Here is a 57,170-nt window from a genome sequence, read left to right on the forward strand (position 1 = left end):
GTCCCGCTGCCCTCCGCCCTGCGCCGCTGCACCGTCGCCGGGGCCGCGCTGCGCGAGGGCGAGCTGCGCATCCGGTTCGCCCCGGACCCCGACCTGTGGCCCGCCGCGGGCCGGTGAGCCGGACCGGTGAGCGGGGGCGATGAACCGGGTACGCCCGTTCGGGTAACGTCGTAGAGGCGAACCGTAGTCAGGAGTCCGCCATGAGCGAAGAGCGCCCCGCAGCCGACTCGTACGACGCGCACGATGCGCACGACGCGCACGCCGCGTACGAGAAAGAGGAGCACGGGAAAGAGAGCCGGGCGACCGACGCCGACGCCTGGGCCACGGCCTGCGCCGAGGACCTCGCCGCCGAGAAGGCCCGCCGCCGCGCCGAGCACGGCCCACAGCCGGGCTCGGCCGCCGAGGAGCTGAAGAAGTTCGTGGACACGGTGGCCGACAAGCTGTCCGGCCTCCAGTCACCCCTCCTCGGCGGCCTCGCCGGACCCGCCGCCCAGCAGGTCGTACGGCAGGTCGTCCAGCAGGCCAAGGCCGCCGTCGAGCCCGTCATGGAGCGCAACCCGGACGTCTTCGACCACTTGGCCGCGGCCGGCGGCGAACTGCTCGCCGCCTACCGCTCCGCCGTCCAGGGCCAGGAGCAGCGCTGGACCGCCCGCACCGCCGACGACCTGACCGGTGAGGGGCGGGCCGGCAAGGGGGAGCGGCGGGACCCGGGCGAGGGCACCGGTCCGGGGGAGCGGATCGACCTGGACTGAAGCGCTTTCCCGGCAGGGCCTCGGGTACGGTTGGCCGTAGCGGGGCTCGACCGGAACTGAGGGATTCATGGGACTCACCATCGGCGTCGACATCGGCGGTACCAAGATCGCGGCCGGTGTGGTCGACGAGGAAGGCAACATCCTCTCGACCCACCAGGTGCCGACCCCGGGCACGCCCGAGGGCATCGTGGACGCCATCGCCGCTGCCGTCGAGGGCGCACGAGCCGGGCACGAGATCGTCGGCGTGGGCATCGGTGCGGCCGGTTACGTGAACCGGCAGCGCTCGACGGTGTACTTCGCGCCGAACATCGACTGGCGCCAGGAGCCGCTGAAGGAGAAGGTCGAGGCCCGCGTGGGCCTCCCGGTCGTGGTCGAGAACGACGCCAACGCCGCGGCGTGGGGCGAGTACAGGTTCGGCGCGGGCAAGGGCCACCGCAACGTCATCTGCATCACGCTCGGCACCGGCCTCGGCGGCGGCATCATCATCGGCAACAAGCTGCGCCGCGGACACTTCGGCGTGGCCGCCGAGTTCGGCCACATCCGGATGGTCCCGGACGGCCTGCTGTGCGGCTGCGGCTCGCAGGGCTGCTGGGAGCAGTACGCCTCCGGCCGCGCCCTGGTCCGCTACGCCAAGCAGCGCGCCAACGCCACCCCCGAGAACGCCGAGCTGCTGCTGTCGCTGGGCGACGGCACCCCCGACGGCATCGAGGGCAAGCACATCTCCATGGCCGCCCGCCAGGGCGACCCGGTGGCCGTCGACTCCTACCGCGAGCTGGCCCGCTGGGCCGGCGCGGGCCTCGCCGACCTGGCCTCCCTCTTCGACCCCTCGGCGTTCATCGTCGGCGGCGGCCTCTCCGACGAGGGCGAACTGGTCCTCGACCCGATCCGCAAGTCCTACAAGCGCTGGCTGGTCGGCGGCAACTGGCGCCCGGTGGCCGACGTCATCGCGGCCCAGCTCGGCAACAAGGCGGGCCTGGTCGGCGCGGCGGACCTGGCCCGGGAGCCCGACCCGATCATGTAGCGAGGCCGTCCTTCGACCGTGCCCGCCGCGTCCGCTCCCGGGACGGCGGGCACCGTCGTATGTTGACCGTCATGGCGACCAGCACGCTCCTCCCCAACTCCCGTACGGAACCCGACGGTTCGGCGGTCATCCGAGTCCTGAGCTACAACATCCGCTCGATGCGGGACGACACGGACGCGTTGGCCGCGGTCATCTCCGCCTGCGCGCCCGACCTGGTCCTCGTCCAGGAGGCCCCGCGCTTCTTCCGCTGGCGCAAGAAGCTCGCCCGGCTCGCGGCGGCCTCCGGTCAGGTGATCCTCACCGGCGGCGCCACCGCCGCGGGTCCCGCGATCCTCTGCTCGCTGCGCGCCACCGTCGAGCGCACGCAGGACGTCCTCCTGCCCCTCACCCCCGGCCTCCACCGGCGCGGCCTCGCCACCGCGGTGGTCCGGTTCGGCGGCGCCCGCCTCGGAGTGGTCAGCGGCCATCTGAGCCTGGACGGGAAGGAGCGGTACGCGCAGGCCGGTCTGCTCCTCGACCGCCTCGCCGGTCTGGACGTGGAGCACGCCGTCGCGGGCGGCGACCTCAACGAGGGCCCCGACGGCCCCGCCTTCCGGCTGCTCTCCGGCACCCTTCAGGACTGCCGGGCCGTCGCCCCCTGGGGCGGTGAGGAGACCTGGCGCCACAGCGAGCCGCACCGCCGTATCGACGCGATCTTCGCCACGAAGGGCATCGGCGTGCTCGGCTGCGGGGTGCCCCTGGCGCAGCCCGGCGTCACCCGCTCCGACCTGATCGCGGCCACGGACCACCTCCCGGTCCTGGCCGCCCTCAGAGTCCCGGCGGGCTGAGCCCCCGGCACCTGTGCACCCGTACCAAGGTCAGACGACCGCGCCCCGCCCCGGGTCGTCGTCCTCGTCGTCGTCCGTGCGCATCCGCATCACCAGCGTGGCGAAGCCGCCGAGGAAGCCGCCGATGCCCACTGTGGTCAGCCACCACGTCATGTCCCAGCCCAGCAGCACCGCCAGCAGGAGCAGCAGCGGGCCGCCGACGACGCCGAGCCAGCCGAACTTGGCGGTGGTGTCGGCGGTCGGCAGCGGGGGCGGTTCGGGCGGGACGAAGTGGCCCTCGTCGTCCTCGTCGAAGTCGGCGTCGGAGGGCCGCGCGGTCGTGTAGTCGCGCGGGCCGCCGCCGACACCGGGGGCGAAGGTGATCGAGCTGCCCAGCGGCCGCACCGGCGGCGCACCGGCGGGGCCGTCCCCCTCGCCCTCGCCGTCCGCCGAGGTGTCCTTCGCCGGGCCCTGCGCCGTGTCGTCGGGGTCCTCGGTGTCCGTCTCCGGCAGCGCGAGATCCTCCACCGACCTGAAGGGCCTCGCGCCCGGCGGGTCCGGTGGCTCCTCGCCGTACCCGGCGACGATGGCCTGCCAGGCGGCGTCCTCGTCGAAGGGCACGCCCTGCTCGTCCGGCTCGCGACCCTCGCGGTCCGAGTCGTGCTCAGCCAACTGCGGCCGTCCCTTCCTTGCCGTCCTTGCCGGCACCGTCCTTGCCCGCACCGGGCGCGAGCCGGCCGATGAACGCGAGGCTCTCCTCGAAGATCCGGTCCGCATCCTTGTCCAACGTCGCCACGTGGTAGCTCTGTTCCAGCACGATCTCGGTGACGTCCGTGGACGACACCTGGCTCAGCACCCGGGCCGAGTCGGCGGCCGGGACGACATGGTCCTGCGCGCTGCGCAGCAGCAGCAACGGCTGGGTGACCTGGGGCAGCTCGCCGTCCAGCCGGCGCAGGAACTGCCGCAGCGAGTGCGCCGAGTGCAGCGGCACCCGGTCGTAGCCCACCTCGGCCGCGCCCTCCTGGGCGATGTCGCTGGCGATGCCCTTCGTCGTGCGCACGAGATGCCGGGCCACCGGAAGGGCGTACGCCGACAGGCCGTGCACCTTGTTCGCCGGGTTGACGACCACCGCGCCCGTGACCCGCGCGCCGTGCCGGGCGGCGAGCCGCAGGGCCAGCGCGCCGCCCATCGACAGGCCGAGGACGAACACCCGGGAGCAGCGCTCGGACAGGACGCGCAGCTCGCGGTCCACCTCCGCGTACCAGTCCTGCCAGGTGGTGACCGCCATGTCCTCCCAGCGGGTGCCGTGGCCGGGCAGCAGCGGCAGGGACACGGTCAGGCCGTGGGCCGCGTGGTGCTCCGCCCAGGGGCGCAGCGACTGGGGCGAGCCGGTGAAGCCGTGGCAGAGGAGGACGCCCACCTCCCCGCCCTCGTGGCGGTAGGGCTCAGCTCCGGGGAGAACCGGCACCTTCGACTCTCCTGTCCTTGGGACGGTGCTCCGGCGGCCCGACGGCCGGCAGAGGCGTGCGGAAAGAAATGCGTGGATGTGCTTCACCGTACGCGACCGCACTGACACCGACCAGGGTCGTCGGGCTCATTGACGGTCCTCCGGGTTAAGGTCTGTTCGACGGAAACGGGAGGCACACGGGTGTTGTACGGCACGATGAAGGTCGCCATCGGCGGGCCGCTGAAGGTCGCCTTCAGGCCCTGGGTGGAGGGACTGGAGAACATCCCGGCCGAGGGTCCGGCGATTCTGGCGAGCAATCACCTGTCGTTCTCGGACTCGTTCTTCCTGCCCGCGGTGCTGGACCGCAAGGTCACCTTCATCGCGAAGGCCGAGTACTTCACCACCCCGGGCGTGAAGGGCCGGCTGACGGCGGCCTTCTTCAAGGGCGTCGGACAGCTCCCGGTGGACCGCTCCGGGGCGCGCGGTGCGGGCGAGGCCGCGATCAGGAGCGGCATCGAGGTGCTGGAGCGCGGCGAGCTGTTCGGCATCTACCCCGAGGGCACCCGCTCGCCCGACGGCCGGCTCTACCGGGGCAAGCCCGGCGGCCTCGCGCGCGTGGCGCTCGCCACCGGCGCGCCGGTGATTCCCGTGGCGATGATCGACACGGAGAAGATCCAGCCGCCCGGCAAGGTGATGCCGAAGCTCATGCGCCCCGGCATCCGCATCGGCAAGCCGCTGGACTTCGGCCGCTACGCCGGCATGGAGCACGACCGCTTCGTCCTGCGCGCCCTGACCGACGAGGTCATGTACGAGATCATGAAGCTCTCCGGCCAGGAGTACGTCGACATGTACGCGACCGCCGCCAAGCGGCAGATCGCGGACGCGGCGAAGTCGGCCAAGGAGGCGGAGAAGGCCATGGAGGCCGGGAAGAAGGAAGAGGCCCAGGAGGCCTGAGAGAGGGGCTGGGGGGACCGGGGGAGATGCCGAAGCGCGAGCGCGTCCTGCGGATGTCGGTCGAGCTGCCGCTGTGGCGTGCGCTCGCCGGCTACCGCGTCCTGACCATGCTCTACGCCATCGGCCTGTGCGTCACCCGGTACGACCTCTACGTGCGCCCCTGGGTCGCCGTCGGCTACTTCGCCGTCCTGTTCGTCTGGACCCTCGCCACGTTGCCGAGCGTGCGCAACGCGGCGAGCTGCACGACGCCCTTCCTGGCCGCCGACCTGGTCATCGCCCTCACCGGCGTCCTGATCACCCCGCTCGCCGACAGCCACCAGCGGATCGCGGGCGGCCCCACGCTGCCGTCGATATGGACCGCGGGCGCGGTGCTGGCCTTCGCGATCAGGGGCGGCTGGCGCTGGGCCGCCGTCGCCGCCACACCGGTCGCGCTGGCCAATCTGGCCGAACGCGGCCATCCCGCCCGGGACACGGTGCACAGCCTCATCCTCCTCTGGGTCTCCTGCCTCGCCATCGGCTACGTCGTCGAGGTCGCCCGCGCCTCCGAGCGCACCCTCGCGCGCGCCCTGGAGATCGAGGCCGCGACCCGCGAGCGGGAGCGGCTGGCCCGGGACATCCACGACGGCGTCCTCCAGGTGCTGGCGATGGTCAAGCGCCGGGGCACGGCCCTCGGCGGTGAGGCGGCCGAGCTGGGCCGGCTGGCCGGGGAGCAGGAGGTGGCGCTGCGCACGCTGGTCTCGGGCGGGCTGGTGCCGGTGTCCCGGGTGTCGGAGGACGCGGCCGCCGGGGCCGTCGTACGGATGGTGGAGGAGCCGGACGACGAGGGGGCGGGCCATGACGTCGATCTGCGTTCCCTGCTCGCCCCTTACGCGTGCGGCCGGGTCAGCCTCGCCGAGCCCGGCGCCCCGGTGCCGCTGCCGCCCCCGGCGGCCCGGGAACTGGCCGCGGCGGTCGGCGCCGCCCTGGACAACGTGCGCCGGCACGTGGGCGAGGACGCCCGGGCCTGGATCCTGGTCGAGGACGAGCCGGACGAGATCGTCGTGACCGTCCGGGACGACGGCCCCGGCATCCCCGAGGGCCGGCTCGCGCAGGCCGAGAGCGAGGGGCGGCTCGGGGTCGCCCAGTCGATCCGCGGCCGGCTGCGCGATCTAGGCGGCAGCGCCGAGCTCCTCTCCGTCCCCGGGCAGGGCACGGAGGTCGAACTGAAAGTGCCGAAAGCAGCGAAGAACGCGGAGGCAGGGCGTCGATGAGCGAGCAGCGGGACCCGATCAGGGTCATGGTGGTGGACGACCACCCCATGTGGCGCGACGCGGTCGCCCGTGACCTGGCCGAGTCCGGCTTCGAGGTCGTGGCCACCGCCGGGGACGGCGAGCAGGCGGTGCGCCGCGCCAGGGCTGCCGCGCCCGACGTCCTCGTCCTGGACCTCAACCTGCCGGCCAAGCCCGGCGTCCAGGTGTGCAAGGAACTGGTCGGCCACAACCCGGCGTTGCGCGTCCTCGTGCTGTCCGCGAGCGGTGAGCACGCCGACGTCCTGGAGGCCGTGAAGTCCGGGGCCACCGGCTATCTGCTGAAGTCGGCCTCCACCGGGGAACTGCTGGACGCCGTGCGCCGCACCGCCGTCGGCGACCCGGTGTTCACGCCGGGCCTCGCCGGACTGGTCCTCGGCGAGTACCGCCGCCTCGCCTCCGAACCGGCCCCCGCCCAGGGCGCCGACGAGCCCGGCGCACCCCGGCTGACCGACCGGGAGACCGAGGTGCTGCGCCTCGTCGCCAAGGGCCTGAGCTACAAGCAGATCGCCGAACGCCTCGTCATCTCCCACCGCACGGTGCAGAACCACGTCCAGAACACCCTCGGCAAGCTTCAGCTGCACAACCGGGTCGAACTGGTGCGGTACGCCATCGAGCGCGGCCTCGACGACGAGTAAGCCCCCTTTCCGCGCCCCGGAATCACCCGTCCCGCCCCTCCCGGTGTGACCTGGGTCACCGTTAGCGTGACCAAATGTCAGGAAACCGTGGCGAAGGGACTTTTCCATGCGGGTCGGAGTACTGACCGGAGGCGGTGACTGCCCCGGGCTCAACGCCGTCATCCGGGGCATCGTCCGCAAGGGCGTGCAGGAGTACGGCTATGACTTCACCGGCTTCCGGGACGGCTGGCGGGGCCCCCTCGAAGGCCGCGCCGTCCGCCTCGACATCCCCACGGTGCGCGGCATCCTGCCCCGGGGCGGCACCATCCTCGGCTCCTCGCGCACCAATCCCCTGAAGGAGGACGACGGGATCCGCCGGATCAAGGACAACATGGCCAAACTGGACGTCCAGGCCCTCATCGCGATCGGCGGCGAGGACACCCTCGGCGTCGCGGCCCGGCTGTCCGGCGAGTACGGGGTGCCCTGCGTCGGGGTGCCCAAGACGATCGACAACGACCTGTCGGCCACCGACTACACCTTCGGCTTCGACACCGCCGTCAACATCGCCACCGAGGCCATCGACCGGCTGCACACCACCGCCGAGTCCCATATGCGGGTCCTGGTCGTGGAGGTGATGGGCCGGCACGCCGGCTGGATCGCCCTGCACTCGGGCCTGGCCGGCGGTGCCAACGTCATCCTCATCCCCGAGCAGCGCTTCGACGTCGACCAGGTCTGCGCCTGGGTGACCTCCCGCTTCCGGGCGTCGTACGCCCCCATCGTGGTCGTCGCCGAGGGCGCCATGCCCAGGGACGGCGACGTGGTGCTCAAGGACGGCTCGCTCGACTCCTTCGGACACGTGCGGCTCTCCGGGGTCGGCGAGTGGCTGGCCAAGGAGATCGAGCGGCGCACCGGAAAGGAGGCCCGGACCACGGTCCTCGGCCACGTCCAGCGCGGCGGCACGCCGAGCGCCTTCGACCGCTGGCTCGCCACCCGCTTCGGCCTGCACGCCATCGACTGCGTCCACGACGGCGACTACGGCATGATGGTCGCCCTGCGGGCCACCGACATCGTCCGCGTCCCGCTGGCCGAGGCCACCGCCAGGCTGAAGACGGTGGACCCGAAGCTGTACACGGAGGTGGGGGTCTTCTTCGGCTGAGCGAGAGCTCGTCCTCAGCGCCGGTCGGCACAGGGCAGCCCGTCCGGCGTTCGGGGACGGGCCCCGCCGATCAACTCCCGCACGATCGCCGCCCCGTTCAGGCTGAGCACCGACTCCGGGTGGAACTGCACGCCCGCGAAGCCCGGTCCCCGTACGGCGTGCACCTCGCCGTTCCCGGCCCGGCTCACCTCGATGCCGTGCGCGGCCAGCTCCCGGGCCGCCTCGTCGTCGCAGCGGGCGACGAAGCTGTTGTAGAAGCCGACCGTCTCCGCACGCCCGAACAGGTCCACGGCCGTCTGCGCCCCCTGGTACGGCACCTCCTTCCGCACGATGTCCAGGCCCAGCTCGGCCGAGATCAGCTCGTGCCCGAGGCAGACGCCGAGCACCCCGTGCCGGTGCTCCCGCAGCACGGCCGCCGTCAGCTCCCGCAGGAACCGCATCTTCGGGTCGGCCGGGTCGGCCGGGTCGCCGGGGCCGGGGCCCAGCACGAGGGGACCCTCGTGCGCGAGCGCCGCCGCCCGCAGCCCCGGCTCGTCGTAGCGCCGGACGGTCACCTCCAGGCCGCCCGAGCGCAGCACGTGCGCCAGCATCGCCGTGAAGGTGTCCTCGGCGTCCACGACCAGGGCGTGCCGGTCGAGCGAGGGCAGCCGCTCCTGCATCCGCAGCCAGAACGGGGCCAGCGAGGACCGCCGCCCGTCCAGCGCGGCCCGCACCCGCGGATCGTCGGCGAGCCGGGGCAACTCCCGCTCCGCGCGCGGCCGGGCCGGCCGCACCCCGAGCGCCGCCAGCACGCCCGCCGCCTTCGCATGGGTCTCCGCGACCTCGCTCGCCGGATCCGAACCGCGCACCAGCGTCGCGCCGACCCCGACCCGCAGCCGGCCGGCCGCGTCGATGTCGGCCGTGCGGATCAGGATGGGGGAGTCCAGGGTCTGCGCGCCCCCGGAATCCCGGCCGAGCAGCGCCAGCGCACCGGCGTAGTAGCCCCGGCCGCCCGGCTCGTACCGCTCGATGACCCGGCAGGCGTTCTGCACCGGCGAGCCGGTCACGGTCGCCGCGAACATCGTCTCCTTCAGCACCTCCCGCGCGTCCAGCGACGACTTCCCGCGCAACTCGTACTCGGTGTGCGCGAGATGGGCCATCTCCTTCAGCCGCGGTCCGACGACGACCCCGCCCATGTCGCCGACGGTGCACATCATCTTCAGCTCCTCGTCGACGACCATCGACAGCTCCTCGATCTCCTTGCCGTCGGCGAGGAAGGAGAGAAGGTGCTCCGGGGTCGGGCCCTCGGCGGGATAGCGGTACGTCCCGCTGATCGGGTTCATCACGACCGTCCCGCCGGACATCCGCACGTGCACCTCGGGGCTGGCCCCGACCAGCGTGCGGTCCCCGGTGTGCACCACGAACGTCCAGTACGCGCCCCGCTCGCCCGCCAGCAGCCGGCGGAACAGCGCCAGCGCGTCCGCGCGCCCGAAGCCCGGGATCCCGCCCTCGTACGTCCGCCGGATCACGAAGTTGGCGCCCTCGCCCCGGCCGATCTCCTCGGCCAGCACCTGCCCGACGATCCCGGCGTACTCCTCGTCCTCGATGTCGAACCCGCCTCCCTCGACCCGGACTTCGTGCCCGGGAAGCTGCTCCAGGGCCTGCTCCAGCGGGATCTCGTACGACTCCTCGGGGATCAGCACCAGCAGCGGGGTGGCGTCGTCGCGGACGTCGAAGCCGCGCTCGCGGATCTGCCGGAACGGGACCAGCGCCAGCCCCTCGTCGGGGAGATCGGCGAGCCGGTCGCGGGCCGAGACGGGGCCCCGCAGCAGCTCGACCATGTCGTGGTCGCGGCCCGGTGCGCGGCGGCGCAGGAGGGCGAACGGTCGGTCGTCGTCCAGCAGTCGGGTCAGGTCCATGGCTCCTCGGTTCCTCGTGCGGTGGGAGGAACGGCCCGGCCCTGGAAACACCGAAGGCCGCCCCTCGGGCGGCCTTCGCGATGTCTGGGTACGCGCAGTCAGTGGGCCGCCGGATGAGCGGTCCACCACCAGTTCTGGTTCATGGGCGAGTGCGCGAACATGTCCCGCACCCTACCCGATCCGGCCAAGCCTTGGCGGGTTCATCCGTCCGACGCCCCCTTCCCGGAGGCTGTGTCCGGCCCCGTGCGCGTTCGGCGACCCGCTGCTTCACGCCGTCCCCACAGCGCCCTCACGCCCGGCGCGCCGACGCTCCGCAAACGGAAGTAGGCCGAAAAAACCGGCAATTGAGCGTCATTTATTGACGCGTACACGATCTGACTTCCAGTCTTCCCCCGGACCGCTTTCGTCCCACGGGGGAGGAGAAAGTCATTTCCACACCACTGTCCTCACGGCCGCACCCGCGGCCGAGACGGCGCGCCGCACGGGCGCTGACCGTCCTCGCCGCCGCGGCGGCACTCGGCGCCGCACCGCTCGCCACCGCACAGGCCGCCACCGCGCCGGACACGACCGGCGGCGGCACCACCGCGATCCACTACCGGGGGCACACGTTCACCGTCCCCGCCGACTGGAAGGTCGTCGACCTCGGCAAGAACCCGGCCACCTGCGTCCGCTTCGACCGGCACACCGTGTACCTCGGCACTCCGGGCGCCCGGCAGAACTGCCCCGCCGACGTGACCGGCCGCACCGAGGCGCTGCTCGTCCGGCCCTCGACCGCCACCAAGGCCGCCGTCACCGAGAACCCCACCTCACGGACGTACAGTGCGACCGCCGCCGGCATCACCGTCACGGCCGGCTACGGCGGTGACCGTGCCGGGATCGAGCGGGTGCTCCGCAGCGCCGGGCTGCCGGTGGCCTCGGCGCGGACCGCGGCGCCGTCCGCCGCGCCGGCCGCGCTCGCCGTGCCGGCCGACGCGACCTCGTACCAGGGCACCGGCTTCGACGCCTGCGACGCCCCGAGCCAGGCGGCGATGAACGCCTGGAGGGGCTCCTCCGGCTACGGCGCCGTCGGCGTCTACATCGGCGGCGAGAACCGCGGCTGCTCCCAGGCGAACCTCAGCGCCCAGTGGGTGCAGACCCAGTACACGAACGGCTGGCGCTTCCTCCCGATCTACGTCGGCAAGCAGGCCACCGCCGACTCGGGCAGCTGCGGCGGGCGCTGCACGGTCATCACCGACCCGGCCCCGCAGGGCAGCGCGGCCGCCGACGACGCCGTCGCACAGGCGAAGGCGCTGGGGCTCGGCGCGGGCTCCGTGCTCTACGAGAACATGGAGAACTACCCGCCCGGCGGCGACAACACCTCCCGGGTGCTCGCCTACCTCGACGCCTGGACCAAGCAGCTGCACGACCTGGGCTACCGCTCCGGCGCGTACGGCGGCGGGGCGTCCCTGACGCCCGACCTCGTCGCGGCGGCCGGGAAGATCACCCTGCCCGACGTGATCGACACCGCCCGCTGGGACAACCGGGCGACGACCGACGACCCGGCGATCCCGGCGGGCCTCTGGGCCGACCACCAGCGCGTCCACCAGTACGCGGGTGATCTGACCGAGAGCCACGGCGGCGCCACGATCGGCATCGACCGCGACTTCATCGACGTGGGAACCGGCGGCACGCCTCCGCCGCCCCCGCAGAAGAAGACGACCAAGCTCGCCTACACCGGCCCGAAGACCGTCTCCGACGGCTCCCCGGCCGCCCTGTCCGCGACCCTCACCACCGACGCCGGCGCGCCCGTCGCCGACAAGAAGGTGAGCTTCGCGCTCGGCGCCCAGACCTGCGACGGCACGACGGACGCCCAGGGCGCGGCGACGTGCACCATCGCCTCGGTCGACGCCCCGCTGAACGCCGACGCGACCGTCCCGGTCAAGGCGTCCTTCGCCGGCGACGACGGCTACCTGCCCGCCGAGACCACCGACACCGTGCGGCTCCAGTACGTCACCGGGCGGGCCTACGGCCTGTCGGCCGACGTCTCGCTGCTCGGCCTGCCGGTGGTGTCCGTCCCGCCGACGCCCGACACGGGCACCGTGCGCACCGCGGGCGCGAGCAGCACGGCGCCGCCCTGCACGGCCGACGTCAACATGCTCGTGCTCACCTCGAAGACGCTGTGCGCCCGGGTCGACACCAAGGCCGGACCCAGCGGCGCCACCTCGACCGCGTCCCTGGAGGAGGCCACGGTCGGCCTGCCGGGCCTCCCCGTCCTCAAGGTGTCCGGGATCAAGGCCGTCTCGACCAGCACCTGCGGCGCGGTGTCGGGCAGCACGGACCTCACGCTCACCGTGGCCGGTGTCCCGGTCAGGCTCGACGGCAGCGTGAACGAATCCGTCGACCTCGGAGTCGTGGGCGCCAAGCTCGTGGTGAACGAGCAGGTCAGGACGGCGGACGGCGGCCTCACGGTCGACGCCGTGCACCTGACCGCCCCCGGGGTGGACGTGGTCGTCGCGTCCAGCACCTCGGCGGCGCACAACTGCGGCTGACCGCCGCCGGGAACGGGCCCCCGTGCACGGGGGCCCGTTTTCCACATCCGGGCGGGATGCGTCTCACTTGATGAGCGAATGAGGGGGTCGGTGACCGCACCCCGTAAGGTATAGAGGGTGACCGTGAACGCTAAGACCAGCGCAAGCGCTGGCAACACCTGGCGAGACCTGCCCGCGGCGCAGCAGCCCGAGTACCCCGACCTTGAGGCTCTGCGCGCAGTGATCGCGGACCTCGAGTCGTATCCGCCGCTCGTCTTCGCGGGCGAGTGCGACCAGCTGCGCGCCCGGATGGCGGCCGTCGCCAAGGGAGAGGCGTTCCTCCTCCAGGGCGGCGACTGCGCCGAGGCCTTCGACGCGGTGTCCGCGGACCACATCCGCAACAAGCTGAAGACGCTGCTCCAGATGGGTGCCGTCCTCACCTACGCGGCCGCCGTGCCCGTGGTGAAGGTCGGCCGGATCGCGGGCCAGTACTCCAAGCCGCGCTCCAAGCCGACCGAGACCCGCGACGGCGTGACCCTCCCGGTGTACCGGGGCGACTCCGTCAACGGCTTCGACTTCACCCCGGAGTCCCGGATCCCGGACCCCGAGCGGCTGAAGCGCATGTACAACGCCTCGGCGTCCACGCTGAACCTGGTGCGTGCCTTCACCACCGGCGGTTACGCGGACCTGCGCCAGGTGCACGCCTGGAACCAGGACTTCGTGCGGACCTCGCCGTCGGGCCAGCGTTACGAGCAGCTCGCCCGGGAGATCGACAGCGCGCTGAACTTCATGCGGGCCTGCGGCACGGACCCGGAGGAGTTCAAGACCGTCGAGCTGTTCTCCTCGCACGAGGCGCTGCTGCTGGACTACGAGTCCGCCCTCACCCGGGTCGACTCCCGCACCGGCAAGCTGTACGACGTCTCGGGGCACATGGTCTGGGTCGGTGAGCGCACCCGCCAGCTGGACGGGGCGCACATCGAGTTCGCCTCGCGGATCAGCAACCCGATCGGCATCAAGCTCGGCCCGACGACGACGGCCGAGGACGCGCTGAAGTACATCGACCGTCTCGACCCCGAGCGGGAGCCGGGCCGGCTGACCTTCATCGTCCGCATGGGCGCCGACAAGATCCGCGACAAGCTCCCCGAGCTCGTCGAGAAGGTCACGGCGTCCGGTGCGACGGTGGCCTGGGTGACCGACCCGATGCACGGCAACACCTTCGAGGCGGCCTCCGGGCACAAGACCCGCCGCTTCGACGACGTGCTCGACGAGGTCAAGGGCTTCTTCGAGGTCCACAAGGGCCTCGGCACCCACCCGGGCGGCATCCACGTGGAACTGACCGGCGACGACGTCACCGAGTGCGTGGGCGGCGGCGACGAGATCTTCGTCGACGACCTGCACCAGCGCTACGAGACGGCCTGCGACCCGCGGCTGAACCGCAGCCAGTCGCTCGACCTGGCCTTCCTGGTCGCGGAGATGTACCGGAGCCAGTGACCGGCCTGCCGACAGGCCCGGGACGATCTGGGGCGCGGATCACATCCGATCCGCGCCCCTCCCCACTTTTGCGGACCCTGCCCGACAGGTAAGGTTAGGTTTGCCTCACCGATCAAGGGGATGGCGGCAATACGGAAATCCCGGCGGGAGGTGAATCCGCGTGTACGTGTGCAGCTGCTTCGGCATCACCGAGGAGCAGGTCAAGCAGCACGCGGAGGGCGGTGCCTGCACCCCCCGCCAGATAGCCTCCGCCTGCAAGGCGGGCACGGACTGCGGCTCGTGCGTCCGCCGTATCCAGGCCCTGCTCGGCCGCGGCGCCTGCCCCCGCCGCGAGCTCGCCGACCAGGGCAGGCCGGTGCTGGCCGAGCTGCCGCCGACGCCCGGGATCGCGGAAGCGGCCTAGCTCTCCGGCTGCTCGATGATCTGCGCGATGTAGAGCGCCTCGCCGAGCTTCTCCACCAGCTCCAGCTGGGTGTCGAGGTAGTCGATGTGGTTCTCCTCGTCGGCGAGGATGTCCTCGAAGATGTTCGCGGACGTGATGTCGCCCTTCTCGCGCATGACCTTGATGCCGCGCTTGAGCCGGTCGATCGCCTCCACCTCGATCTGCCGGTCCGCCTCGAACATCTCCTTCACGCTCTGCCCGACACGGACGTGGAACAGCCGCTGGTAGTTCGGCAGCCCCTCCAGGAACAGGATCCGGTCGGTCAGCACCTCCGCGTGCTTCATCTCGTCGAACGACTCGTGCCGGGTGTACTTGGCGAGCTTGTACCAGCCGAAGTTCTCCTGCATCTTCGCGTGCAGGAAGTACTGGTTGATCGCGGTCAGCTCGCCGGTGAGCTGCTCGTTGAGGAACTCGATGACCTCGGGGTCGCCCTGCATCGCAGCGGCTCCTTCCATGGGGGACGGGGGGAGGTGTGAGGCCGCATGATTGCATCGGCAACGAAGATCGTCCAGTAAGTGGACGCTTAGTAAGTTCGCCCTGACTTGAGGCTTCTTGTCCGGTTCATGGGGGACGGCGGAGGGATGGTCAAGGGCACTGCCCGAGGTCTGTCAGGATGGATACATGGGTCATCCGGTGGAGCGAGAGTCTGGAGCGGCGGCAGGGTCCGAGCTCCCGCCGGGTCAGCGGCTCCAGCGTGGCTGGCCGGTCACGCACTACGGACCCGTCCCTAAGTTCCGCCCCGAGCGCTGGGAGTTCCGGGTCTTCGGCGTCACCGCCGACGGCGACAAGCACACCTGGGGCCACGAGGAGTTCACGGCCCTGCCGTACACCACCGTGGTGGCCGATCTGCACTGCGTGACGAAGTTCAGCATGACCGGCGCCGAGTGGGGCGGCGTCCCGGCGGCCGCGATCCTGGACCTGGCCCCGCCCGCGCCGGACGTCACCCATGTGATGGTCTGGGCGGAGTACGGCTTCAGCTCCAACCTGCGCCTGTCGGACTTCGCCTCCGACCGCACGATCTTCGCCACCCACAAGGACGGCGAGCTGCTCACCGCCGAGCACGGCTTCCCGGTCCGTCTGATCGTCCCCCACCTGTACGCCTGGAAGGGCCCGAAGTGGGTCCGGGGCGTGGAGTACATGACCGCCGACCGCCGCGGTTTCTGGGAGGAACGCGGCTACCACAACATCGGCGACCCCTGGAAGGAACAGCGCTACTCCTACCAGGAGGAACCGGGGGAGGGTCCGGAGCTGTAGCGCCGGCGCCCCGGTGCGGGTCAGCCGTCGCGCAGCTTCTTCAGCCGCTCCACGTCCGCCGCGTGCCCCTCCCGGCCGCCGGGTGTCTCGATGATCAGGGGCACGCCCTCGGTCGCCGGATGCGCCATGAGCGCCCGGAACGGCTCCTCGCCGATGTGTCCGGAGCCGATGTTCGCGTGCCGGTCCTTGTGCGCGCCCACCACGTCCTGGGAGTCGTTGGCGTGGATCAGCTTCAGCCGCCCCTCGCCGACCGTGTCCACCAGCAGGTCCAGGGTCTGGTGCATGCCGCTCGGGCCGGTCAGGTCGTGGCCGGCGGCGAAGACGTGGCAGGTGTCCAGGCACACGCCCAGCTTCGGATGGGCGTCCAGCGCCTCGAAGTACGGCCCGAAGTCCCAGGTCCGCGAGCACAGCGAGGCGCCCTGCCCGGCCGTGGACTCCAGGAGCAGGAACGGGTCGTCGTCGTGCGTCAGTTCGTCCAGCAGCGGCAGCATGTGCTCGCGCACCTGCCGCAGTGCCACCGACCGCTCGCGCCCGCCGGTCGCGCTCCCCGTGTGCACGACCACGCCCAGCGCGCCGATCTCCCGCCCGCGCCGCAGCGAGTGCCGCAGCGACTCCACCGACCGCTCCACGGTCGCCTCGGTGTGCGATCCGAAGTTGATCAGGTAGGGGGCGTGGACGTACGCCGGGATCGACTCCTCGGCACAGGCCGCGCGGAACGCCTCGTCCTGCCGGGGGTTGCCGACGGGCGTGGCCCAGCCGCGCGGGTTGGCCACGAAGACCTGCACGGTCTCCGCCTTCAGCGCGCGGGCGTACGGCAGCCCGACCGTGTGCAGGCCGCCGGCCACGGGCACGTGCCCGCCGACGGGGTTGCGGGGCAGGGGGACACGGGGAAGCGGCGACTGCTGGGGACTCACCCGTTCAGGGTGTCATGCCCGCCCCGGCCGCCGGACCAGGGTCCCCGTCGGCCCCCACGGGGCGAGGGGTCAGCGGATGGTGATCGTGATCGTCGAACCCTTGGGGGCCGTGCCGCCGCCCGGCACCGACTGCTTCTTCACGGTGTCCCCGAACAGGCCGAGCAGACCGCGGTCCTCGCTCACCTTGAAGCCCGCGCCCTCCAGCGCCTTGTGCGCGTCGGCCACGCTGTCCCCGGTCACGTCCGGCACCTGGACCATCTGCGGGCCCTTGGACAGGGTCAGCGTCACCGTGTCGCCCGCCGCGGCCTGGCTGCCGTCGCCCGGGCTCTGCCGGGCCACCTTGCCGTTGTCGTACTCGGAGTTGACCCGGTCGGGCGCGATCACGACCTTCAGCCCGGCGTCGGTCAGCGTCTGCCGGGCGTCGGCCGGATCGTCGCCGGTGACGTCTGGGACGCCGACCGGGCTGCCCTTGCTGACGACCAGCGCGATGGCGGCGCCCGCGTGCCGCTTGGTGCCCGCCTGCGGGGTCGTGCCGATCACGGAGCCCTCGGTGACGCTGTCGCTGAACTCCCGGGTGACCATGCCCGGCTCCAGCCCGTCCGCCTTCAGCAGTCTGCGCGCCTCGGCCAGCGGCCGGCCCGTCACGTCCGGCACGTTCACCGTCTCCGGGCCCAGTGAGACGGTCAGGGCCACGGCGTCGTGGCCACGGATCCGGGCGCCGGGCGCCGGGTCCGTGCTGATGACCGTGCCGCGCTGGACGGCGTCGTTGTACCGGCGCTTGATCGGCCCGACGTCGAGCCCGGCCGCCCGCAGCCGCTCGCGCGCCTGCGCCTCGGTCTTCGACAGCAGCGGCGGGACGTGCGTGAACTGGCCGGAGTTGATGTACCAGACGCCCGTTCCCAGGCCGAACACCACCAGGACAGCGGCGATGACGGTCAGCAGCAGGTGCTTCGGGCGCCTGCGACGCGACGGGGGCGGGGCCTGGAGCCGGCTGGTGCGCTGGACGCCGTCGAGGGACTCGTGCTCGCCCACGGGCAGCGGGCGGGATGGGGGTCCCCCCGCGCGAGCGAAGCCGAGCGTGGGGGAGGTCAGCGAGCGGGGCACGGTCAGCGAGCGCGGTATCACGCTCGTACGGTCCCCGGCGTTGTCGTGCTCCGCGGACAGCGCCTGGGGCGGTGCCGCGTCCAGCTGCTCGGCGCTCAGCCCCTGGCGCGCCTCGCGCACCCGGGCGAGCAGCGCCACGGCGTCCTGCGGGCGGACCTCCGGGGTGCGCGCGGTGGCCGCCGCGACCAGCCGGTCCAGCTCCGGCGCGAGCCCCGGCACCAGCGCCGAGGGCGGCGGCACGTCCTCGTGTATGTGCTTGTAGAGCACCAGGGCGGGGGAGTCCCCGGAGTGCGGCTTGTCCCCCGTCAGCATCTCGTAGAACACGACACCGCACGCGTACACGTCGACGCGCGGGTCCGCGGTGCCCTGCTCGATCTGCTCGGGCGCGAGATACGACACGGTCCCGAGCACGGCGCCCGTGGTGCTGGTCACGGTGTCCACGGACCGCACGAGCCCGAAGTCGGCGACCTTGACCCGTCCGTCGTCGCCTATCAGTACGTTCTCGGGCTTCATGTCCCGGTGCACGAACCCCGCCCAGTGCGCGGCACCGAGCGCGGCGAGGACGGGCTCCAGGATGTCGAGGGCCGCGCGCGGCTGCAGCGCCCCCCGCTCGCGCAGCACGTCGCGCAGGGTGCACCCGGCGACGTACTCCATCGCCAGGTACACGTACGACCCGTCGGTGCCCTGGTCGAAGACCTGGACGACGTTGGGGTGGGCGAGCCGGGCGACCGACTTCGCCTCCCGGATGAACCGCTCGACGAAGGTGGCGTCGGCCGCGAGCGTCGGGTGCATCACCTTCAGCGCGAGAACGCGGTCCAGCCGGGTGTCCAGGGCCCGGTAGACCGTGGCCATCCCGCCGACGGCGATCCGCGCGTCGACGCGATAACGGCCGTCGAGCACCTGCCCGACGAGGGGGTCCTGAAGGGTCGTATCCACGAGAGGGGAGTCTACGAGGACCGACCGACAAACCCCGATCCGAGCCCGCCTCCCGCCGGCTACTGAAGCCGACCTGTGACGCTAGAACGCCGGCCGCTCGGGATCCAGCCGGGCCATCCCCTCCGTGGGGGACGACGCCTCGGCGAAGTGCCTGCGGGGGATCCGCCCGGCCAGCCGGGCCAGCCGGCCGCCCTCCACCGCATGCCGCATCGCGGCGGCCATCAGCTCCGGCTCCTGCGCCCGGGTCACCGCCGAGGCGAGCATCACCCCGGCGCACCCCAGCTCCATGGCCAGCGCCACGTCGGACGCCGTACCGGCCCCCGCGTCCAGGATCACCGGCACGCGCGCGTGCTCCACGATCAACTGGAAGTTGTGGGGGTTGCGGATACCGAGCCCCGACCCGATCGGCGAGCCCAGCGGCATCACCGCCGCGCACCCGGCGTCCTCCAGCTTCCGCGCGAGCACCGGATCGTCGTTGGTGTACGGCAGCACCGTGAACCCCTCGTCCACCAGCGTCTCCGCCGCCTCCAGCGTCTCCACCGGATCCGGCAGCAGGGTGCGCTCGTCGGCGATGACCTCCACCTTGATCAGGTCCGTGCCCAGCGCCTCCCGGGCCAGCCGCGCGGTCAGCACCGCCTCCCCGGCGGTGAAACAGCCCGCCGTGTTCGGCAGCACCCCGATGCCCAGCTTCTCCAGCACCGACAGCACCGAGCCGTGCACGGAAGGATCCACCCGCCGCATCGCGACCGTCGTCAGCTCCGTGCCGGAGGCGATCAGCGCCCGCTCCAGCACCTCCAGGCTGGTCGCACCGCCCGTACCCATGATCAGCCGTGACGAGAACGTCGTACCCCCGAGGACCAAGGAATCGTCGGCCATGCTTCAGCCCCCCTGTACGGCGGTGAGGACTTCCACGCGATCGCCCTCGCCCAGCGGTGTGTTCGCCCACTGCGCGCGCGGGACGACGGTTTCGTTGACGGCCGCGGCCACCCCGGAGGGCGCGGCGACCAGGGAGCGGACGACGGAGTCGAGCGCGGTGCCCGGAACGATCTCCCGGCGCTCTCCGTTGACAGAGATCGAGATGTTCATGCGGGCTGCTCCTGAAGGGCGGCGGAGGGGGCGACGGCGCCGAAGCGCCGCGGTGTGAACGGGCGGGCCTCCTCCGGCAGTTCGCCGTCGGCCAGCAGTCCTGCCATGACATCGCCGGTGACCGGCGTGAGCAGCACCCCGTTGCGGTAGTGCCCGGTGGCCAGCACCAGCCCGTCCAGCCCGGACGGGCCGAGCAGCGGTGCGTTGTCCGGCGAGCCGGGGCGCAGCCCGGCGCGGGTCTCGGTGAGCGGCAGCTCGGTGATGCCCGGCACCAGCTCGTGCGCGTCGCGCAGCAGCTCGTACACGCCGCCCGCGGTGACCGTCGTGTCCCAGCCGAGCTCCTCGCTGGTCGCGCCGACGACCAGCTCGCCGTTCTCCCGGGGCACCAGGTAGACGTGCCCGCCGCGGACGACGGCCCGCACGGTACGGCTCAGGAACGGCGCGTACGCGCGCGGCACGGTCAGCCGCAGCACCTGCCCCTTGACCGGCCGCACCGGCGGCAGCAGCCCCTCGGGCACCCCCGCGAGCCGCCCGCTCAGACTGCCGGCCGCGAGCACCACCTGCCCGGCGCGCGGCGCGGTGCCGTCGGCGAGGGTGACCCCGGCGGCGCGGCCGGCCGCGACGTCCAGCCGCTCGGCCCACGCGCGGTGGAACACCACGCCGGACCGTTCGCACGCGACGACGAGGGCCGTCGCGAGCCGCCGCGGGTCGATCTGGTGGTCGCCGTCGACCCGCAGCCCGCCGCGCACCCCGGGTGCCAGCATCGGCTCCAGGCGCCGGCACTCCCGCCCGGACAGCCACTCGGACTCCAGGCCCGAGCGCCGCTGGAGGGCGTGCAGTTCGCGCAGATGGGCACGGTCGTCGGCGTCGAGCGCGACCTGGAGGGTGCCGCAGCGGCGGTAGCCGAGGCCGTGGCCGGTCAGCTCGGTCAGCTCGGCGGCGAAGTCGGGGTAGCGGCGCGCCGATTCGAGGTTGAGGGCGAGCAGGGTCTCCTCGCCGTAGTGCAGTTCGGTGACCGCGGCCAGCATCCCGGCCGCGACCCGCGCGGCCCCGCCGCCGGGCTCGGGGTCCACCACGGCCGTGGCGAGCCCGCGTTGCGCCGCGCGCCAGGCCGTGACCAGGCCGATGATTCCGCCCCCGATGACGAGGACGTCGGACGTGTCGGACGTACGTGACGACATGGGCGTCCAGCCCCTCCCTTCGCCGGCATGACCCGGATCAGGTTCGTACGGTCGGAGGCCGCCAGCCTCCCTCTCAGCCCGGTGCGTCCGGGCTCCCGCGAGTGCTTGTACGGTGGCCACCCTAGCCCGCGGCCCGCCTCACCCGTAAGGGAGCCCCTGCCCATGGCCCGCTCGCTCGACGGACTCATCCTCGCCCCGGTCGCGGACCAAGCCCCAGGTCAGGTGGGTACGCGCACCCGGTTCCTGTACCACGAGAAGGACGGCGAGATCTGGGCCGAGTACGCGGGCGGCGACGTGGTCCGCGGCCATCTGGTCGGCACCCGGGAGGGGGACCGGCTCGACTTCCGCTACGTCCAGCTGAAGACCGACGGCACGACCTCCTGCGGCCACTGCGTGTCCACGGTCGCGGAGCTGCCGGACGGGCGGGTGCGGCTCGCGGAGACCTGGGAGTGGGAGTCGCAGGCGGGGAGCGGGACGAGTGTTGTGGAACAGGTCACCGAGCACGCCCCATGACTGACGGATTGTCACGTGCCTATGGTGATCGGGTGAGCGAGCAGACAGCGGAAGAACGCACGTCACCGGGGCGGCGCGTGGTCGTCGTCGGCGCGGGCATGGCCGGGGTGCAGACCGCGGTCGCCCTGCGCGAGCAAGGCTTCAAGGGCGCCGTCACCCTGATCGGCGCCGAACCGCACCAGCCCTACGACCGGCCGCCGCTGTCCAAGGCCGTGCTCCTCGGCAAGGCCGAGGACTCGGCCTTCGAGGTGGACTTCGAGTCGCTCGGCGTGGAGCTGCGGCTCGGCTGCGAGGCGCTGGGCGTGCACCCCGCCGCGCACGAGCTGGACACCGAGGCGGGCCCGGTGCCGTACGACGTGCTGGTCCTCGCCACCGGCGCCGAGCCGATCACCCTGCCGGGCACCGAGGGCGTGCCGGGCGTGCATCTGCTGCGCACCCTGGACGACGCCGAGCGGCTGCGGCCGGTCCTGGCCGAGCAGCACGAGATCGTGGTCGTCGGCGCCGGCTGGATCGGCGCCGAGTTCGCCACCGCCGCGCGCGCGGCGGGCTGCGCGGTCACCGTCGTCGAGGCCGCCGACCGGCCGCTCGCGGGTGCCCTGCCCGCGGAGGTCGCGGCACCCATGGCCGCCTGGTACGCGGACAGCGGGGCCACCTTGCGCACCAACGCGCGCGTGGAGCGCGTCGAGCCGGGCGCGGTCGTGCTCGCCGACGGCACGCGGCTGCCCGCGGGCGCCGTCGTCGTCGGCATCGGCGCCCGCCCGGCCACCGGCTGGCTGGCTGGCTCCGGCATCGAGCTGGGCGCCCACGGCGAGATCGTCGCCGACGCCCGCCTGCTCACCAGCGTCGAGGACGTGTACGCCGTCGGCGACTGCGCCTCCTTCCCGTCGGCCCGCTACGGGGAGCGGCTGCTCGTCCACCACTGGGACAACGCCCTCCAGGGCCCGCGCACGGTCGCCGCGAACATCATGGGCGAGACCCCGACGGAGTACGACCCGGTGCCGTACTTCTGGTCCGAGCAGTTCGGCCGGTTCGTGCAGTACGCCGGGCACCACGCGGCGGCCGACCGACTGGTGTGGCGCGGCGACCCGGCAGGCCCGGCCTGGACGGTGTGCTGGCTGCGCGCGGACCGCCTGGTGGCCCTGCTGGCCGTGGGCCGCCCGCGCGACCTGGCCCAGGGACGCAGGCTGATCGAGGCGGGCCGCAGGATGGACGCGCGGGCGCTGGCGGATCCGGGCAGGCCTCTGAAGGACGCCGTCGCCGAATAGCACACCCTCCCACACCCTCCCGCCTGGACCTGCCTGACTTCCGACTGTCAGTGGGGGATGGCAGGCTTGTTCACGTGACCGAGATTGACGCAAAGATCGATGCTCTCGTCCCCGCCTGGCTCACCCTCCCCGACATCGCCGAGATGCTCGGCGTCGAGGTGACGCGCGTGCGGCAGCTGGTCAAGGAGGGCCAGCTCATCGCCGTACGCCGAGGGGAGAACCGGGCGCTGCACGTCCCCGCCGCCTTCATCGACGGGGACAAGGTCGTCAAGGGCCTGACCGGGACCCTGACGCTCCTGCGGGACGACGGCTTCACGGATGAAGAGATGCTTGAGTGGCTCTTCACCCCCGACCCGACCCTGCCCGGCACCCCCGCGCAGGCCCTGAGCGAGAATCGCGGCACGGAGGTGAAGCGCCGCGCCCAGGCGCTCGCCGTCTGAGCCGAGCCCTACCACGAGGGGGCGTACGGGCCGCCGCCGTGAGCAGCGGCCCGTACGCCACCCCGACATCCGTCAGCGACACCGACCCCGGGGGGACCCACGCATGTCCGACACCGCACGCGCCGCGCTCGCCGGCGCCCGCCTGTACCTGTGCACGGACGCGCGCAGGCGCCAGGGCGACCTGCCCGAGTTCCTGGACGCGGTCCTGGCCGGCGGTGTCGACATCGTGCAGCTGCGCGACAAGGGCATGGAGGCCGCCGAGGAGCTGGCGCACCTGGAGGTCTTCGCCGACGCCTGCGCCCGGCACGGCAAGCTCCTCGCGGTCAACGACCGCGCGGACGTCGCCCACGCCGCCCGCGCCGACGTGCTCCACCTCGGCCAGGGCGACCTGCCCGTCCCCGCGGCCCGCGCGGTCCTCGGCGACGAGGTGCTGATCGGCCGCTCCACGCACGCCGAGTCCGAGGCCGCCGCGGCCGCCGCGCAGGACGGCGTGGACTACTTCTGCACGGGCCCCTGCTGGCCCACCCCCACCAAGCCCGGCCGCCACGCCCCCGGCCTCGACCTGGTGCGCTGCACCGCCGCCCTCGGCACCGAGCGCCCCTGGTTCGCCATCGGCGGCATCGACCTCGGCAACCTCGACGAGGTGCTGGAGGCCGGCGCCCGCCGGGTGGTCGTCGTCCGCGCGATCACGGAGGCGGACGACCCGGGTGCCGCCGCGGCGGAGTTCGCCAAGCGGCTGCCGCAGGTGTGAGGCCCTGCCCGGGTGATGACGGGCCGGCCCCGTCCATGAATTTGTCCAAGGGATGGACAGGAGAGCGACAATTCGGGCAAATTTCCGGCGCCCGGTTGGGGGACCGCCGCCCCCTGGCTAACCTGCCCGTATGGCCCTCGGAACCGCATCCACCAGGACTGATCGCGCACGCACCGTGCGTGACATGCTCGCCGCCGGCAAGACGACGTACTCGTTCGAGTTCTCCGCGCCGAAGACCCCCAAGGGCGAGCGGAACCTGTGGAGCGCGCTGCGGCGGGTCGAGGCGGTCGCGCCCGACTTCGTCTCCGTGACCTACGGCGCCGGCGGCTCCACCCGCGCGGGCACGGTCAAGGAGACCCAGCAGATCGTCGCCGACACGACGCTCACCCCGGTCGCCCACCTCACCGCGGTCGACCACTCCGTCGCCGAGCTGCGCAACATCATCGGCCAGTACGCGGACGCCGGTATCCGCAACATGCTCGCCGTGCGCGGCGACCCGCCCGGCGACCCCATGGGCCAGTGGGTCCCGCACCCCAAGGGCCTGACCTACGCGGCCGATCTCGTCCGGCTCATCAAGGAGTCGGGCGACTTCTGCGTCGGCGTCGCCGCGTTCCCGGAGATGCACCCGCGCTCCGCGGACTGGGACACCGACGTCGCCCACTTCGTGGACAAGTGCCGCGCCGGCGCCGACTACGCCATCACACAGATGTTCTTCCAGCCGGAGTCGTATCTCCGGCTGCGCGACCGGGTGGCGGCCGCGGGCTGTGACACCCCGGTGATCCCCGAGGTCCTCCCTGTCACCAGCGTGAAGATGCTGGAACGGTTGCCCAAACTCAGCAATGCGGTCTTCCCGGACGCTCTGAAAGAGCGGATCCTCACAGCGAAGGACGATCCGGCGGCGGTACGCTCCATCGGTATCGAGTTCGCCACGGAGTTCTGCGCTCGGCTGCTCGCCGAGGGAGTGCCCGGACTGCACTTCATCACGCTCAACAACTCCACGGCGACCCTGGAAATCTACGAGAACCTGGGTCTGCACCACCCCCCGCAGGCCTAGACCGGCCGCACCGCGATAGGACACACTGCGTAGCGGTCACTGGGAGAGGGGCGTACATGGGCTGGACGGTCCTCTACATCGCGTTCGGTGTCGTCGCGCTGTGGTTGCTGGGCGAAGTGCTGCTTCAGTACAAGGCGCGGCTGCGCTGGAGGCTGCTCGCCTTCGCCGGCTTCCTCGGTGTCGTGGTCGGTGTGCTGTTGCCGTCCGTGATCGTGATCGGCGTGGGCGCCATCGCCTTCGCCGTCGGCCAGACCTACGTCACGCTGTCGTTCCGCCGCGGCTTCGCCGCCGGCTGGGCGGTCAAGCGGCCCGACGGCGAGAGCGACGCCGGCAGCGGCGGCAGCAAGCGCCGCCGCGGCAGGGCGGACCGGCAGGACCCGACGCTGGAGGTCTCCGACCCGGAGCCCGCCGCCCACGAGGACGAGCACGAGCCCGAGCAGCCCGGCTACGCGCAGGGCCACGAGGGCTACGACGACTACGACCGCGACGACGTCTTCACCCCGGCCCGGCCCGCCGAGAGCACCGCTGTCTACGAGCCCCAGCCCATGCCCGAGGACACCGGCTCCTACGGCGTCTACGGCGAGACCGCCACCCACGCGGCCCAGCCCCAGGGCACCGGCCAGCAGGCCTACGCCTACGACTACTCCGGCTACGGCCAGCAGGGCTACGGCTACGCCGCCGGCGACCAGCAGGCCTACGCCAACTACTCCGACCCGTACGTCGGCAGCCAGCCCTACGGCGGCGGGTACGACGCGGGCTACGCCGGGCAGTACGGCCAGCAGGGCTACGCCCAGGACCCCTACGCCGGCGGCGGCTACGGGGAGACCCCGCCCGGCGGGGTGTGGGTGCCGCAGCAGCGCACCGACGAGGCCTACGGCGGCGAACTCCCGCAGGAGCAGCCGTACCCCTACCAGGGCCAGGCGCACGGCCACGCGCAGCAGCCGCAGCCCGGCGCCGGGTACGACGAGCAGTACCGTTTCTGAGGCCGTTACCGCGCCTCGGGCCCGGGCCGGCTCACTGGGAGCCGCGGAACTCCGGGCCCTCCACGATCAGCCCCGCCACCAGCGCACCCGACATGCCCGCGTGCGCCAGGCCGCCGCCCGGATGGGACCAGCCGCCGACCCGGTACAGCCCGGGCAGCCGGGTGGTGTTCGCCGGGTGCAGGTAACGGCCCCGGCCGGCGGCCAGCGCGGGGGCCGGCACCGCGCCGAGGAAGGCACTCGTCTCGTCGTCGGAGTCGTCCGGCGTGCGCACCTCCTGCCACAGGACGCGGTCCCGCAGGCCCGGTATAGCGGCCCCGGCGGCGTCGAGGAGATGGTCCGTGTACCGCCGGACCATGCCCTGGTCGTCCCAGTCGACGGCGCTCGGCACCACCGCGGACAGCACCATGGACTCGTGCCCGTCGTCCGGCCGGAGCGCGGGATCGTCGGGGCGCAGCACGGTCACCGTGGGCCACGGCGGCCGGTCCCCCTCCGCCGAGGCCAGGAAGTCCAGCTCGGACACCGGGTCCGGCGCGTGGACGACCGTGCGATGCGCGGCACCGGCCGCGCGCCCGCCGCGCAGGGCCAGCAGCACGGCGAACCGCCCCGGACGGGTCGTGAACGGGTCGGCCCGGACATCTCCGTCCTGGTCGAGCGGACGGTCCGTCATCACCTTCAGCCGCGCCGGGTCCACGTCCGCCACGACATGGTCGGCCTCGGCCACCGTGCCGTCCCGCAGCTCCACGCCCGTGGCCCGCCCGTCCTGGTCCAGGATGCGCATGACCTCCGCGTCGAAGACGAACTCCACCCGCCGCTTCAGACACCGCTCGTACACCGCCCGCGCCAACTCCCGGATGCCGCCGCGTACATACCAGGTGCCGAAGGCGTGCTCCATGTAGGGCAGCACGGCGGTGCTCGCCGGGGCGGTCCGCGGATCCAGGCCGTGGGCGAGCGCGCTGCTCGCCAGCAGGGCCGCCAGCCGCTCGTCGCGCAGCTCCCAGGCGCCGATCTCGGCCAGCGTGCTCGCGCGCCGCGTGCGCAGCAGCCGCTTGTGCGGGACGCCCGGGTACGGCTCCTTGTCGGCCAGCACCCGCCAGTTGGGCCACAGCGGCTCCTCCAGCAGCGGCCTGCGCGTGCGGTCCCAGGCCTCCCGCGCCCGTACCAGGAAGTCGCCCCAGCGCTCGCCCGCGCCCGCGCCCAGCGCCCCCTCCAGCGCCGAGACCACACCCGCGCGCGAGGCGTTCGGCACCGACACCTCCGTGCCGTCCGCGAAGACGTGCCGCGCGGACGGGTCGACCTGGACCAGCTCGACGCAGTCCTCCAGCGGCTCCTTGCCGGTCTTGACGAACAGATCGCGGTACACCGCGGGCAGCGTCAGCAGGCCCGGGCCGGTGTCGAAGGCGAACCCGTCCCGCTCCAGACGGCGCACCGCACCGCCGTACGTGTCCGTCCGCTCGTACACCGTCACCCGGTGGCCCGCGACGGCCAGCCGGGCGGCGGCCGCCATCGCGCCCATCCCGGCGCCGATCACCACAATCCGTGCCATGCCTGCGACTTTATCGACCGCCACTGACAATCCCGCCCGCGGGCGGTCCCCGTGCAGGTCAGGGCGCCCGTGAGGCGAGCCGGCGCTCCTCCCGGCGCTGGGCGCGGCGGCGCAGGAAGCGCCGGATGCGGGAGACCAGGAGGACCAGCACGGCCAGCCCGCCGGCCAGCAGGACGGCCGCGACGAGCGCCGCCGCCTGCGGGTGGAACATCGCGAGCGACACGACACCGCCCACGCCGAGATCCTCGGCGAGGCTGAGCACGACGTTGCTGAACGGCTCCGGCGAGGTGTTGACCGCCATTCGTGTCCCGGCCTTCACCGTGTGGCTGGCCAGCGCCGTCGAGCCGCCGATCAGACCGGCCGCCACGTCCGACACCGAGCCGCTGTGCCCGGCGAGCAGCGCGCCCACCCAGGCGCCCGCGAGCGGCCGGACCACCGTGTGCACCGAGTCCCACACCGAGTCGACGTACGGGATCTTGTCGGCGACCGCCTCGCACAGGAACAGCACGCCGGCGGCGATCAGCACCTCGGGACGCTGCAGCGTCTGCGGGACGTCGTCGCTCACCCCCGTCAGGCCGAACAGGCCGAGGAGCAGCACCACCGCGTAGGCGTTGACGCCGCTGGCCCAGCCGCTGGTGAACACCAGGGGGAGTACGGACACGGACGCGATCGTAGCCAGGCGCGGGCCCGCGGGCGTGGGCACGCGCGCGTACGGCTGAGTATCCGTACCTAGGCGGCGAGATGAGTACCCGCGCGGATGGGCCGCGACCCGTGCGGACGGGACAGTGGAGGCACGGCAAGGGGGCGCGGCCCGGCACCGCCGACACGGGGCGGCGGAACGGCGCCCGCCACCTGGCCGCTCCTTCCGCCGATCCGTCGGCGGAAGCGAGACGGGGGACCCGGGGAACGACCGCCCACGGGGGACCGACGGGGGAGAACCGTACGGGGGAGTACGGGGAGCAAGGGGAAACCGGGGGAACAAGGGGAACGGGAAGGCGCCGGTCCGGCAAGGGACCGGCGCCTTTCCCCTGCTCTGCGACGGCGGCGCTCAGCCCCTGCCGCTCACGCGCCCCTGGAGCAGCCGGGACAGGGCCGCGTGGACGTCGTCCAGGGAGCGCTCCGGCTGGAAGGCCTTCCAGTCCAGCGCGGCCACCAGGACCATGCCGACCAGCGCGGCCGCCGTCAGCGGGACGTCGATCTCGTCGCTGAACTCCCCGCCCGCCACGCCCTCGCGCAGCACCCCTTCGACCACCGCGACGGCCTCCTGACGGACCACCATCAGCGTGGACTGCCAGGCCCGGTTGGTGCGCCAGAGCTCGGCCACGTACAGCTGGGTGAAGGCCGGGTAGCGGTCGATGAAGACCAGGCCCGCGCGGACCATCGCGTCCAGCGCGTCCACCTTGCTGCCGCCCGCGCGCGCGGTGTCCTGCGCGGCCTCCTTCAGGGAGGCGGTGAGCAGGCCCACACCGTGCCGCAGCAGTTCCTCGAAGAGGACCGACTTGCTCGCGAAGTTGTAGTAGACGGTGCCTTTCGCGACTCCGGCCCGCTCGGCGATCTCGTCCACGGTGGTGGCGGAGAAGCCCTGCTCGGCGATGAGCGTGACGGCCGCCTCGTAGAGCTTCTGCCGGGTGGCCTCGCGGCGCGTGCTGCCGCCGGACCTGGCGCTGCTGCTTTCCATGGCCCCGATTCTCACAGGTACGCGCGCGTGCCGAGTCTCCTCGGGGATCACAGGCTCAGCTCCGGGTGCAGCCGGTCGAGCGTCCACACCTGGCGGCGCCGGGCCGCGACGGCGGTCAGCGCGAGCGCGCCCGCGGTGTACGCGGCCAGCACGGCGCACGCCTGCCAGACCGGGCCGAGCCCGCCGCCCGTGATCAGCCGGCGCAGCGCCTCCACGATGTAGCTCATCGGCAGGAACGGGTGGATCGCGTTGAAGAAGCCCGGACTGGTCTGCACGGGGTACGTGCCGCCCGCCGAGGTCAGCTGGAGCATCAGCAGGGCCAGCACCAGGATCCGGCCCGCCGCGCCGAAGCGGGCGTTCAGCCACTGGACGATCGCCCCGAAGCACGCGGTGACCAGGAACAGGAAGCCGACCGTGCCCGCCGCGTGCAGCATCTGGAGGCCGATCGCCCAGTGCAGCACGGCCATCAGCGCCGCCACCTGGAGCACGCCCACGGCGACCACCGGCAGCCAGCCGGCGAGGGCGATCCGCCAGTCCGGCGAACCGGCCGACAGGGCGCGCCGGTTGAGCGGCTGGATCAGCATGTAGGCCACCATCGCGCCCACCCAGAGGGACAGCGGGATGAAGTACGGGGCGAACCCGGTGCCGTAGTTCGGTGCCTTGTGCAGGTCCTGTGAGGCCAGCTGGACCGGATCGGCCATCACGCCCGTGCGTGCGTCGCGTTGGCCCTTGTCGTAGTCCGGGATCTTCTTCGCGCCGTCGTGCAGCCCGCCGGCGAGCCGGTCGGAGCCGTCGGACAGCTTGTACATGCCGCCGCTCAGGGTCTGGGCGCCGGTGGCCGCCGTGCCGATGCCCCGGTCGAGCGTGTCCGCGCCGGTCCGGGCGGTGCCGAGGCCGGTGTGCAGCTTCTTGGCGCCCGCGGCGACCTTCTGGGCGCCGTCGTTCAGCTCGTCGATCTTCTTGACGGCGTCGTCGACGTCCTCGGACAGGTGCGGTGCCCGCGCGGCGAGGGCGTCGGCCTGCTTCTGGAGCGTGCCGAGGTTGGCCCGCATCGTCCTCAGGTCGCCGTCCTGGTCGGCGACCAGCGTGTCGAGGTCGTCGGCGACGGTGGCGACCTCGTCGGCGGCCGTCCTGGCCCGCTTGAGGTCCGGGCAGACGGGGTCCGGGAGGACGGCGGTCTCGCAGCGCGCCTTGTAGATCTCGTCGAGGAGGGCGGCGGAGCCGTGCGCGGTCTTGTCGGCGACGGGCGCGAGCTTCATCAGGACGTCGAGGTTGTCCTTGACGGTCTTCGCCGAGTCGGAGACCAGCCGGGCGGTGTCCCCGATGGTCTTCTCGTTGCTCTTCAGGAACGGTCCGGCCTTGTCGTAGACCCCGTCGACCTTGTCGGCGAGTTCCTGCGTGCCGTCGGCGACCTGCCGGGAGCCGTTCTGGAGGTCACCGGCGCCGGAGTCCAGCTTCTTCAGGCCCTTGGCCAGGCTGCCGCTGCCGGTCTTGGCGTCCTTCAGTCCGTCGGCGAGATCCTTGGAGCCCTTCTCCGCCTTGCCGATGCCCGTGTTCAGCCTGTCGGCGCCCTCGGCGGCCGTGACGGTCTTGCCGTGGATGTCGGAGAACGAGACGAAGATCTTGTCGAGGAAGCTGCGGGAGGCCTTGGCGGAGGCGGCCGAGCGCACCTCGTTGAAGACGGTCCGGGAGATCTGGCCGACGATGTAGTTGTTCGCGTCGTTGGTACGCACGCGCAGGGCGCCGGCGACGGGGGTGTCTCCCGAACTGGACGCGATCCGGTGGCTGAAGTCGGCGGGCATCGTCAGCGACAGGTAGTACGTGCCGTTCTCGACGCCCGCGCGGGCCTCGTCGTCGCTCACCTCGTGCCAGTCGAAGGTCCGGCTGTCGCGCAGCCCGGCGACGATGTCGTCGCCGGCGGTGATCTTCTTCCCGCCCGCCGTGGCGCCCTTGTCGTCGTTCACCAGGGCGACCGGGATGCGGTCCAGGCGGCCGTACGGGTCCCAGAAGGACCACAGATACAGGGCGCCGTAGAGCAGGGGCAGCACGAGCAGCGCGACCAGGGCGGCGCGGGGCAGCTTCCCGCGCCCGAAGCGCCTGAGTTCGAGCGCGGCCAGCCTAGGCGAGCGCATCGGCGTCCTCCTCGGTGTCGCTGTTGCCGCCGCTCCTGTCGGCGGCGGCTTCCTCGCCGGCCGGGGCCGCGGTGTCCCTCGCCCCGGTCCGCACGGCCACGCAGTCCGCGGGTGCGGTGCGGCAGACGGCCGCGACCGTGGTCCCCGCGCGCGTGACGGACCGCAGCAGGTCCCAGGCCGCGGCGCGCTCGGTGTCCGAGAGCTTCAGGTCGACGTCGTCGACACCGAGCAGCCCGGGCCGGCCGAGCAGGGCCAGGGCGATGGACAGGCGCAGCTCCTGGAGCCGCTCCAGGTCGCGGACGGCCGTCCGGGAGCCCTTGGGCAGCGTTTCGAGGTCGAGTCCGGCGGCGGCCAGCGCCGCGTCGACGCGCAGCCGTGCCTCGTGCGCGCGCTGCGGGCGGGGGCGCAGCAGCTCGCGCAGGGAGTCGCCGAACCGGCTCTGGAGCAGCGCCCGTTCGCGCAGGTGCTCGCCGACGGTGAGGGCCGGTTCCAGGTCGGTCACCCCGGCCGCGTTGGCCACCGCGCTGATCCTGCGCAGCGCGGCCATGCGCCGCGGGAGGGCGAGCCCGCCGACGGCAGCCGTGCCCTCGGTGGGCTTCATCCGCCCGGTGAGCGCGAGCAGCAGGCTCGTGCGGCCTGAGCCGGACGGTCCCTCGATCGCGATGAGCGAGCCGGGTACCGCGTCGAAGGTGAGGCCGCGGAAGGCCCACCCCCGCGGTCCCTTGAGTCCGAGGCCCTCGGCCGTGACGTCCACGCCGTCCACAAGCCCCCCTGCCTGATCGCCGATATTTGAACTGACTGGTCAGTGCAAAAATACGCCCGAACCTTCGATCGAAGCAAAACCCCAGGTCAGAACGGATTGTCAGTGGCATACCTCACGATGGGCACATACGGCGCACCCGTGTGAGGGCGTGCCGTCACCCAGACGACAGGAGGTTCGTCATGGCCAACCCGTCCGCCGCCGCCCGCCGGCGCCGCGCCACCGGCCCTGCCCCCTCACCGACCGGCCCGGCGAGCGACGTGCACCCCGTGCTCCGCCGGACCACGGCTCCACCCGCCGCCCTCGACCTGCTCGCCCAGGCCCGCGCCGGACTGGAGGAGACCGCCGTCCTGGAAACTCCGAACGAGCGCTATGCGACGGCCCACCTCGCCGCCCTGCGCACCGCCGCCGCCGTGCTCGCCGCCCGGGGCCGGCCCGAGACCAACCCGCGCCGCCGCGCGCGGATCCGCAGCGCCTGGGAGGTACTGCCCGAGATCGCCCCCGAACTGACCGAGTGGAGCGCGCTGTTCGCCTCCGGCGCCGCCCGCCGCGCCCGCGCCGAGGCCGGCATCCAGGGCGCGGCCGGACAGCGCGACGCCGACGACCTGATACGCGACGTCGCGATGTTCCTGCGCATCGTGGAGCGGATGCTCGTCCTCCAGCCGGTCCTGCCGCAGCCCCGCAGGGATGCCGGTGAGCCACCCGGCCCGAGCACCCGGGGAGGCCTCCCGGACGCGGGCTGACCCACGGCCCGGGGCGAGCCGGGGGCGAGCGCCCGCGGCGGCGGTCGAAGGGGACGGCCGCAGCGGCGTCCGCCGGGCGAGACGCACCGCGACCTGCGCGGCCGTGGGTGACCGGCGGGGCATCCGAGGCAATAGGGTGGAGGTTGCCTGAAGCGTTCCGCCCTGCCGAGGAGTCAACTGCCGTGTCGGACCCGATGCGCCCGCCCGTCTCCCACCACCACCCGCAACGGGCGTCGCTGCGCTCCGACACCCCTCGCCCCCGCGCCTCCCTCCGTACGGCCGTGGTCTGGGAGGTCCTCCAGGACGCCCTCGACCGCCGGGTCAAGGCCACGGGACGGGACTGCCTGGACGTCCTCGACACCGGAGGCGGCAGCGGCAACTTCGCCGTGCCGCTCGCCCGCCTCGGCCACCGCGTGACCGTCGTCGACCCCAGCCCGAACGCGCTGTTCGCGCTGGAGCGCCGGGCCGCCGAGGCCGACGTCGCCGACCGGGTCCGGGGCGTCCAGGGCGACGCACACGGCCTGTTCGACGTGGTCGAGCGCGGCGGCTACGACGCCGTTCTGTGCCACGGCGTCCTGGAGTACGTCGACGACCCGGCCGAGGGCGTGCGCAACGCCGTCGCCGCCCTGCGCGCGGAGGGCGTCCTCAGCCTGCTCGCCGCCGGCCTCGGCGGCGCCGTGCTCGCCCGCGCCCTCGCCGGCCACTTCACGGAGGCCCGGCAGGCGCTCCAGGACCCCGACGGCCGCTGGGGCACCGGCGATCCGATGCCGCGCCGCTTCACCGCCGAGCAGCTCACCGCGCTCGTCGAGGGCGCGGGCCTGGCCGTCGGCGCCGTGCACGGCGTGCGGGTCTTCGCCGACCTCGTCCCCGGCGTCCTGGTGGACACCGAGCCCGGCGCCCTCGACGCCCTCCTCAAGCTGGAGGCCGCCGCAGCCGAGTTGCCCGCGTTCCACTCCGTGGCCACCCAACTGCATGTGCTCGGTGAGACACCGGGTGCCGCAGGGGCCTGAGCCCACGGCCGGGACCCGCCGCTGATCAGGGCATCGACGGCGGATGGAGTACGACACAAGACCCCCGATCGTGGGGTTTGCGCCGTATGATCGAGGTGCACCACCCGGCATGACGGGCCGGTCGCAGGGGAATGGAAGCCTCAGCGAGCCGGGACGGCCATGGCGGAATCCGGTTGGCCAATTGGCGTAGAGGGGCGGGTTTCACGGGGGCGATTCCCTGCCTATCCTGAAGGGACCCCCCGGGTCGCCCCGGCGACTGCACGATGAGGAGGACTCCGTGCCGCTCTCGGAGCACGAGCAGCGCATGCTCGAGCAGATGGAGCGAGCGCTGTACGCCGAAGATCCCAAGTTCGCGTCGGCGCTTGAGGGAAGCGGTCTGCGTACGTACACCCGGCGTCGGGTCTACCAGGCGGTCGCAGGCTTCCTCGTGGGTATCGCGCTCCTCATGGCCGGAATGGTCGCGCAGCTGATCTGGGTCAGCGTGGTGGGTTTCCTCGTCATGCTGGGCTGCGCCGTACTCGCCGTGACCGGCTGGCGCAAGGCGCCGAAGCCGGGTGAGCAGCCCGCGGGCGCCGCTCGCCGGCAGCCGCGTCCCAAGCGCTCCATGATGGACCGGATCGAAGAGCGCTGGCAGCGCCGCCGGGACGAGCAGGGCCGCTAGCGCCGCGCAGCGGATTCCGCCGGCTCCGACAGACAACGTGTGAGGGGCGACCACCCCGAGGTGGTCGCCCCTCACACGTTGTTGCGCCTCCTGGGCCGGTGGCGGCTCAGCTCTGCTGCTCCGACGGCCGGCGCAGGATCGGCCGGGCCGCCGTCACCCGGGCCCGGAGCGCCGACCAGCGGGCCGAGACCGCCCACAGCACCCGCACCGACGAGCGGGGCAGGAACAGCGCCCGCAGCCGCGCACCCGTACCGACCGCGCCGCGCAGCCCCTCGATCACCCGGCGCACATCCTCCGCGACTCCCGCCGCCGGGCGCGGCCGCGGCGCGTACAGCACCTGCTCCACGGCGTCCGCGACCCGGTGCACCGCCGCACCGGCCGCCGCGTCCAGCTCGCCGAGGCGGACGATCCGGTCGGCCGCTCTGCGCGCGGTCAGCGACTCGTCCGGCGTGATGCCGTGGTCCCAGGCGCTGTCCGTGAGCTCCTGCCAGGCCGCCAGGGTGTGCCGCGCCGCGCCCTCCCCGGTCCGGGCGTGCGCCCCGAGCCGCACCGAGCGCACCCGCGCCCGCCACAGCAGCGGCGACAGCGGAACGGCCAGCACCACCAGCGCGGCCAGCCCGATCAGCACGGCCCACCACGGGCCCGCGCCGCCGCCACCGCTCCCCGGCGCCGCCACGGCCGACGCGGTGTCGCAGCCCTGGATCTTGACCAGCGCCGCCGAGCAGTTCTCGCTCGGCGAGGCCGCCGTCGACGGCGGCGCGGACGAGTGGTGCGAGGGCAGGTCCTGGTCCGGGAGCGAGGTGCCGGGCGTGTCCGACACCGTGTACGACGGCGTGGTGCCCCGGGTCGGGGTCGGCTCGAAGCGGGTCCAGCCCACGCCCTCGAAGTACAACTCCGGCCAGGCGTGCGCGTCCCTCTGGCTCACCGTGACCGTGCCGTCGGTCTGCGGGGTGCCCGGGGCGAAGCCCACCGCGACCCGGGCCGGGATGCCGAGGGTGCGGGCCATCGCCGCCATGGCGAAGGAGAAGTGGACGCAGAAACCCTGCTTCTTCTTCAGGAAGTTGGCGATGGCGTTCGGCCCGCGGCCGACCTCCACCTGGGTGTCGTACTGGAAGCCGCCCGTGAGCGCGAAGTAGTCCTGGAGCTTGACCGCTTCCTCGTAGTGGTTGCGGGCGCCCGCGGTGATCTGCTTCGCCGTCTGCGCCACCACCTTCGGCAGCGCGGCCGGCACCTGCGTGTACTGGCGCTTCAGGGCCGACGGCGGCTCCGGCGCGGCGGCCAGCTGCTCGGCCGTCGGCTGCACGTCCAGGCTGGTCACCTGGTAGGTCTCGCCGCGGGTGTTCTGGCCGTGGTCACCGACGAGGGTCATGCCGACCGGCTCGTAGCGCCAGCGGCCGGCGATCTTCACCGCGCTCGGCGGGTACGGCATCGGCAGCCAGTCCTGGGCGTACCAGTCCGCCGCCGAGATCGTCGTCATCACCGCGCCCCGCTTGACGTCCGGGCTCAGGCCGATGGGCGTGGGGAAGGTGTCCGGCACGCCGACGATGTGCCGCTGGGCCGGTTTCCAGGTGGTGCCGTCGAACTCGTCCAGGGAGACGATCCGCAGGTACAGGTCCGAGACGTCGTTCGTGCTGGTCTTCACGGACAGCACCTGACGGTCGTCGTTCGTGTTCAGACTGTCGCGCAGCGACACCAGCGGGTTGACCGCCGAGATGGTGCCGCCGTCGCCGTTGCCCGCGCCCACCCCGGTGCCGGCGGCGCCCAGCAGGCCGCCGCTCATCGCGGGCAGGGCGAGCGGCACCAGCAGGGCCACGCCGAGCGCGACCGCGCCGATCCGGCGTCCGCTGCGCACCGGGGCCACCGCACCGCCCTCCGGGGCACCGGGGGAGCCGGGTCCGCCGCCGAACACCCGGCCCCACTGCGCCAGTCGGTCGCGGCCCTCGGCGAGCAGCAGCATCAGATAGCCGGCCGCCGCCACCAGGAACCACAGCCAGTCGGCGCCGCCGCCGGACAGCCCGGCGGCCACCGAGTACAGCGCGAGCAGCGGCAGCCCGGCCGGGGCCGCGCTGCGGAAGGTCACCGCGAGGGTGTCCACCAGCAGGCCGACGATCAGGACGCCGCCGATCAGCATCAGCTTGATGCCGTCGGTGAGCGGCGCCGGTATCGCGTACTCGCTGACGTCGGTGGAACCCTGCTGGAGCAGGTCGGCCAGATAGCGGAAGGTGCCCGGGCCCGGGATCAGCCCGATGAACGCGTGCCGGCGCGCGAAGACCAGGGTCAGCATGAGCAGGGTGACCAGCACTTGCGCGGCCACGGTCAGCGGCCGGCCGAGCGGCACCCGGCGGGCCGCCGCGCCGACTCCGGTCTGCACGGCCACCAGCGGGATCAGCTGGATCAGCCAGGTCGGCGCGGCCACCAGCGGCAGCAGCGCGCAGGAGGCCATCAGCGTGGCCGCGGCGGCGCACAGCGCCAGTCGTGCCCGCCCGCTCATCCCGACGCCTCCCCGCGCACCGGGGCCGGCCCGGACCATTCCCTCACGCCTCCGCCTCCCCGCGCACCGGCGCCCGACCGGAACGTTCGCTCATGCCCCCGCCCCCGGCTCACCGCGGCCGCACCGCGCCGCCCGCTCATGCCCCCGTCTCCCCGCCCACGGCGGCCAGCCCGGACCGCACCCGGTCCGCCTGCTGCCACAGCGCGTTCAGCGGGGCGCCGCGCGGCACGCTCAGCACGGTCCAGCCCGCCTCACGCAGTACACGCAGCCGCTCCTCGTGCCGGTCGCCCGGCCGGGGCACGTCGGTCGCCTCGCGCACCCAGGTGTCCGGGTCGAGCACGAAGGCGACGGCGCCGCCGGCACGCCGGCTCATCTTGGCGACCGTCGCGGCCTGTTCCTCGTCCAGGTCGCCCAGGAAGGCCACCAGCAGCCCCTCGTTGCCGCCGCGCAGCACGTCGTACGACCGGGACAGGCCCGTGCCGTCGGAGTGGTCGATCACCGCGAGGGTGTCCATCATCAGCCCGGCCGCGTCGGCGGTCTCCGGGCCGCTGCCCGAGAAACCGTCGCCGCCCTCGCCGGGCACCGCGCTGCCGGTGTCGGTCAGCAGCCGTACCGAGAAGCCCCGTTCGAGCATGTGCACCAGCACCGAGGCGGCGCCGGAGACGGCCCACTCGAACGCCGAGTCGGGGCCCGCGCCCTCGTAGGCACCGCCCCGGGTGTCCAGCAGGACGGTGCAGCGGGAACGCCGGGGCTGTTCCTCGCGGCGGACCATCAGTTCGCCGTAGCGCGCGGTGGAGCGCCAGTGCACCCGGCGCAGGTCGTCGCCGTAGCGGTAGCCGCGCGGGATCACGTCGTCCTCGCCCGCGAGGGCCAGCGAGCGCTGCCGTCCGTCGCCGTAGCCCTTGGCCTCGCCGCTGAAGCGGACCGGGGGGAGCGGCTGCACGCGAGGGATGACCGTGAGCGTGTCGAACGCCGAGAAGGAGCGGGTCAGTTCGCACATCCCGAAGGGGTCGGTGAGCCGCAGCTGGAGCGGGCCCAGCGGGTAGCGGCCGCGCAGGTCGGAGCGGACCCGGTAGGAGACCTCGCGGCGGCCGCCCGGCTCCACGCGGTCGAGCACGAACCGGGGGCGCGGCCCGAGGACGTAGGGCACCCGGTCCTGGAGCATCAGCAGGCCGGTGGGCAGCCGGGAGACGTTGTCCATCCGCAGGTGCACCCGGGCCTCGCCGGCGGCCGGCACGCGCGCGGGGGCGAGCCGGCGGGTGGCGGCCACCCGGTAGCGCGTGCGGTAGAGCACGGTCGCGCAGAGCAGGGGCAGCACGGCCAGCAGCAGGCCGACCCGCAGCAGGTCGCTCTGGCCGAGGACGTACGCGCAGATCGCGGCGGCGATCCCGGCGGCCAGGAAGGAGCGGCCGCGGGTCGTCAGACCCGAAAGGGCCGTACGGACGCCGCCCGTCTCGCCCTGGTCGGCCGCCGCCTGCCCGGTCCCCCCGGCGCTCATCACAGGCTCCGCGGGGGCTGCTGGGGGTACGCCGGGACGACGCGGCCGAGGCCGCCGAGGCCGCTCTGCCCGCCCTGCGCCGCGGGCACCGGGGTGTGCTGGAGGATCTCGTGCACGACCTGCTCGGCCGTACGGCGGTTGAGCTGGGCCTGGGCGGTGGGCAGCAGGCGGTGGGCGAGGACGGCGACGGCGAGTGCCTGGATGTCGTCCGGCAGCGCGAACTCCCGCCCGGCCAGGGCCGCGGTCGCCTTCGCCGCGCGCAGCAGATGCAGCGTCGCGCGCGGGGAGGCGCCGAGTCTGAGGTCGGGGTGCGTGCGCGTGGCGGCGACCAGTTCCACCGCGTAGCGCCGGACCGGCTCGGAGACGTGGACCCCGCGCACCGCCTCGACCAGCTTCACGATCTCGTGCGCGTGCGCCACCGGCTGGAGGTCCTCCAGGGGGCTCACGCCGCCGTGGACGTCGAGCATCTGCAACTCGGCCTCCACGCTCGGGTAGCCGACGGAGACGCGGGCCATGAAGCGGTCGCGCTGGGCCTCGGGCAGCGGATAGGTGCCCTCCATCTCGACCGGGTTCTGGGTGGCCACCACCATGAAGGGGCTGGGCAGTTCGTAGGTCTGCCCGTCGATGGTGACCTGGCGCTCCTCCATGGACTCCAGCAGCGCGGACTGGGTCTTGGGCGAGGCGCGGTTGATCTCGTCGCCGATCACGATCTGCGCGAAGATGGCGCCCGGCTTGAACTCGAAGTCCCGGCGCTGCTGGTCCCAGATGGAGACACCCGTGATGTCCGAGGGCAGCAGGTCGGGCGTGAACTGGATGCGCCGCACCGAGCAGTCGATGGACCGCGCGAGCGCCTTGGCGAGCATCGTCTTGCCCACTCCGGGGACGTCCTCGATCAGCAGATGGCCCTCGGCGAGCAGCACGGTCAGCGCGAGCTGTACGACCTCGGGCTTGCCCTCGATCACGCCCTCCACCGAATCCCGCACCCGCTCCACCGTGGCGGTCAGATCAGTGAGGCTCGCTCGATCGTCATAGGTCGTCACCCGGCCCTCCTCGGCCCGTCTGTCCGGGCCGACGCTCTGTGACGCGTAACCGGCCCACCCCGAAACACGGACACCACGCGGGAACAGTTCCGCGTGACGTCACCCCCCGCATTCTTGCTGCCGTTACCGATTCGTGTCACTCGCCTGTGGACAACTGCCCGCACGATGTCGGTGTTACGGCCTTTTCGACCCTGATTTCGATACAGGGACGGCGCGGAAGGCGCCGGGTTTCCGGGGCGGCCGGCCGGTCGGTGCGCTCAGGCCGGGTCGACCTCGCGCAGCAGGCCCGTGCGCACGTCGAACACGAAGCCGCGCACGTTGTCGGTGTGCAGCAGGAACGGCGAGGTGCGCACGCGCTGCATGGACTGGCGCACGTCCTGGTCGACGTCGCGGAAGGCCTCCACCGCCCAGGCGGGGCGCTGGCCGACCTCCATCTCCAGGTCGTGCCGGAAGTCCTCGGTGAGGGACTCCATGCCGCAGCCCGTGTGGTGGATCAGCACGATGCTGCGGGTGCCGAGCGCGCGCTGGCTGATGGTCAGGGAGCGGATCACGTCGTCGGTGACGACCCCGCCGGCGTTGCGGATCGTATGGCAGTCGCCGAGCTCCAGGCCGAGCGCGGCGTGCAGGTCGAGCCGGGCGTCCATACAGGCCACGACCGCGACCTGGAGCACGGGACGCGCGTCCATGCCCGGGTCGGTGAACTCGGCGGCGTACCCCTGGTTGGCCTCGACCAGGCGGTCCGTCACGGTGCCGTCGCTGGCTATGGCGCCTTCGGGTCCACTGGGAACTGCTGCGGAAGTCGTCATACCGACGACGCTACTGGTCACACTCGGTCCCGTCCTCCTGTGAGAGCGGACAAAGAACGCCATGGTGGCTTGTTGTGAGCTAACCCACACGGACGGCAAAACCTCGCCGAACGGGTGAATCATTTCGTATTGCAGCTTCCGCCACGATGCGGTACGCGACGCGCAGGCCGGTTGATTGACCGCGAGACAGGGTGGACTAAAGTGACGCGAAGCGGGAGGCGCGGCTCTCCCTGCTGGTGAAACCCCTGGAGACCCCGGAGAACACCCGGACCGTCTCCCCACGTGCGCGGCGCGTACGTACGGCTCGGCCTCCTCCCGCTCCCGGCCGGCCGACGCTTCCGGCGCCGGCAGGCCTCCCCTACACGAGCTGGCGGGGACCCGGCGGTGCGTGCGGCCTCGCCGGAAGATGAGAGGCCCCCTTGAGCCAGAGTCGACACGTCCCGGTGATGCTCCAGCGGTGCCTGGACCTGCTGGCCCCCGCCCTGGAGCGGCCGGGAGCGGTGGTCGTCGACTGCACCCTCGGCCTCGGCGGGCACAGCGAGGCGCTGCTGACCCGGTTCCCCGAGGCCCGGCTGATCGGCCTCGACCGGGACAAGGAGGCGCTGCGGCTGTCCGGCGAGCGCCTCGCGCCCTTCGGCGAGCGCGCCACCCTGGTGCACGCCGTCTACGACGAGCTGCCCGACGTGCTGCGCCGGCTCGGCATCGCGCGCGTGCAGGGCATCCTGTTCGACCTCGGGGTCTCCTCGATGCAGCTGGACGAGGCCGACCGCGGCTTCGCCTACGCCCAGGACGCGCCCCTGGACATGCGCATGGACCAGACGACCGGCGTCAGCGCCGCCGAGGTCCTCAACACCTACCCGGCGGGCGAACTCGTGCGCATCCTGCGCGCGTACGGCGAGGAGAAGCAGGCCAAGCGGATCGTGTCCGCGATCGTGCGCGAGCGCGAGAAGGAGCCGTTCAGCAACAGCGCCCGGCTCGTGGAGCTGATCCGGGACGCCCTGCCGCAGGCGGCCAAGCGCACCGGCGGCAACCCGGCCAAGCGCACCTTCCAGGCGCTGCGCATCGAGGTCAACGGCGAACTGTCCGTCCTGGAGCGGGCGATCCCGGCCGCGGTGAAGGCCCTCGACGTCGGCGGACGCATCGCCGTGCTGTCGTACCAGTCGCTGGAGGACCGGCTGGTGAAGCAGGTGTTCGCGGCCGGTGCCGCGTCCACCGCGCCGCCCGGGCTGCCGGTCGTGCCCGAGCGGTACCAGCCACGGCTCAAGCTGCTCACCCGCGGTGCCGAACTTCCCACCGAGGAAGAGGTCGCCGAGAACCGCCGGGCCGCCCCGGCCAGGCTGCGCGGCGCCGAGCGCATCAGGGAGGACGCCGAGTGAGCGAGACGGGCCGGTCGGACTTCCGGACTCACCAGGGGAGTCGGTTGGATTCCCGTACCCACCAGGGAAGCCGGTCGGATTCCCGCACCCACCGGGGGAGCAGTGAGTAGGAAACCCGAACTGAGGGGGCGGGCCGCGCGGCTCGCCCGGCTCATCCCGGCCGGCCGCGCACGCGCGGCCCGCACCCCGTTCGTCCTCCTCGTCGTCCTGCTCCTCGGCGGCGGCCTCATCGGGCTGCTGGTGCTGAACTCCGCCCTCAGCGAAGGCTCGTTCAAACTCGCCGACCTCCAGAAGCGGACGAAGAGCCTCACCGACGAGGAGCAGGCTCTCCAGCGGGACATCGACGACTACTCCTCGCCCGACGCCCTCCAGCGCCGCGCCCGCGAACTCGGCATGGTCCCCGGCGGCGACCCGGCCTTCCTCGGCCCCGACGGCAGGGTCAGGGGCGTCCCCGGCGCCGCCCCCGGGTCCGCCGCCCGAACCGACCCGGTGGCGCCCGAGGCCATGACCCCGGCCGTCGCCCGCTCGGCGTCCCCCTCCGCGTCGCTCCCGGCTCCGGCCCCCTCCGCCGCGACCCCGCAGGCAGGCCCCCAGGGCGCCCCCGGGCCCGCCCCCGCGGACCCGGAGGCGGCCGTACCGCCGCCCCCCACCCCCCAGCCCGCCTCCACCCCGACCCCCGGCAGGTGACGGAAGTGTCCGACAGGCAACCGCCGCGCCGTCGTGTGCCCGGACCGGCCAGGCCGGTACGGCCCGGGAGTGCCGTGCGGCGGCCGGCCGGGCCCGGTGCCCGGCCGGCCCGCCGCCCCGGCGGCGCGCGGCCACTCGTCCAGCAGAAGCTCCGGCTCGGCAGCCCGCGGCCCCGGCTGCGCCTGGTCAGCCTCACCCTGACCCTGGTGCTGACCGCCTTCGTCGTACGGCTGTTCCAGGTCCAGGCCGTCGACGCGAGCGAGTACGCCGCCCGCGCCGACCAGAACCGTTACGTCGTGCACACCCTGACCGCCGAGCGCGGCGGGATCACCGACCGCAGCGGTGTCGCCCTGGCCGTCAGCGAGGACGCCTACGACATCACGGCCGACCCGACGATGTTCAGCGCCAGACAGCTGAAGATCGACGACGGTCCTGAGCAGGCCGCCGCGCTGCTCGCGCCGATCCTCGGGCAGGACCAGGCCACGCTCGTGCAGAAGCTGCGGCCCGCGAACAAGAACTCCCGCTACACCCGGCTCGCCACCCGCCAGACGCCGCAGGTCTGGAAGCAGATCAAGGACCTGCGCAGCGCGCTCACCGCGAAGGCGCAGACGGACAAGCACACCGTCAACGTGCTCGCCGGCGTCTTCGCCGACCCCAGCAGCCAGCGCGTGTACCCCAACGGCGACCTCGCCGCCGGGATACTGGGCTGGGTCAACGCCGACGGCCGGGGCGCCGGCGGCATCGAGCAGGAGCTGAACAAGGAGCTGTCGGGCAAGGACGGCGAGATCCGGTACGCCCAGTCCGGCGGGCGCGAGGTGCCCACGGCTGGATCGACGCAGACCCCGGCCGTGTCCGGCGCCGACGTCGAGCTGACCATCGACCGCGACATCCAGTGGGCCGCGCAGAACGCCATCACCCAGCAGGTGAAGAAGTCCCGGGCGGACCGCGGGTACGTGGTCGTCCAGGACACCCGGACCGGGCAGATCCTGGCGATGGCCAACTCGCCCGGCTTCGACCCCAACGACCTGTCCAAGGCGGACGCCGCCGCCATGGGCAACGCGGCCCTCCAGGACGCCTACGAACCCGGCTCCACCGCCAAGGTGATGTCCATGGCGGCCGTGCTGGAGGAGAACGCGGCCACCCCGCTCACCCACGTGGTCGTACCCAACCGGCTGCACCGCGGCGACCGGCTCTTCTCCGACGACGTCGACCACGACACCTGGTACCTCACGCTGAACGGCGTCCTCGCCAAGTCCAGCAACATCGGCACCATCCTCGCCACCGGCCAGCTCGGCAGGACACAGGCCGACGCCGACAAGGTCCTCTACTCGTACCTGCGCAAGTTCGGCATCGGCAGCTACAGCGGACTCGGCTTCCCCGGCGAGACCCCGGGCATCCTCGCGCCGTACCAGAAGTGGTCCACTTCGCAGCAGTACACGATCCCTTTCGGCCAGGGTTTCTCCATCAACGCGGTGCAGGCCGCCTCGGTGTACTCGACCATCGCCAACGGCGGGGTCCGCGTCGAGCCGACCCTGGTGCGCGGCTCCAAGGGGGCCGACGGGCGCTTCACTCCCGCGGCCAAGCCCAAGGAGACCCGGGTCGTCAGCGAGAAGACGGCCCGGACGGTCGCCCAGATGCTGGAGTCCGTCGTGGACGACGAGCAGGGCACCGGCATCAAGGCCCGCATCCCGGGCTACAACGTCGCGGGCAAGACCGGTACGGCCAACCGTGTGGATCCGGCCACCGGCAAGTACCACGGCTACACGTCCTCGTTCGCCGGCTTCGCACCCGCGGACAACCCCCGCATCACGGTCTACTGCGCCATCCAGAACGCCACCTCCGGCAGCTACTACGGCGGTCAGATCTGTGGCCCCATCTACAAGCAGGTGATGGAGTTCGCCCTCAAGACCCTCCAGGTCCCGCCGACCGGAGCGCCGGCCGCCAACCTGCCCGTCGCCTACAAGCCCTGATCAGCACACCGGACCACCAGGAACGAAACCCGTGACAACGATCACCCCGGAACCCGGGAACCACGGCGCCCCCCGCCCCTCGCTTCGCTCCGGAGCGGGTGCGCCCGGTACGCTCACCGCCGTGCCACACGCTGATCAGTCCCAAACCACCCAGAAGGGCGCTTCCGTGACATATCCGGGACCGCCGCGACCGGTCCAGGCCTCCGCCACACCCCTTGCGGAGCTGGCCGATCAGCTGGGTGCCGCCGCTCCGGACGGCTCCGCCGAGATCACGGGGATCACCCACGACTCGCGCGCCGTCCGCCCCGGCGACCTGTACGCCGCCCTCCCGGGGGCCCGCCTGCACGGCGCCGACTTCGTCACCCAGGCCGCCGGCCTCGGCGCCGCCGCCGTGCTCACCGACCCGGACGGCGCCGAGCGCGCCACGGCGACCGGGCTGCCGGTCCTCGTCGTGGCCGACCCGCGCGCGCGGATGGGCGAACTGGCGGCGACGATCTACGGCCACCCGGGCCGCGACCTGCTCCAGATCGGCATCACCGGCACCTCCGGCAAGACCACCACGGCCTACCTCGTCGAGGGCGGCCTGCGCACCGCGAAGGCCACCGGCCTCGTCGGCACGGTCGAGATGCGCATCGGCGACGAGCGCATCAAGTCCGAGCGCACCACCCCCGAAGCCACCGACCTCCAGGCACTGTTCGCCGTCATGCGCGAACGCGGCGTCGAGGCGGTCGCCATGGAGGTCTCCAGCCACGCCCTGGTCCTCGGCCGGGTCGACGGCTGCGTCTTCGACGTCGCCGTGTTCACCAACCTCAGCCCGGAACACATGGAGTTCCACTCCGACATGGAGGACTACTTCCGGGCCAAGGCGCAGCTGTTCACGCCGGAACGCAGCAGACTCGGTGTGATCAACGCCGACGACGAGTACGGCCGCCGGCTGGCGAAGGAGGCCACCGTCCCGGTCGTGACCTTCTCCGCCGAGGGCCACCCCGACGCCGACTGGCGCGCCGAGGACGTCCAGGTCGGCCCGACGGACTCGACGTTCACCGTCGTCGGTCCGAACGGCGAACGCGTCCACGCCCGCTCGCCCATCGCCGGCCCCTTCAACGTGGCGAACACCCTCGCCGCCGTCGTGTCCCTCGCCGCCGCCGGTCTCGACCCGCAGACCGCCGCCGACGGCATCGCCGCCGTACCGGGCGTCCCCGGCCGCCTGGAGCGCGTGGACGCCGGGCAGCCCTACCTCGCGGTCGTCGACTACGCCCACAAGACCGACGCGGTCGAGTCCGTGCTCAAGGCGCTGCGCAAGGTCACCAAGGGCCGTCTGCACGTCGTCCTCGGCTGCGGCGGCGACCGCGACCGGACCAAGCGCGGCCCGATGGGTGCCGCCGTGGCCCGGCTCTCCGACACCGCCGTACTGACCTCCGACAACCCTCGCTCCGAGGACCCGCTCGCGATCCTCGCGGCCATGCTCCAGGGCGCGGCCGCCGTGCCCGCGCACGAGCGCGGCGAGGTGCTCCTCTTCGAGGACCGGGCCGCCGCGATCGCCGCCGCCGTGGGCCGCGCCGCACCCGGCGACACCGTGCTGGTCGCGGGCAAGGGCCACGAGCAGGGCCAGGACATCGCCGGCGTGGTCCGTCCCTTCGACGACCGTCAGGTGCTCCGCGAAGCCATCCAGAAGACCCAGGGATGAAAATCCAGAAGACCCAGGGGATGAACTTGTGATCGCCCTCTCCCTCGCCGAGATCGCAGCAGTCGTCGGCGGGCAGACGCACGACATACCGGATCCGTCCGTCCAGGTCACGGGCCCGGTGGTCCGGGACTCCCGCGAGGTGGTGCCCGGCAGCCTGTTCGCCGCCTTCGTCGGTGAGCGCGTGGACGGCCACGACTTCGCACCGCAGGTGATCGAGGCGGGCGCGGTCGCCGTACTGGCGTCGCGCCCCGTCGGCCTGCCCGCGATCGTGGTCGAGGACGTGCAGACCGCCCTCGGAGCCCTCGCCCGGCACGTCGTACGCCGGCTCGGCGCGACCCTCGTCGCCCTGACCGGCTCGGCCGGCAAGACCAGCACCAAGGACCTGATCGCGCAGGTGCTCCGGCACAAGGCGCCGACCGTGTTCACGCCCGGCTCGCTCAACAACGAGATCGGGCTGCCGCTGACCGCCCTGTCGGCCACCGAGGAGACGCAGTTCCTCGTGCTGGAGATGGGCGCCCGCGGCCTCGGGCACATCCGCTACCTCGCCGGCCTCACCCCGCCGAAGATCGGCCTGGTCCTGAACGTCGGCACCGCCCACATCGGCGAGTTCGGCGGGCGCGAGCAGATCGCCGAGGCCAAGGGCGAACTCGTCGAGGGCCTGCCTCCGGCCGAGGACGGCGGCGCCGCGATCCTCAACGCCGACGACCCGCTGGTCCGCGCCATGGCCTCCCGTACCAAGGCGAAGGTGGTCCTTTTCGGAGAGTCGGCCGAAGCGGACGTACGCGCCGAGAACGTGCGACTCACGGACAGCGGACAGCCCTCGTTCAGGCTTCACACACCCTCCGGTGCAAGCGATGTGACCATGCGCCTGTACGGTGAGCACCACGTGTCGAACGCGCTCGCCGCGGCCGCCGTCGCCCATGAGCTGGGCATGTCCGCAGCTGAGATCGCCACCGCGCTCTCCGAGGCGGGCACCCTCTCCCGCTGGCGCATGGAGGTCACCGAGCGCCCGGACGGCGTGACCATCGTCAACGACGCCTACAACGCCAACCCCGAGTCCATGCGGGCCGCCCTGAGGGCGCTCGCGGCCATGGGCAAGGGACGGCGGACGTGGGCGGTGCTCGGCAAGATGGCCGAGCTGGGGGACGAGGCGCTCGCCGAGCACGACGCCGTCGGACGGCTCGCCGTCCGGCTCAACGTCAGCAAGCTCGTCGCCGTCGGGGGGATTGAGGCCTCCTGGCTGCAACTGGGCGCATATAACGAGGGTTCGTGGGGTGAGGAGTCGGTGCACGTGTCCGACGCACAGGCGGCGATCGACCTGTTGCGCAGCGAGTTGCGCCCGGGCGACGTCGTGCTCGTGAAGGCGTCCCGTTCGGTGGGGCTGGAGAGCGTTGCCCAGGCGCTGTCCGAGGCCGGTGCCGAGGGTGAGGTTGCCGCCCGATGATGAAGCAGATCCTGTTCTCAGGAGTCATTGGCCTCTTCCTGACGCTGGTCGGCACCCCGCTGCTGATCAAGCTCCTCGCCCGCAAGGGCTACGGCCAGTACATCCGTGACGACGGCCCGCGCGAGCACGCCAGCAAGCGCGGTACGCCGACCATGGGCGGCATCGCCTTCATCCTGGCGACGATCGCCGCGTACTTCCTGAGCAAGCTCATCACCGGATACCCGCCCACCTACTCCGGCCTGCTGGTGCTCGGCCTGATGTTCGGCATGGGTCTGGTCGGCTTCCTCGACGACTACATCAAGATCGTCAAGCGGCGTTCGCTCGGTCTGCGGGCCAAGGCGAAGATGGCCGGCCAGCTGATCGTCGGCATCTCCTTCGCCGTGCTGTCGCTGATGTTCGCCGACGCGCGCGGCAACACCCCGGCCTCCACCAAGCTGTCGTTCATCACGGACTTCGGCTGGACCATCGGCCCGGTGCTGTTCGTCGTCTGGGCGCTGTTCATGATCCTCGCGATGTCGAACGGCGTGAACCTGACCGACGGTCTGGACGGCCTCGCCACCGGCGCCTCCGTGCTCGTCTTCGGCGCCTACACGTTCATCGGCGTCTGGCAGTTCCAGGAGTCCTGCGCCAACGCGCAGACCCTGACCAACCCGGCCGCCTGCTACGAGGTCCGCGACCCGCTCGACCTCGCCGTGATCGCCTCCGCGCTGATGGGTGCCTGCCTGGGCTTCCTGTGGTGGAACACCTCGCCGGCGAAGATCTTCATGGGCGACACCGGTTCGCTCGCCCTCGGCGGCGTCCTCACGGGTCTGGCCATCCTCTCCCGCACGGAGCTGCTGCTGGCCATCATGGGCGGCCTGTTCGTCCTCATCACCATGTCGGTGGTGATCCAGGTCGGCTCCTTCCGGCTCACCGGAAAGCGCGTCTTCCGGATGGCGCCACTCCAGCACCACTTCGAACTCAAGGGCTGGTCCGAAGTCCTGGTGGTGGTCCGATTCTGGATCATCCAGGGCATCTGTGTGATCGTCGGACTGGGCCTCTTCTATGCAGGATGGGCAGCGGACAAGTGACCTCCACCTCGGAGCCCTTCGACTTCCAGGGCACCCACGTCACCGTCGCCGGACTCGGTGTGTCCGGCGTCCCGGCGGCCAAGGTGCTGCACGCGTGCGGGGCGATCGTCACGGTCGTCAACGACGGCGACGACGCACGCGCGCGTGAGCAGGCCGCCGAACTGGAGGCGCTCGGCATCACCGTGCGTCTCGGCGACGGGGCGACCCTGCCGGAGGGCACCGAGCTGATCGTCACCACGCCCGGCTGGAAGCCGGACAAGCCGCTGTTCCTGGCGGCCGAGCGGGCGGGCGTGCCCGTCTGGGGCGATGTCGAACTGGCCTGGCGCCTGCGCGGCCGGGACGGCAGAAAGGCAGCCCCCTGGCTGGCCGTCACGGGCACCAACGGCAAGACCACCACCGTCCGCATGCTCGCCTCCATCCTCACCGCGGCCGGCCTGCGCACGGCCGCCGTCGGCAACATCGGCGTCTCCCTGCTGGACGTCGTCCTCGGCGAGGAGACGTACGACGTCCTCGCCGTCGAGCTGTCCAGCTACCAGCTGCACTGGTCGCCCTCCCTGCGCGCCGACTCCGCCGTCGTGCTGAACCTCGCGCCCGACCACCTCGACTGGCACGGCTCCATGGAGGAGTACGCGCGCGACAAGGGCCGGATCTACGAGGGCAATCGGGTCGCCTGCGTCTACAACGTCGAGGACAGGGCCACCGAGGACCTGGTCCGCGAGGCCGATGTCGAGGAGGGCTGCCGGGCCGTCGGGTTCACCCTCGGCGCCCCCGCGCCCTCCCAACTCGGCGTCGTGGAGGGCCTCCTGGTCGACCGCGCCTTCGTCGAGAACCGGCAGAAGAACGCGCAGGAGCTGGCCGAGGTCGCCGATGTGAACCCGCCGGCCCCGCACAACATCGCCAACGCCCTTGCCGCGGCGGCCCTCGCGCGCGCCTTCGGGGTGCCCGCCTCCGCCGTCCGCGACGGTCTGCGCGCCTTCCGCCCCGACGCCCACCGCATCGAGCACGTCGCCGACCTCGACGGGGTCGCGTACGTGGACGACTCCAAGGCGACCAACACGCACGCCGCCGAAGCCTCGTTGGCGGCATATGAACCGATCGTATGGATTGCGGGCGGTCTGGCGAAGGGCGCGACCTTCGACGAGCTGGTCGCCAACTCCGCCAAGCGGCTGCGTGGCGTCGTCCTCATCGGCGCCGACCGTGCGCTGATCCGTGACGCCCTCGCGCGACACGCGCCGGAAGTACCCGTGGTCGACCTCGACCGGACCGACACTGGGGCGATGCTCCAGGCGGTGACGGAAGCGAAGCGGCTTGCCCGGCCCGGTGACACGGTGCTCCTTGCCCCGGCCTGCGCCTCCATGGACATGTTCACCAACTACAACCAGCGCGGTGACGCGTTCGCGGCAGCGGTCCGCGAACTCGGAGCCTGACCCCGGCGCCGCCCGCCGGGCGGATCTTGGGAGGGACGCGTGGGACGGCTGACGCTACAGGGGCCTGTGGGACGGCCGAGGTTCAGGGGAGGCGCCGATGCCCGGTAGCAGTACCGGCCGGCCGCCCGTACAGCGGGCACCCCGCCGTCCCGCCGTCTCCCGGCCGGCGCGCGAGAACCCCTTCCAGCGGTTCTGCACACGCGCGCGCAAGGCCTGGGACCGCCCGTTGACCGCCTACTACCTGATCTTCGGCGGCAGCATGCTGATCATCGTGCTCGGCCTGGTCATGGTCTACTCGGCCTCCCAGATCACCGCACTCCAGCTGTCGCTGCCGGGGTCGTACTTCTTCCGCAAGCAGTTCCTCGCCGCGATCATCGGCGGCGTCCTGATGTTCGTGGCCTCCCGGATGCCGGTGAAGCTGCACCGGGCGCTGGCGTACCCGATCCTCGCCGGTGCCGTCTTCCTGATGGCCCTGGTGCAGGTGCCGGGGATAGGGATGGCGGTCAACGGCAACCAGAACTGGATCTCCCTGGGCGGCTCCTTCCAGATCCAGCCCAGCGAGTTCGGCAAGCTCGCCCTGGTGCTGTGGGGCGCCGACCTGATCGCGCGCAAACAGGACAAGAAGCTGCTGACCCAGTGGAAACACATGCTGGTGCCGCTGGTGCCGGTCACGTTCATGCTGCTCGGGCTGATCATGCTCGGCGGCGACATGGGTACGACGATCATCCTGACGGCGATCCTGTTCGGGCTGCTGTGGCTCGCGGGGGCGCCGACCCGGCTGTTCTCCGGTGTGCTGGGCGTCGCCGCCGTCCTCGCCATCATCGCCATCCAGACCAGCCCGCACCGCCTCGCCCGCCTCAAGTGCATCGCCGCCACCGACCCCGGCCCGAACGACATGTGCTGGCAGGGCGCGCACGGCATCTACGCCCTCGCCTCCGGCGGACTCTTCGGATCGGGCCTCGGCGCGAGTGTGGAAAAATGGGGCCAACTTCCGGAAGCGCACACCGACTTCATCTTCGCGGTCACCGGTGAGGAACTGGGCCTCGCCGGGACACTGTCGGTGCTCGCCCTGTTCGCGGCTCTAGGCTATGCGGGTATCCGCGTGGCCGGACGCACGGAGGACCCCTTCGTGAGGTACGCCGCGGGAGGCGTGACCACCTGGATCACCGCCCAGGCGGTGATCAACATGGGTGCGGTGCTCGGCCTGCTGCCGATCGCCGGTGTCCCCCTCCCGCTGTTCTCCTACGGAGGGTCCGCGCTGCTGCCGACCATGTTCGCCATCGGGCTGCTGATCGCCTTCGCACGCGACGAGCCCGCTGCGCGGGCGGCGCTTGCGATGCGGCAACCTCGCTTTGGTAGAAAGCGGGGAGCCGGGGGCTCCGGGTCCGGTCGGAGTCCCCGGAGATGGAACACGATGCGACGGCGTGCCCCACGGGCGCGTCCGTCCGGAGAGCGGTGAATTTCGGTGCATGTCGTACTCGCCGGTGGGGGGACCGCCGGCCACATCGAGCCCGCGCTCGCCCTCGCGGACGCCCTGCGCAGGCAGGACCCGACCGTGGGGATCACGGCCCTGGGCACGGAGCGCGGCCTGGAGACCCGGCTCGTCCCGGAGCGCGGCTACGAGCTGGCGCTGATCCCGGCGGTGCCGCTGCCCCGCAAGCCCACGCCCGAGCTGATCACCGTCCCGGGCCGGCTGCGCGGCACGATCAAGGCCGCCGAGCAGGTCCTGGAGCGCACCAAGGCCGACTGCGTGGTCGGCTTCGGCGGTTATGTCGCGCTGCCCGGCTACCTCGCGGCCAAGCGCCTCGGTGTGCCCATCGTGATCCACGAGGCCAACGCCCGCCCGGGCCTGGCCAACAAGATCGGCTCGCGGTACGCGGCGCGGGTCGCCGTCTCCACGCCGGACAGCAAGCTGCGTGACGCGCGGTACATCGGCATCCCGCTGCGCCGCTCCATCGCCACCCTGGACCGCGCCGCGGCCCGCCCCGAGGCCCGCCACATGTTCGGCCTCGACCCGAACCTGCCGACGCTGCTCGTCACCGGCGGCTCACAGGGCGCCCGCCGCCTCAACGAGGTCGTCCAGCAGGTCGCGCCCTGGCTCCAGCAGGCCGGCATCCAGATCCTGCACGCGGTCGGCCCGAAGAACGAACTGCCGCAGGTGCACCAGATGCCGGGGATGCCCCCCTACATCCCGGTAAGTTACCTGGACCGGATGGACCTCGCGTACGCCGCGGCCGACATGATGCTCTGCCGCGCGGGCGCGATGACCGTCGCCGAACTCTCCGCCGTCGGACTCCCGGCCGCCTACGTCCCGCTGCCCATCGGCAACGGCGAACAGCGGCTGAACGCCCAGCCGGTGGTGAAGGCCGGCGGCGGACTCCTCGTCGACGACGCGGAGCTGACGCCCGAGTGGGTACAGCAGAACGTCCTGCCCGTACTCGCCGATCCGCACCGGCTGTACGAGATGTCCCGCGCGGCAAGCGAGTTCGGCCGCCGGGACGCCGACGAGCTGCTCGTCGGCATGGTGTACGAGGCGATCGCCTCGCGCCGTTAGGACCGTATGACGAAAGGGCAGTGAGGGTGGCCGGACCGACTACCGCCGAGCGCGGAAAACGCCAACAGGAGTCGTCCGGCCCGCCGTCCGCCCGGCGCCTCAGAAGACGGCGCCTTCGTACGATCGTCATCCTGGCCGTGGCCGCCCTTCTCCTCGGCGGCGGTGGCACCTGGGTGTTGTACGGCTCCGCCTGGCTGCGCGTCGAGCACGTCTCGGTGTCCGGCACCCGGGTGCTGACCCCCGCCGAGGTGCGCGACGTGGCGGCCGTGCCGGTCGGGGCACCGATGATTTCCGTCGACACCCACGGCATCGAAGCCCGACTTCGCCAGAAATTGCCCCGAATTGACACCGTTGACGTGGTCCGCGCCTGGCCCCACGGAATCGGTCTGAAAGTGATCGAGCGCACTCCCGTACTGCTCCTGCGCGACGGTGGGAACTTCGTCGAAGTCGACGGCAAAGGTGTCCGTTTCGCCACGGTTTCCCAGGCCCCGAAAAACATTCCGGCCCTGGAACTCTCCGTCTCCCGCACGGGTTCCGCGGCCGCGAGCCTGCGGCGCTTCGGCATCGACCGGCTCGTGCGCGAGGCGGTCCGGGTCGCCGGTGACCTGCCGTCCTCCGTGGCCAGGGGCGCCCGGGCGCTCCAAGTCCGTTCCTATGACGACATCTCGCTGACGCTCGGCGACGGCCGCACGGTGGCATGGGGGAGCAGCGAGAGCGGCGGCGCCAAGGCACGGGCCCTCACGGCTCTCATGAAAGCAGCTCCCCGCGCCCGGCACTTCGATGTCAGCGTTCCCACCGCCCCTGCGTCATCGGGGAGTTGACGCACATCAGCGCAGGCCAGCACCCTGGTTGGGCACTGCTATGGCTGATCACATAGGGTGAAAAGAAAAACGGGAGGTTCGGCGTGTTCGTTGAACGGGCGCCACTTGTCGACTTAGTGTCCTGTTCAGAAGACTTCAAGGAACAGACACACTGGTAACCCTAAACTTCAGGGTTAGGGTTCGGGTCGGCGCTACGGACCGTCCCATTCGGCATCTGCCGTCCCGGCGCGGGGCACCGCACGGCGACGGCGACGTAATTCGAGGCGAGAGGCCTTCGACGTGGCAGCACCGCAGAACTACCTCGCAGTCATCAAGGTCATCGGTGTCGGCGGCGGTGGTGTCAATGCCATCAACCGGATGATCGAGGTCGGTCTCAAGGGCGTCGAGTTCATCGCCATCAACACCGACGCACAGGCGCTGTTGATGAGCGACGCCGACGTCAAGCTCGACGTCGGCCGCGAACTCACCCGCGGACTCGGCGCCGGCGCCAACCCGGCAGTCGGCCGCAAGGCCGCCGAGGACCACCGCGAGGAGATCGAGGAGGTCCTCAAGGGGGCCGACATGGTCTTCGTGACGGCCGGTGAAGGCGGCGGCACGGGCACCGGCGGCGCGCCCGTCGTGGCCAACATCGCGCGCTCGCTCGGCGCCCTCACCATCGGCGTGGTCACGCGGCCGTTCACCTTCGAGGGACGGCGTCGCGCGAACCAGGCGGAGGACGGCATCGCCGAACTGCGCGAAGAGGTCGACACCCTCATCGTCATCCCCAACGACCGGCTGCTGTCCATCTCGGACCGCCAGGTCTCGGTCCTGGACGCGTTCAAGTCCGCCGACCAGGTCCTGCTCTCCGGTGTCCAGGGCATCACCGACCTCATCACCACCCCCGGTCTGATCAACCTCGACTTCGCCGACGTGAAGTCGGTCATGTCCGAGGCCGGTTCGGCCCTCATGGGCATCGGTTCGGCCCGCGGCGACGACCGCGCGGTGGCCGCCGCCGAGATGGCGATCTCCTCGCCGCTGCTGGAGGCGTCCATCGACGGCGCCCGCGGCGTCCTGCTCTCCATCTCCGGCGGCTCCGACCTCGGCCTGTTCGAGATCAACGAGGCCGCCCAGCTGGTCAGCGAGGCCGCCCACCCCGAGGCCAACATCATCTTCGGCGCCGTCATCGACGACGCCCTCGGCGACGAGGTCCGGGTCACCGTGATCGCGGCCGGCTTCGACGGCGGCCAGCCGCCGGCCCGCCGGGACAACGTCATCGGCTCGGCCTCGGCCTCGGTGCCGGCCCGCCGCGAAGACCCGGCTCCGGTACGGCAGTCCGAGCCCAGCCGGCCGGCCTTCGGCTCGCTCGGCAGCGTGACGCCGAAGGAGGAGCCGGAGCCCGCGCCCGAGCCGGTGGCGGACATCCCGGTCGCCCCGCCGGTGCCGCCGTCGCGGACCTACTCGGACAGCGCCGCCGAGGAGCTGGACGTGCCGGACTTCCTGAAGTGATAGGACAGCGCGAGAGCGTGAGCGGCGCGCACTTCGCCTTCACCGACCGGTGGGGCGGGGTGAGCGCCGCTCCGTATGAGGAGCTGAACCTCGGCGGCGCCGTCGGCGACACGCCCGAGTCGGTCCTGACCAACCGGGAGCTGGCCGCCAAGTCGCTCGGCCTCCCGGCCGATCGGGTCGTCTGGATGCACCAGGTGCACGGCGCCGACGTGGCCGTCGTGGACGAGCCCTGGGGCGAGCGCCCGGCGCCCGAGGTCGACGCCATCGTCACCGCCCGCCGTGGGCTCGCCCTCGCCGTGCTCACCGCCGACTGCGTGCCGGTGCTGCTGGCCGACCCCGTCGCCGGGATCGCCGCCGCGGTGCACGCGGGCCGGCCGGGCATGGTCGGGGGAGTCGTCCCCGCCGCCGTACGGGCCATGGTCGAACTCGGCGCCGAGCCGGGCCGGATCCTCGCCCGCACCGGGCCCGCCGTGTGCGGCCGGTGCTACGAGGTGCCGGAGGCGATGCGCGCCGAGGTGGCCGCCGTCGAGCCGGCGGCGCGCGCCGAGACGAGCTGGGGCACGCCGGCGGTCGACGTGAGCGCCGGGGTGCACGCGCAGCTCGACCGGCTCGGGGTGCGCGACCGGGCGCAGTCACCGGCGTGCACGCTTGAGTCGCAGGACCACTTCTCGTACCGCCGCGACCGCACCACCGGGCGCCTCGCGAGCTATGTCTGGCTGGACTGATGGGGCATGACGGACCGTAAGACCGAACTCGCCGCAAACCTGGCGAAGGTGGAGGAGCGCATCACCGCCGCGTGTGCGGCGGCCGGGCGCGAGCGGGCGGAGGTGACCCTCGTCGTGGTCACCAAGACCTACCCGGCGAGCGATGTGCGGATCCTGTCGGAACTCGGTGTGCGCCACGTCGCCGAGAACCGCGACCAGGACGCGGCGCCGAAGGCGGCCGCCTGTGCGGATCTGCCTCTTAAGTGGCATTTTGTCGGTCAACTACAGACCAACAAGGTGCGTTCCGTGGTCGGTTACGCCGATGTCGTGCAGTCCGTGGACCGTTCCCGGCTCGTCACGGCCCTGTCGAAGGAGGCGGTGCGGGTGGGGCGCGAGGTGGGGTGCCTGATCCAGGTCGCGCTCGACGCGGGGGCCAGTGGCCGGGGCGAGCGCGGTGGCGTCGGCCCGGACGGAATCGAAGAGTTGGCCGACCTCGTCGCGGACGCGCCCGGACTGCGGCTCGACGGTCTGATGACCGTCGCTCCGCTCACCGGGGAGTACGCGGGACGCGAACAGGCGGCGTTCGGGCGGCTCATGGATTTGTCGACCGACCTGCGCCGGACGCATCCGGCTGCAACCATGGTGTCGGCAGGGATGAGTGCGGACCTCGAACAGGCCGTGGCCGCCGGGGCGACACATGTGCGCGTCGGCACTGCGGTACTCGGAGTCCGCCCCAGGCTCGGGTAACGTCGCCAGGAAGTCGGACCACAGCAGAAAATATGGTCAATGCCCGTGAAGGCGGGCACAACGACCACGTGGATCGCGGGCACTTGGCAGTAGTCAGTCGATCCACCACAGAGCGGAGGACTCAGAGCATGGCCGGCGCGATGCGCAAGATGGCGGTCTACCTCGGCCTCGTGGAGGACGATGGGTACGACGGCCGCGGATTCGACCCCGACGACGACTTCGAGCCCGAGTTGGACCCGGAGCCGGAGCGGGACCACCGACGGCACGAACCGTCACACCAGTCGCACAGCGCACATCAGTCCCAAAGGGACGAAGAGGTGCGAATTGTCCAACCGCCCGCGCCCCGCGAGCCGGTGGCCCGTTCGACTTCGCTCGCCGCGGAATCCGGACGTCCGGCGCGCATCGCGCCCGTGGCATCCATCACACAAGAACGTCAGTCCCTGGAGAAGAACGCGCCGGTGATCATGCCCAAGGTCGTGTCGGAACGAGAGCCGTACCGGATCACCACACTTCACCCGCGGACCTACAACGAGGCCCGTACCATCGGGGAACACTTCCGTGAAGGCACCCCGGTGATCATGAATCTGACTGAGATGGACGACACAGACGCCAAGCGACTTGTCGACTTTGCGGCCGGATTGGTGTTTGGTCTTCACGGCAGCATCGAGCGGGTGACGCAGAAGGTGTTCCTGTTGTCTCCTGCTAACGTCGATGTCACGGCGGAGGACAAGGCCCGCATCGCAGAGGGCGGGTTCTTCAACCAGAGCTGAGACGCACGACCGATCGACATTCGGAAGAGCACGGGAAACAGGGGAGAGGGAAGCGCAGGCCATGAGCGTGTTCGTCACGGTGGTCCACACCGCGCTACTGGTGTTCCTCGCCGTGCTCATTTTCCGGCTTGTCATGGACTACGTGTTCCAGTTCGCCCGCTCGTGGCAACCCGGCAAGGCCATGGTGGTCGTTCTGGAGGCCACCTAC

55 protein-coding genes and 1 riboswitch (2 of these 56 only partly in view) are annotated in these 57,170 nt (G+C 72.4%); of the genes, 36 read left to right on the top strand and 19 right to left on the bottom strand.

What is annotated here, in order from left to right; genetic code table 11:
- The 4 genes from ACFC8N_RS37755 to ACFC8N_RS37770 form a co-directional block, all read left to right on the top strand.
- Positions 1-117: the end of an ArsA-related P-loop ATPase gene (locus ACFC8N_RS37755; RefSeq protein WP_362820567.1), read on the top strand. 1,059 nt of this gene lie to the left of the window's left edge; the window shows 117 of its 1,176 coding nt (coding positions 1,060-1,176); its start codon lies off the left edge, out of view; its stop codon occupies positions 115-117.
- A gap of 83 nt (positions 118-200) precedes the next feature.
- The gene (locus ACFC8N_RS37760) at positions 201-752 is read left to right on the top strand and encodes a DUF5304 domain-containing protein (RefSeq protein ID WP_362820568.1); all 552 of its coding nucleotides are present in this window, start codon (positions 201-203) and stop codon (positions 750-752) included.
- Between the two features lie 67 nt (positions 753-819).
- Positions 820-1,773, top strand: a complete 954-nt coding sequence (locus ACFC8N_RS37765; protein ID WP_071372402.1) for an ROK family glucokinase — start codon at positions 820-822, stop codon at positions 1,771-1,773.
- 71 nt (positions 1,774-1,844) lie between these two features.
- Positions 1,845-2,600, top strand: a complete 756-nt coding sequence (locus tag ACFC8N_RS37770) for an endonuclease/exonuclease/phosphatase family protein (protein WP_356020926.1) — start codon at positions 1,845-1,847, stop codon at positions 2,598-2,600.
- A gap of 30 nt (positions 2,601-2,630) precedes the next feature.
- On the opposite strand, the gene ACFC8N_RS37775 is transcribed toward ACFC8N_RS37770, so the two are convergent.
- On the bottom strand, positions 2,631-3,251 hold the full coding sequence (locus ACFC8N_RS37775) for a hypothetical protein (protein ID WP_376293562.1): 621 nt from the start codon (positions 3,249-3,251) through the stop codon (positions 2,631-2,633).
- On the bottom strand, positions 3,244-4,047 hold the full coding sequence (locus ACFC8N_RS37780) for an alpha/beta fold hydrolase (RefSeq protein ID WP_356020930.1): 804 nt from the start codon (positions 4,045-4,047) through the stop codon (positions 3,244-3,246). Before ACFC8N_RS37780 ends, ACFC8N_RS37775 begins: the two co-directional genes overlap by 8 nt.
- Positions 4,048-4,230: 183 nt before the next feature.
- On the opposite strand from ACFC8N_RS37780, the gene ACFC8N_RS37785 reads away from it, so the two are divergent.
- The 4 genes from ACFC8N_RS37785 (at position 4,231) to ACFC8N_RS37800 (ending at position 8,039) form a co-directional block, all read left to right on the top strand.
- On the top strand, positions 4,231-4,980 hold the full coding sequence (locus ACFC8N_RS37785; protein WP_356021346.1) for a lysophospholipid acyltransferase family protein: 750 nt from the start codon (positions 4,231-4,233) through the stop codon (positions 4,978-4,980).
- 26 nt (positions 4,981-5,006) lie between these two features.
- Positions 5,007-6,230 (top strand): MacS family sensor histidine kinase, encoded by a 1,224-nt coding sequence (gene macS / locus ACFC8N_RS37790; protein WP_376293565.1) that lies wholly within the window; start codon positions 5,007-5,009, stop codon positions 6,228-6,230.
- Entirely contained in the window at positions 6,227-6,904 is a 678-nt protein-coding gene (locus tag ACFC8N_RS37795; protein WP_356020934.1) for a response regulator transcription factor, read from the top strand. Before macS ends, ACFC8N_RS37795 begins: the two co-directional genes overlap by 4 nt.
- 106 nt (positions 6,905-7,010) lie before the next feature.
- Positions 7,011-8,039: a 6-phosphofructokinase gene (locus ACFC8N_RS37800; RefSeq protein ID WP_356020936.1), complete on the top strand. Its 1,029-nt coding sequence runs from the start codon at positions 7,011-7,013 to the stop codon at positions 8,037-8,039.
- A 14-nt stretch (positions 8,040-8,053) separates the two neighbouring features.
- Here the strand turns inward: ACFC8N_RS37800 and ACFC8N_RS37805 are convergent, their stop codons facing one another.
- Positions 8,054-9,937, bottom strand: a complete 1,884-nt coding sequence (locus ACFC8N_RS37805) for an anthranilate synthase family protein (protein ID WP_376293568.1) — start codon at positions 9,935-9,937, stop codon at positions 8,054-8,056.
- Positions 9,938-10,035: 98 nt separating this feature from the next.
- Entirely contained in the window at positions 10,036-10,098 is a 63-nt protein-coding gene (locus ACFC8N_RS37810) for a trp operon leader peptide (RefSeq protein WP_356021349.1), read from the bottom strand.
- Between the two features lie 525 nt (positions 10,099-10,623).
- Between ACFC8N_RS37810 and ACFC8N_RS37815 the strand changes: the two genes are divergently transcribed.
- The 3 genes from ACFC8N_RS37815 to ACFC8N_RS37825 all read left to right on the top strand — a co-directional run bounded on the left by ACFC8N_RS37815 (position 10,624) and on the right by ACFC8N_RS37825 (position 14,338).
- Positions 10,624-12,465 (top strand): choice-of-anchor P family protein, encoded by a 1,842-nt coding sequence (locus tag ACFC8N_RS37815; protein WP_376293570.1) that lies wholly within the window; start codon positions 10,624-10,626, stop codon positions 12,463-12,465.
- Between the two features lie 117 nt (positions 12,466-12,582).
- Positions 12,583-13,935 carry a class II 3-deoxy-7-phosphoheptulonate synthase gene (locus ACFC8N_RS37820; protein ID WP_356020943.1) on the top strand — a complete coding sequence of 451 codons (1,353 nt, stop codon included), beginning with the start codon at positions 12,583-12,585 and terminating at the stop codon, positions 13,933-13,935.
- 160 nt (positions 13,936-14,095) lie between these two features.
- Positions 14,096-14,338, top strand: coding sequence for a (2Fe-2S)-binding protein (locus tag ACFC8N_RS37825; protein ID WP_356020945.1), 243 nt, complete (start codon positions 14,096-14,098; stop codon positions 14,336-14,338).
- Here ACFC8N_RS37825 and bfr read toward each other — a convergent pair.
- The gene (gene bfr / locus ACFC8N_RS37830) at positions 14,335-14,814 is read right to left on the bottom strand and encodes a bacterioferritin (RefSeq protein WP_071382846.1); all 480 of its coding nucleotides are present in this window, start codon (positions 14,812-14,814) and stop codon (positions 14,335-14,337) included. The genes ACFC8N_RS37825 and bfr overlap by 4 nt on opposite strands.
- A gap of 184 nt (positions 14,815-14,998) precedes the next feature.
- On the opposite strand from bfr, the gene ACFC8N_RS37835 reads away from it, so the two are divergent.
- Positions 14,999-15,631: a sulfite oxidase-like oxidoreductase gene (locus ACFC8N_RS37835; RefSeq protein WP_356020947.1), complete on the top strand. Its 633-nt coding sequence runs from the start codon at positions 14,999-15,001 to the stop codon at positions 15,629-15,631.
- Between the two features lie 20 nt (positions 15,632-15,651).
- Here the strand turns inward: ACFC8N_RS37835 and ACFC8N_RS37840 are convergent, their stop codons facing one another.
- The 5 genes from ACFC8N_RS37840 to thiO form a co-directional block, all read right to left on the bottom strand.
- Positions 15,652-16,545, bottom strand: a complete 894-nt coding sequence (locus tag ACFC8N_RS37840; RefSeq protein WP_376293575.1) for a deoxyribonuclease IV — start codon at positions 16,543-16,545, stop codon at positions 15,652-15,654.
- A 69-nt stretch (positions 16,546-16,614) separates the two neighbouring features.
- Entirely contained in the window at positions 16,615-18,585 is a 1,971-nt protein-coding gene (pknB, locus tag ACFC8N_RS37845; protein ID WP_376293577.1) for a Stk1 family PASTA domain-containing Ser/Thr kinase, read from the bottom strand.
- A gap of 81 nt (positions 18,586-18,666) precedes the next feature.
- Positions 18,667-19,461 (bottom strand): thiazole synthase, encoded by a 795-nt coding sequence (locus ACFC8N_RS37850; protein ID WP_376293580.1) that lies wholly within the window; start codon positions 19,459-19,461, stop codon positions 18,667-18,669.
- Between the two features lie 3 nt (positions 19,462-19,464).
- Positions 19,465-19,671, bottom strand: coding sequence for a sulfur carrier protein ThiS (gene thiS / locus ACFC8N_RS37855; protein ID WP_356020956.1), 207 nt, complete (start codon positions 19,669-19,671; stop codon positions 19,465-19,467).
- Positions 19,668-20,852, bottom strand: coding sequence for a glycine oxidase ThiO (gene thiO / locus ACFC8N_RS37860; protein WP_376293584.1), 1,185 nt, complete (start codon positions 20,850-20,852; stop codon positions 19,668-19,670). Before thiO ends, thiS begins: the two co-directional genes overlap by 4 nt.
- Positions 20,850-20,961, bottom strand: a riboswitch (TPP riboswitch). Its footprint overlaps the gene before it by 3 nt.
- Before the next feature lie 53 nt (positions 20,962-21,014).
- Here thiO and ACFC8N_RS37865 point away from each other — a divergent pair.
- From ACFC8N_RS37865 to ACFC8N_RS37890, 6 genes are all read left to right on the top strand, one after another.
- Positions 21,015-21,365, top strand: coding sequence for a hypothetical protein (locus ACFC8N_RS37865; protein WP_071372417.1), 351 nt, complete (start codon positions 21,015-21,017; stop codon positions 21,363-21,365).
- A 32-nt stretch (positions 21,366-21,397) separates the two neighbouring features.
- Positions 21,398-22,630 (top strand): FAD-dependent oxidoreductase, encoded by a 1,233-nt coding sequence (locus tag ACFC8N_RS37870; protein ID WP_362820578.1) that lies wholly within the window; start codon positions 21,398-21,400, stop codon positions 22,628-22,630.
- A 74-nt stretch (positions 22,631-22,704) separates the two neighbouring features.
- The gene (locus ACFC8N_RS37875) at positions 22,705-23,070 is read left to right on the top strand and encodes an Rv2175c family DNA-binding protein (RefSeq protein WP_158919883.1); all 366 of its coding nucleotides are present in this window, start codon (positions 22,705-22,707) and stop codon (positions 23,068-23,070) included.
- Positions 23,071-23,173: 103 nt separating this feature from the next.
- Positions 23,174-23,821: a thiamine phosphate synthase gene (gene thiE, locus ACFC8N_RS37880; protein WP_356020963.1), complete on the top strand. Its 648-nt coding sequence runs from the start codon at positions 23,174-23,176 to the stop codon at positions 23,819-23,821.
- Between the two features lie 130 nt (positions 23,822-23,951).
- A complete protein-coding gene (gene metF, locus ACFC8N_RS37885; protein ID WP_362820580.1) occupies positions 23,952-24,875 on the top strand; it encodes a methylenetetrahydrofolate reductase [NAD(P)H] in 924 nt (307 codons plus the stop codon).
- A gap of 56 nt (positions 24,876-24,931) precedes the next feature.
- The gene (locus ACFC8N_RS37890) at positions 24,932-25,858 is read left to right on the top strand and encodes a hypothetical protein (protein WP_356020968.1); all 927 of its coding nucleotides are present in this window, start codon (positions 24,932-24,934) and stop codon (positions 25,856-25,858) included.
- A gap of 31 nt (positions 25,859-25,889) precedes the next feature.
- On the opposite strand, the gene ACFC8N_RS37895 is transcribed toward ACFC8N_RS37890, so the two are convergent.
- The 5 genes from ACFC8N_RS37895 to ACFC8N_RS37915 form a co-directional block, all read right to left on the bottom strand.
- Positions 25,890-27,401: a phytoene desaturase family protein gene (locus ACFC8N_RS37895; RefSeq protein WP_376293591.1), complete on the bottom strand. Its 1,512-nt coding sequence runs from the start codon at positions 27,399-27,401 to the stop codon at positions 25,890-25,892.
- Between the two features lie 58 nt (positions 27,402-27,459).
- Complete coding sequence (locus tag ACFC8N_RS37900) at positions 27,460-28,062, bottom strand: DUF4126 domain-containing protein (protein ID WP_376293593.1); 603 nt, start codon at positions 28,060-28,062, stop codon at positions 27,460-27,462.
- Between the two features lie 387 nt (positions 28,063-28,449).
- Positions 28,450-29,079, bottom strand: a complete 630-nt coding sequence (locus ACFC8N_RS37905) for a TetR/AcrR family transcriptional regulator (RefSeq protein WP_356020975.1) — start codon at positions 29,077-29,079, stop codon at positions 28,450-28,452.
- A 47-nt stretch (positions 29,080-29,126) separates the two neighbouring features.
- Positions 29,127-31,211 (bottom strand): YhgE/Pip family protein, encoded by a 2,085-nt coding sequence (locus ACFC8N_RS37910; RefSeq protein WP_376293595.1) that lies wholly within the window; start codon positions 31,209-31,211, stop codon positions 29,127-29,129.
- A complete protein-coding gene (locus tag ACFC8N_RS37915) occupies positions 31,198-31,974 on the bottom strand; it encodes an ATP-binding cassette domain-containing protein (protein ID WP_362820585.1) in 777 nt (258 codons plus the stop codon). Before ACFC8N_RS37915 ends, ACFC8N_RS37910 begins: the two co-directional genes overlap by 14 nt.
- Positions 31,975-32,153: 179 nt before the next feature.
- Between ACFC8N_RS37915 and ACFC8N_RS37920 the strand changes: the two genes are divergently transcribed.
- The 3 genes from ACFC8N_RS37920 (at position 32,154) to ACFC8N_RS37930 (ending at position 34,385) form a co-directional block, all read left to right on the top strand.
- A complete protein-coding gene (locus ACFC8N_RS37920; RefSeq protein ID WP_356020982.1) occupies positions 32,154-32,714 on the top strand; it encodes an SAV_6107 family HEPN domain-containing protein in 561 nt (186 codons plus the stop codon).
- A 182-nt stretch (positions 32,715-32,896) separates the two neighbouring features.
- Positions 32,897-33,724 (top strand): methyltransferase, encoded by an 828-nt coding sequence (locus ACFC8N_RS37925; RefSeq protein ID WP_356020984.1) that lies wholly within the window; start codon positions 32,897-32,899, stop codon positions 33,722-33,724.
- 277 nt (positions 33,725-34,001) lie between these two features.
- Positions 34,002-34,385, top strand: coding sequence for a DUF3040 domain-containing protein (locus ACFC8N_RS37930; RefSeq protein WP_071372429.1), 384 nt, complete (start codon positions 34,002-34,004; stop codon positions 34,383-34,385).
- A 106-nt stretch (positions 34,386-34,491) separates the two neighbouring features.
- On the opposite strand, the gene ACFC8N_RS37935 is transcribed toward ACFC8N_RS37930, so the two are convergent.
- The 4 genes from ACFC8N_RS37935 to ACFC8N_RS37950 form a co-directional block, all read right to left on the bottom strand.
- The gene (locus ACFC8N_RS37935) at positions 34,492-36,876 is read right to left on the bottom strand and encodes a DUF3488 and DUF4129 domain-containing transglutaminase family protein (RefSeq protein WP_376293600.1); all 2,385 of its coding nucleotides are present in this window, start codon (positions 36,874-36,876) and stop codon (positions 34,492-34,494) included.
- A 136-nt stretch (positions 36,877-37,012) separates the two neighbouring features.
- Positions 37,013-38,374 (bottom strand): DUF58 domain-containing protein, encoded by a 1,362-nt coding sequence (locus tag ACFC8N_RS37940; protein ID WP_356020989.1) that lies wholly within the window; start codon positions 38,372-38,374, stop codon positions 37,013-37,015.
- Entirely contained in the window at positions 38,374-39,414 is a 1,041-nt protein-coding gene (locus ACFC8N_RS37945) for a MoxR family ATPase (RefSeq protein WP_356020991.1), read from the bottom strand. Before ACFC8N_RS37945 ends, ACFC8N_RS37940 begins: the two co-directional genes overlap by 1 nt.
- Positions 39,415-39,671: 257 nt before the next feature.
- A complete protein-coding gene (locus tag ACFC8N_RS37950; protein WP_356020993.1) occupies positions 39,672-40,220 on the bottom strand; it encodes a carbonic anhydrase in 549 nt (182 codons plus the stop codon).
- A 419-nt stretch (positions 40,221-40,639) separates the two neighbouring features.
- Between ACFC8N_RS37950 and rsmH the strand changes: the two genes are divergently transcribed.
- The 15 genes from rsmH to ACFC8N_RS38025 all read left to right on the top strand — a co-directional run.
- Positions 40,640-41,596, top strand: a complete 957-nt coding sequence (rsmH, locus tag ACFC8N_RS37955) for a 16S rRNA (cytosine(1402)-N(4))-methyltransferase RsmH (protein ID WP_362820587.1) — start codon at positions 40,640-40,642, stop codon at positions 41,594-41,596.
- A 102-nt stretch (positions 41,597-41,698) separates the two neighbouring features.
- Positions 41,699-42,283 (top strand): septum formation initiator family protein, encoded by a 585-nt coding sequence (locus ACFC8N_RS37960; RefSeq protein WP_362820589.1) that lies wholly within the window; start codon positions 41,699-41,701, stop codon positions 42,281-42,283.
- A 5-nt stretch (positions 42,284-42,288) separates the two neighbouring features.
- A complete protein-coding gene (locus tag ACFC8N_RS37965; protein WP_356021001.1) occupies positions 42,289-44,253 on the top strand; it encodes a penicillin-binding protein 2 in 1,965 nt (654 codons plus the stop codon).
- A 166-nt stretch (positions 44,254-44,419) separates the two neighbouring features.
- Positions 44,420-45,940 carry a UDP-N-acetylmuramoyl-L-alanyl-D-glutamate--2,6-diaminopimelate ligase gene (locus ACFC8N_RS37970; RefSeq protein ID WP_356021003.1) on the top strand — a complete coding sequence of 507 codons (1,521 nt, stop codon included), beginning with the start codon at positions 44,420-44,422 and terminating at the stop codon, positions 45,938-45,940.
- A gap of 28 nt (positions 45,941-45,968) precedes the next feature.
- Positions 45,969-47,384, top strand: coding sequence for a UDP-N-acetylmuramoyl-tripeptide--D-alanyl-D-alanine ligase (gene murF / locus ACFC8N_RS37975; RefSeq protein ID WP_356021005.1), 1,416 nt, complete (start codon positions 45,969-45,971; stop codon positions 47,382-47,384).
- Positions 47,381-48,454 (top strand): phospho-N-acetylmuramoyl-pentapeptide-transferase, encoded by a 1,074-nt coding sequence (gene mraY / locus ACFC8N_RS37980; RefSeq protein WP_356021008.1) that lies wholly within the window; start codon positions 47,381-47,383, stop codon positions 48,452-48,454. The genes murF and mraY overlap by 4 nt, the downstream gene beginning before the upstream one ends.
- Positions 48,436-49,881, top strand: coding sequence for a UDP-N-acetylmuramoyl-L-alanine--D-glutamate ligase (murD, locus tag ACFC8N_RS37985; RefSeq protein ID WP_356021010.1), 1,446 nt, complete (start codon positions 48,436-48,438; stop codon positions 49,879-49,881). The genes mraY and murD overlap by 19 nt, the downstream gene beginning before the upstream one ends.
- Before the next feature lie 97 nt (positions 49,882-49,978).
- The gene (ftsW, locus tag ACFC8N_RS37990) at positions 49,979-51,340 is read left to right on the top strand and encodes a putative lipid II flippase FtsW (RefSeq protein ID WP_356021012.1); all 1,362 of its coding nucleotides are present in this window, start codon (positions 49,979-49,981) and stop codon (positions 51,338-51,340) included.
- A gap of 6 nt (positions 51,341-51,346) precedes the next feature.
- Positions 51,347-52,435, top strand: a complete 1,089-nt coding sequence (murG, locus tag ACFC8N_RS37995) for an undecaprenyldiphospho-muramoylpentapeptide beta-N-acetylglucosaminyltransferase (protein ID WP_071375415.1) — start codon at positions 51,347-51,349, stop codon at positions 52,433-52,435.
- A 26-nt stretch (positions 52,436-52,461) separates the two neighbouring features.
- Positions 52,462-53,256 carry an FtsQ-type POTRA domain-containing protein gene (locus tag ACFC8N_RS38000; protein ID WP_362820591.1) on the top strand — a complete coding sequence of 265 codons (795 nt, stop codon included), beginning with the start codon at positions 52,462-52,464 and terminating at the stop codon, positions 53,254-53,256.
- 279 nt (positions 53,257-53,535) lie between these two features.
- A complete protein-coding gene (gene ftsZ, locus ACFC8N_RS38005) occupies positions 53,536-54,741 on the top strand; it encodes a cell division protein FtsZ (protein ID WP_356021016.1) in 1,206 nt (401 codons plus the stop codon).
- Positions 54,738-55,466, top strand: coding sequence for a peptidoglycan editing factor PgeF (pgeF, locus tag ACFC8N_RS38010; RefSeq protein ID WP_356021018.1), 729 nt, complete (start codon positions 54,738-54,740; stop codon positions 55,464-55,466). Before ftsZ ends, pgeF begins: the two co-directional genes overlap by 4 nt.
- A 6-nt stretch (positions 55,467-55,472) precedes the next feature.
- On the top strand, positions 55,473-56,192 hold the full coding sequence (locus ACFC8N_RS38015; protein WP_376293610.1) for a YggS family pyridoxal phosphate-dependent enzyme: 720 nt from the start codon (positions 55,473-55,475) through the stop codon (positions 56,190-56,192).
- A 128-nt stretch (positions 56,193-56,320) separates the two neighbouring features.
- Positions 56,321-56,962 (top strand): cell division protein SepF, encoded by a 642-nt coding sequence (locus ACFC8N_RS38020; protein WP_071375419.1) that lies wholly within the window; start codon positions 56,321-56,323, stop codon positions 56,960-56,962.
- A 61-nt stretch (positions 56,963-57,023) separates the two neighbouring features.
- Positions 57,024-57,170, top strand: the 5' portion of a protein-coding gene (locus ACFC8N_RS38025) for a YggT family protein (protein WP_071375420.1). The gene runs 141 nt beyond the window's last position; the window shows 147 of its 288 coding nt (coding positions 1-147); the start codon lies at positions 57,024-57,026; the stop codon falls past the right edge of the window.

Source organism: Streptomyces sp. NPDC055966, from assembly GCF_042269865.1.
Lineage (GTDB): Bacteria > Actinomycetota > Actinomycetes > Streptomycetales > Streptomycetaceae > Streptomyces.

Bases quoted from the DNA above. Each gene is read 5' to 3' on its own strand.
- ACFC8N_RS37760 (WP_362820568.1), top strand. From the start codon at position 201: ATGAGCGAAGAGCGCCCCGCAGCCGACTCGTACGACGCGCACGATGCG.
- ACFC8N_RS37765 (WP_071372402.1), top strand. From the start codon at position 820: ATGGGACTCACCATCGGCGTCGACATCGGCGGTACCAAGATCGCGGCC.
- ACFC8N_RS37770 (WP_356020926.1), top strand. From the start codon at position 1,845: ATGGCGACCAGCACGCTCCTCCCCAACTCCCGTACGGAACCCGACGGT.
- macS (WP_376293565.1), top strand. From the start codon at position 5,007: ATGCCGAAGCGCGAGCGCGTCCTGCGGATGTCGGTCGAGCTGCCGCTG.
- ACFC8N_RS37795 (WP_356020934.1), top strand. From the start codon at position 6,227: ATGAGCGAGCAGCGGGACCCGATCAGGGTCATGGTGGTGGACGACCAC.
- ACFC8N_RS37800 (WP_356020936.1), top strand. From the start codon at position 7,011: ATGCGGGTCGGAGTACTGACCGGAGGCGGTGACTGCCCCGGGCTCAAC.
- ACFC8N_RS37805 (WP_376293568.1), bottom strand. From the start codon at position 9,937: ATGGACCTGACCCGACTGCTGGACGACGACCGACCGTTCGCCCTCCTG.
- bfr (WP_071382846.1), bottom strand. From the start codon at position 14,814: ATGCAGGGCGACCCCGAGGTCATCGAGTTCCTCAACGAGCAGCTCACC.
- ACFC8N_RS37835 (WP_356020947.1), top strand. From the start codon at position 14,999: ATGGGTCATCCGGTGGAGCGAGAGTCTGGAGCGGCGGCAGGGTCCGAG.
- ACFC8N_RS37850 (WP_376293580.1), bottom strand. From the start codon at position 19,461: ATGGCCGACGATTCCTTGGTCCTCGGGGGTACGACGTTCTCGTCACGG.
- thiS (WP_356020956.1), bottom strand. From the start codon at position 19,671: ATGAACATCTCGATCTCTGTCAACGGAGAGCGCCGGGAGATCGTTCCG.
- thiO (WP_376293584.1), bottom strand. From the start codon at position 20,852: ATGTCGTCACGTACGTCCGACACGTCCGACGTCCTCGTCATCGGGGGC.
- ACFC8N_RS37865 (WP_071372417.1), top strand. From the start codon at position 21,015: ATGGCCCGCTCGCTCGACGGACTCATCCTCGCCCCGGTCGCGGACCAA.
- thiE (WP_356020963.1), top strand. From the start codon at position 23,174: ATGTCCGACACCGCACGCGCCGCGCTCGCCGGCGCCCGCCTGTACCTG.
- metF (WP_362820580.1), top strand. From the start codon at position 23,952: ATGGCCCTCGGAACCGCATCCACCAGGACTGATCGCGCACGCACCGTG.
- ACFC8N_RS37890 (WP_356020968.1), top strand. From the start codon at position 24,932: ATGGGCTGGACGGTCCTCTACATCGCGTTCGGTGTCGTCGCGCTGTGG.
- ACFC8N_RS37895 (WP_376293591.1), bottom strand. From the start codon at position 27,401: ATGGCACGGATTGTGGTGATCGGCGCCGGGATGGGCGCGATGGCGGCC.
- ACFC8N_RS37905 (WP_356020975.1), bottom strand. From the start codon at position 29,079: ATGGAAAGCAGCAGCGCCAGGTCCGGCGGCAGCACGCGCCGCGAGGCC.
- ACFC8N_RS37910 (WP_376293595.1), bottom strand. From the start codon at position 31,211: ATGCGCTCGCCTAGGCTGGCCGCGCTCGAACTCAGGCGCTTCGGGCGC.
- ACFC8N_RS37920 (WP_356020982.1), top strand. From the start codon at position 32,154: ATGGCCAACCCGTCCGCCGCCGCCCGCCGGCGCCGCGCCACCGGCCCT.
- ACFC8N_RS37935 (WP_376293600.1), bottom strand. From the start codon at position 36,876: ATGAGCGGGCGGGCACGACTGGCGCTGTGCGCCGCCGCGGCCACGCTG.
- ACFC8N_RS37940 (WP_356020989.1), bottom strand. From the start codon at position 38,374: ATGAGCGCCGGGGGGACCGGGCAGGCGGCGGCCGACCAGGGCGAGACG.
- ACFC8N_RS37950 (WP_356020993.1), bottom strand. From the start codon at position 40,220: ATGACGACTTCCGCAGCAGTTCCCAGTGGACCCGAAGGCGCCATAGCC.
- mraY (WP_356021008.1), top strand. From the start codon at position 47,381: ATGATGAAGCAGATCCTGTTCTCAGGAGTCATTGGCCTCTTCCTGACG.
- murD (WP_356021010.1), top strand. From the start codon at position 48,436: ATGGGCAGCGGACAAGTGACCTCCACCTCGGAGCCCTTCGACTTCCAG.
- ftsW (WP_356021012.1), top strand. From the start codon at position 49,979: ATGCCCGGTAGCAGTACCGGCCGGCCGCCCGTACAGCGGGCACCCCGC.
- ACFC8N_RS38015 (WP_376293610.1), top strand. From the start codon at position 55,473: ATGACGGACCGTAAGACCGAACTCGCCGCAAACCTGGCGAAGGTGGAG.
- ACFC8N_RS38020 (WP_071375419.1), top strand. From the start codon at position 56,321: ATGGCCGGCGCGATGCGCAAGATGGCGGTCTACCTCGGCCTCGTGGAG.